The 56,616-nt window shown below is 68.8% G+C and carries 54 protein-coding genes (1 of these 54 only partly in view); 21 read left to right on the top strand and 33 right to left on the bottom strand.

Translation table 11 applies throughout. The features are described from left to right. The 6 genes from GKO32_RS11380 to GKO32_RS11355 all read right to left on the bottom strand — a co-directional run. A protein-coding gene (locus tag GKO32_RS11380; RefSeq protein WP_154756793.1) for an MFS transporter crosses the window boundary here: on the bottom strand, positions 1-298 show its beginning. The gene continues 1,076 nt to the left of window position 1, outside the view; the window shows 298 of its 1,374 coding nt (coding positions 1-298); its start codon is at positions 296-298; its stop codon lies beyond the left edge, outside the window. 38 nt (positions 299-336) lie between these two features. Next, positions 337-1,323: an amidohydrolase family protein gene (locus GKO32_RS11375; RefSeq protein ID WP_154756792.1), complete on the bottom strand. Its 987-nt coding sequence runs from the start codon at positions 1,321-1,323 to the stop codon at positions 337-339. Continuing rightward, positions 1,320-3,293, bottom strand: a complete 1,974-nt coding sequence (locus GKO32_RS11370; RefSeq protein WP_154756791.1) for a hydantoinase B/oxoprolinase family protein — start codon at positions 3,291-3,293, stop codon at positions 1,320-1,322. The genes GKO32_RS11375 and GKO32_RS11370 overlap by 4 nt, the downstream gene beginning before the upstream one ends. Before the next feature lie 18 nt (positions 3,294-3,311). Then, positions 3,312-5,348 (bottom strand): hydantoinase/oxoprolinase family protein, encoded by a 2,037-nt coding sequence (locus GKO32_RS11365; protein ID WP_246243484.1) that lies wholly within the window; start codon positions 5,346-5,348, stop codon positions 3,312-3,314. Positions 5,349-5,579: 231 nt separating this feature from the next. Then, positions 5,580-7,298: an FAD-dependent oxidoreductase gene (locus GKO32_RS11360; RefSeq protein WP_154756790.1), complete on the bottom strand. Its 1,719-nt coding sequence runs from the start codon at positions 7,296-7,298 to the stop codon at positions 5,580-5,582. A 35-nt stretch (positions 7,299-7,333) separates the two neighbouring features. Continuing rightward, the gene (locus tag GKO32_RS11355) at positions 7,334-8,386 is read right to left on the bottom strand and encodes a Rieske 2Fe-2S domain-containing protein (RefSeq protein ID WP_166459492.1); all 1,053 of its coding nucleotides are present in this window, start codon (positions 8,384-8,386) and stop codon (positions 7,334-7,336) included. Positions 8,387-8,622: 236 nt separating this feature from the next. Between GKO32_RS11355 and GKO32_RS11350 the strand changes: the two genes are divergently transcribed. From GKO32_RS11350 to GKO32_RS11340, 3 genes are all read left to right on the top strand, one after another. After that, positions 8,623-9,873: an NAD(P)/FAD-dependent oxidoreductase gene (locus GKO32_RS11350; RefSeq protein WP_208024374.1), complete on the top strand. Its 1,251-nt coding sequence runs from the start codon at positions 8,623-8,625 to the stop codon at positions 9,871-9,873. Positions 9,874-9,876: 3 nt separating this feature from the next. Next, positions 9,877-10,194: a 2Fe-2S iron-sulfur cluster-binding protein gene (locus GKO32_RS11345; RefSeq protein WP_154756787.1), complete on the top strand. Its 318-nt coding sequence runs from the start codon at positions 9,877-9,879 to the stop codon at positions 10,192-10,194. Between the two features lie 107 nt (positions 10,195-10,301). Further along, the gene (locus GKO32_RS11340) at positions 10,302-11,159 is read left to right on the top strand and encodes a helix-turn-helix transcriptional regulator (protein ID WP_154756786.1); all 858 of its coding nucleotides are present in this window, start codon (positions 10,302-10,304) and stop codon (positions 11,157-11,159) included. A gap of 1 nt (position 11,160) precedes the next feature. Here the strand turns inward: GKO32_RS11340 and GKO32_RS11335 are convergent, their stop codons facing one another. From GKO32_RS11335 to GKO32_RS11325, 3 genes are read right to left on the bottom strand one after another with little or no spacing between them, the layout of a single operon-like run. After that, on the bottom strand, positions 11,161-12,354 hold the full coding sequence (locus GKO32_RS11335) for an alpha/beta fold hydrolase domain-containing protein (RefSeq protein ID WP_154756785.1): 1,194 nt from the start codon (positions 12,352-12,354) through the stop codon (positions 11,161-11,163). Positions 12,355-12,373: 19 nt separating this feature from the next. After that, positions 12,374-13,069: a VOC family protein gene (locus tag GKO32_RS11330; RefSeq protein ID WP_208024373.1), complete on the bottom strand. Its 696-nt coding sequence runs from the start codon at positions 13,067-13,069 to the stop codon at positions 12,374-12,376. 38 nt (positions 13,070-13,107) lie between these two features. Beyond that, positions 13,108-13,554, bottom strand: coding sequence for a MarR family winged helix-turn-helix transcriptional regulator (locus GKO32_RS11325; protein ID WP_154756784.1), 447 nt, complete (start codon positions 13,552-13,554; stop codon positions 13,108-13,110). A gap of 90 nt (positions 13,555-13,644) precedes the next feature. Here GKO32_RS11325 and GKO32_RS11320 point away from each other — a divergent pair, with 90 nt between their 5' ends. Beyond that, positions 13,645-14,067, top strand: a complete 423-nt coding sequence (locus GKO32_RS11320) for a GlcG/HbpS family heme-binding protein (protein ID WP_154756783.1) — start codon at positions 13,645-13,647, stop codon at positions 14,065-14,067. A 75-nt stretch (positions 14,068-14,142) separates the two neighbouring features. Here GKO32_RS11320 and GKO32_RS11315 read toward each other — a convergent pair whose 3' ends face one another. Continuing rightward, on the bottom strand, positions 14,143-17,283 hold the full coding sequence (locus tag GKO32_RS11315) for an ATP-binding protein (RefSeq protein WP_166459491.1): 3,141 nt from the start codon (positions 17,281-17,283) through the stop codon (positions 14,143-14,145). A gap of 98 nt (positions 17,284-17,381) precedes the next feature. On the opposite strand from GKO32_RS11315, the gene GKO32_RS11310 reads away from it, so the two are divergent. Further along, a complete protein-coding gene (locus tag GKO32_RS11310) occupies positions 17,382-18,437 on the top strand; it encodes a class I SAM-dependent methyltransferase (RefSeq protein WP_154756781.1) in 1,056 nt (351 codons plus the stop codon). A gap of 28 nt (positions 18,438-18,465) precedes the next feature. Here the strand turns inward: GKO32_RS11310 and GKO32_RS11305 are convergent, their stop codons facing one another. From GKO32_RS11305 to GKO32_RS11260, 9 genes are all read right to left on the bottom strand, one after another. Next, positions 18,466-19,143, bottom strand: a complete 678-nt coding sequence (locus GKO32_RS11305; protein WP_154756854.1) for a flavodoxin family protein — start codon at positions 19,141-19,143, stop codon at positions 18,466-18,468. Between the two features lie 155 nt (positions 19,144-19,298). Then, entirely contained in the window at positions 19,299-20,111 is an 813-nt protein-coding gene (locus GKO32_RS11300) for an alpha/beta fold hydrolase (protein ID WP_154756780.1), read from the bottom strand. An 87-nt stretch (positions 20,112-20,198) separates the two neighbouring features. Next, positions 20,199-21,746, bottom strand: a complete 1,548-nt coding sequence (locus tag GKO32_RS11295; protein ID WP_154756779.1) for an HD domain-containing phosphohydrolase — start codon at positions 21,744-21,746, stop codon at positions 20,199-20,201. 4 nt (positions 21,747-21,750) lie between these two features. Then, positions 21,751-22,119, bottom strand: coding sequence for a TfoX/Sxy family protein (locus GKO32_RS11290; RefSeq protein WP_154756778.1), 369 nt, complete (start codon positions 22,117-22,119; stop codon positions 21,751-21,753). A 7-nt stretch (positions 22,120-22,126) separates the two neighbouring features. Next, a complete protein-coding gene (locus tag GKO32_RS11285; protein WP_166459487.1) occupies positions 22,127-22,462 on the bottom strand; it encodes a hypothetical protein in 336 nt (111 codons plus the stop codon). A gap of 173 nt (positions 22,463-22,635) precedes the next feature. Next, positions 22,636-22,809: a hypothetical protein gene (locus GKO32_RS11275; protein WP_154756775.1), complete on the bottom strand. Its 174-nt coding sequence runs from the start codon at positions 22,807-22,809 to the stop codon at positions 22,636-22,638. 138 nt (positions 22,810-22,947) lie between these two features. Next, the gene (locus GKO32_RS11270) at positions 22,948-23,679 is read right to left on the bottom strand and encodes a creatininase family protein (protein WP_166459490.1); all 732 of its coding nucleotides are present in this window, start codon (positions 23,677-23,679) and stop codon (positions 22,948-22,950) included. A 75-nt stretch (positions 23,680-23,754) separates the two neighbouring features. Further along, positions 23,755-25,029, bottom strand: coding sequence for an MFS transporter (locus GKO32_RS11265; RefSeq protein WP_208024372.1), 1,275 nt, complete (start codon positions 25,027-25,029; stop codon positions 23,755-23,757). Positions 25,030-25,189: 160 nt separating this feature from the next. Further along, entirely contained in the window at positions 25,190-26,080 is an 891-nt protein-coding gene (locus GKO32_RS11260; RefSeq protein WP_154756772.1) for a LysR family transcriptional regulator, read from the bottom strand. Positions 26,081-26,246: 166 nt separating this feature from the next. Here GKO32_RS11260 and GKO32_RS11255 point away from each other — a divergent pair, with 166 nt between their 5' ends. After that, positions 26,247-27,764, top strand: a complete 1,518-nt coding sequence (locus tag GKO32_RS11255; RefSeq protein WP_154756771.1) for an MDR family MFS transporter — start codon at positions 26,247-26,249, stop codon at positions 27,762-27,764. Between the two features lie 71 nt (positions 27,765-27,835). Here the strand turns inward: GKO32_RS11255 and GKO32_RS11250 are convergent, their stop codons facing one another. The 5 genes from GKO32_RS11250 to GKO32_RS11230 form a co-directional block, all read right to left on the bottom strand. Further along, positions 27,836-28,396, bottom strand: coding sequence for a hypothetical protein (locus GKO32_RS11250; protein WP_208024371.1), 561 nt, complete (start codon positions 28,394-28,396; stop codon positions 27,836-27,838). Positions 28,397-28,555: 159 nt separating this feature from the next. Beyond that, complete coding sequence (locus GKO32_RS11245) at positions 28,556-29,002, bottom strand: VOC family protein (RefSeq protein WP_154756770.1); 447 nt, start codon at positions 29,000-29,002, stop codon at positions 28,556-28,558. 13 nt (positions 29,003-29,015) lie between these two features. Next, entirely contained in the window at positions 29,016-29,510 is a 495-nt protein-coding gene (locus GKO32_RS11240; protein WP_154756769.1) for a nuclear transport factor 2 family protein, read from the bottom strand. Further along, a complete protein-coding gene (locus GKO32_RS11235) occupies positions 29,507-30,001 on the bottom strand; it encodes a MarR family winged helix-turn-helix transcriptional regulator (protein ID WP_154756768.1) in 495 nt (164 codons plus the stop codon). The genes GKO32_RS11240 and GKO32_RS11235 overlap by 4 nt, the downstream gene beginning before the upstream one ends. Beyond that, complete coding sequence (locus tag GKO32_RS11230) at positions 29,998-31,494, bottom strand: DHA2 family efflux MFS transporter permease subunit (RefSeq protein WP_154756767.1); 1,497 nt, start codon at positions 31,492-31,494, stop codon at positions 29,998-30,000. Before GKO32_RS11230 ends, GKO32_RS11235 begins: the two co-directional genes overlap by 4 nt. A 111-nt stretch (positions 31,495-31,605) precedes the next feature. On the opposite strand from GKO32_RS11230, the gene GKO32_RS11225 reads away from it, so the two are divergent. Next, complete coding sequence (locus GKO32_RS11225) at positions 31,606-32,271, top strand: TetR/AcrR family transcriptional regulator (RefSeq protein ID WP_154756766.1); 666 nt, start codon at positions 31,606-31,608, stop codon at positions 32,269-32,271. Positions 32,272-32,287: 16 nt separating this feature from the next. Here GKO32_RS11225 and GKO32_RS11220 read toward each other — a convergent pair whose 3' ends face one another. The 8 genes from GKO32_RS11220 to GKO32_RS11185 all read right to left on the bottom strand — a co-directional run bounded on the left by GKO32_RS11220 (position 32,288) and on the right by GKO32_RS11185 (position 39,940). Next, positions 32,288-33,277, bottom strand: a complete 990-nt coding sequence (locus tag GKO32_RS11220; RefSeq protein WP_312867804.1) for a Gfo/Idh/MocA family protein — start codon at positions 33,275-33,277, stop codon at positions 32,288-32,290. Then, on the bottom strand, positions 33,244-34,635 hold the full coding sequence (locus GKO32_RS11215; protein WP_154756765.1) for an NDP-hexose 2,3-dehydratase family protein: 1,392 nt from the start codon (positions 34,633-34,635) through the stop codon (positions 33,244-33,246). Before GKO32_RS11215 ends, GKO32_RS11220 begins: the two co-directional genes overlap by 34 nt. Further along, positions 34,632-35,612 carry a dTDP-glucose 4,6-dehydratase gene (rfbB, locus tag GKO32_RS11210; RefSeq protein WP_312867803.1) on the bottom strand — a complete coding sequence of 327 codons (981 nt, stop codon included), beginning with the start codon at positions 35,610-35,612 and terminating at the stop codon, positions 34,632-34,634. The genes GKO32_RS11215 and rfbB overlap by 4 nt, the downstream gene beginning before the upstream one ends. Next, positions 35,609-36,742, bottom strand: a complete 1,134-nt coding sequence (locus GKO32_RS38365; protein WP_208024370.1) for a nucleotide disphospho-sugar-binding domain-containing protein — start codon at positions 36,740-36,742, stop codon at positions 35,609-35,611. The genes rfbB and GKO32_RS38365 overlap by 4 nt, the downstream gene beginning before the upstream one ends. A 15-nt stretch (positions 36,743-36,757) precedes the next feature. Then, entirely contained in the window at positions 36,758-37,564 is an 807-nt protein-coding gene (locus GKO32_RS11200; RefSeq protein ID WP_154756764.1) for a class I SAM-dependent methyltransferase, read from the bottom strand. 242 nt (positions 37,565-37,806) lie between these two features. After that, a complete protein-coding gene (locus GKO32_RS11195; RefSeq protein WP_208024369.1) occupies positions 37,807-38,520 on the bottom strand; it encodes a response regulator transcription factor in 714 nt (237 codons plus the stop codon). After that, the gene (locus GKO32_RS11190) at positions 38,517-39,161 is read right to left on the bottom strand and encodes a response regulator transcription factor (protein ID WP_166459489.1); all 645 of its coding nucleotides are present in this window, start codon (positions 39,159-39,161) and stop codon (positions 38,517-38,519) included. The genes GKO32_RS11195 and GKO32_RS11190 overlap by 4 nt, the downstream gene beginning before the upstream one ends. 101 nt (positions 39,162-39,262) lie before the next feature. Further along, positions 39,263-39,940 (bottom strand): response regulator transcription factor, encoded by a 678-nt coding sequence (locus GKO32_RS11185; protein ID WP_312867802.1) that lies wholly within the window; start codon positions 39,938-39,940, stop codon positions 39,263-39,265. A gap of 644 nt (positions 39,941-40,584) precedes the next feature. On the opposite strand from GKO32_RS11185, the gene GKO32_RS11180 reads away from it, so the two are divergent. From GKO32_RS11180 to GKO32_RS11115, 14 genes are read left to right on the top strand one after another with little or no spacing between them, the layout of a single operon-like run. Continuing rightward, entirely contained in the window at positions 40,585-42,348 is a 1,764-nt protein-coding gene (locus GKO32_RS11180; RefSeq protein WP_246243482.1) for an acetyl/propionyl/methylcrotonyl-CoA carboxylase subunit alpha, read from the top strand. Between the two features lie 14 nt (positions 42,349-42,362). Continuing rightward, the gene (locus GKO32_RS11175) at positions 42,363-43,865 is read left to right on the top strand and encodes an FAD-dependent monooxygenase (RefSeq protein WP_154756761.1); all 1,503 of its coding nucleotides are present in this window, start codon (positions 42,363-42,365) and stop codon (positions 43,863-43,865) included. 2 nt (positions 43,866-43,867) lie between these two features. Further along, positions 43,868-44,197, top strand: coding sequence for a TcmI family type II polyketide cyclase (locus tag GKO32_RS11170; protein ID WP_154756760.1), 330 nt, complete (start codon positions 43,868-43,870; stop codon positions 44,195-44,197). Beyond that, positions 44,194-45,465 (top strand): beta-ketoacyl-[acyl-carrier-protein] synthase family protein, encoded by a 1,272-nt coding sequence (locus tag GKO32_RS11165; RefSeq protein WP_312867801.1) that lies wholly within the window; start codon positions 44,194-44,196, stop codon positions 45,463-45,465. Before GKO32_RS11170 ends, GKO32_RS11165 begins: the two co-directional genes overlap by 4 nt. Further along, on the top strand, positions 45,462-46,700 hold the full coding sequence (locus GKO32_RS11160) for a ketosynthase chain-length factor (protein WP_154756758.1): 1,239 nt from the start codon (positions 45,462-45,464) through the stop codon (positions 46,698-46,700). The genes GKO32_RS11165 and GKO32_RS11160 overlap by 4 nt, the downstream gene beginning before the upstream one ends. Continuing rightward, positions 46,697-46,966 (top strand): acyl carrier protein, encoded by a 270-nt coding sequence (locus GKO32_RS11155; RefSeq protein ID WP_312867800.1) that lies wholly within the window; start codon positions 46,697-46,699, stop codon positions 46,964-46,966. Before GKO32_RS11160 ends, GKO32_RS11155 begins: the two co-directional genes overlap by 4 nt. Before the next feature lie 28 nt (positions 46,967-46,994). Further along, positions 46,995-47,780 (top strand): 3-oxoacyl-ACP reductase FabG, encoded by a 786-nt coding sequence (gene fabG, locus GKO32_RS11150; RefSeq protein ID WP_154756757.1) that lies wholly within the window; start codon positions 46,995-46,997, stop codon positions 47,778-47,780. A gap of 31 nt (positions 47,781-47,811) precedes the next feature. After that, the gene (locus GKO32_RS11145) at positions 47,812-48,759 is read left to right on the top strand and encodes an aromatase/cyclase (RefSeq protein ID WP_154756756.1); all 948 of its coding nucleotides are present in this window, start codon (positions 47,812-47,814) and stop codon (positions 48,757-48,759) included. A gap of 2 nt (positions 48,760-48,761) precedes the next feature. Then, positions 48,762-50,996 (top strand): SDR family oxidoreductase, encoded by a 2,235-nt coding sequence (locus GKO32_RS38920; protein ID WP_154756755.1) that lies wholly within the window; start codon positions 48,762-48,764, stop codon positions 50,994-50,996. A 22-nt stretch (positions 50,997-51,018) separates the two neighbouring features. Further along, positions 51,019-52,440 (top strand): MFS transporter, encoded by a 1,422-nt coding sequence (locus tag GKO32_RS11135; protein WP_154756754.1) that lies wholly within the window; start codon positions 51,019-51,021, stop codon positions 52,438-52,440. Positions 52,441-52,448: 8 nt separating this feature from the next. Then, the gene (locus GKO32_RS11130) at positions 52,449-54,047 is read left to right on the top strand and encodes an acyl-CoA carboxylase subunit beta (RefSeq protein WP_154756753.1); all 1,599 of its coding nucleotides are present in this window, start codon (positions 52,449-52,451) and stop codon (positions 54,045-54,047) included. A 29-nt stretch (positions 54,048-54,076) separates the two neighbouring features. Next, positions 54,077-54,304, top strand: coding sequence for an acyl-CoA carboxylase subunit epsilon (locus GKO32_RS11125; protein ID WP_154756752.1), 228 nt, complete (start codon positions 54,077-54,079; stop codon positions 54,302-54,304). A gap of 34 nt (positions 54,305-54,338) precedes the next feature. Then, positions 54,339-55,202 (top strand): SDR family oxidoreductase, encoded by an 864-nt coding sequence (locus GKO32_RS11120; protein ID WP_154756751.1) that lies wholly within the window; start codon positions 54,339-54,341, stop codon positions 55,200-55,202. Next, positions 55,189-55,863 (top strand): putative quinol monooxygenase, encoded by a 675-nt coding sequence (locus GKO32_RS11115; protein WP_154756750.1) that lies wholly within the window; start codon positions 55,189-55,191, stop codon positions 55,861-55,863. Before GKO32_RS11120 ends, GKO32_RS11115 begins: the two co-directional genes overlap by 14 nt. 37 nt (positions 55,864-55,900) lie before the next feature. Here the strand turns inward: GKO32_RS11115 and GKO32_RS11110 are convergent. Beyond that, the coding region (locus GKO32_RS11110) for a zinc-binding dehydrogenase (RefSeq protein ID WP_154756749.1) at positions 55,901-56,616 on the bottom strand (716 nt) is incomplete at its 5' end.

Here is a 56,616-nt window from a genome sequence, read left to right as displayed (position 1 = left end):
AAAGGCATGCGATGCTCAACGGCCGCCGGCCGACCCGGTCCGCCAGGGGCGCGACGAAGGCCGAGCCGAGCGCCATTCCCAGCAGGCCGCTGCTGAGCAGCAAACCGACCTGGGATCCGTTGAGCGACCACTCCTTCGCGATCGGAGACGCCGCGAATGACATCACGAACAGGTCGAACCCGTCGACCAAGCTGAGCCCGACACTGATTCCCACCACCAGTGCTTGGAACCGGCTGATGGGCGAGCTGTCGATCACGTCTCGAATCGAATCGGCATCACGAGGCGTCGTAGCGGACATCATCGTTCTCCTCACCGTTGAGGCCCCAGTTCGGTTATCTACTTGCCCAGCCGCTTCGCCAGGCTCGGCATCAACCGCAGGCTGTTCTCGTTCGCGATGGCAGCCAGTTCGGCTTCACTGAAGACACCGGAGGAAAGCAGCTTGTCCATCGCCGGCCGGATGTACTTTTCCGGCACCATCGGATAATCGAATCCGATCAGCAGCTGACTCGCCGGCACCAGCTCGCGCAACGACACCAGCGCTTCCCGGGAGGTTGTCATCGCCAGGTCGAAATGGATGGTCCGCAGGCCCGCCACCACCTCGTCGTAGCTGAGCTGCTTTTCGTAGCCGGTGCCCCGTTCCTCGGTGACGAAGGAAATCCGGTCGGCCAGGTACGGTAGCGTCCCACCGCCATGTGTGGCGATGTAATGGAAATCGGGGTACTTCTGCCGCAGCCCCGAGCAGACCAGGCTCACCACCGCGCGCGTGCTGTCGAAAACGAATTCGAGCATCCCCGTGATCACCGGAACGTCGACCTGAGCCGAATAGACCGGACTCACCGGATGCACGAAGGCGGTGGCCTGCCTGCGGTTCAGCTCGGCGAACATGGGCTCGAACCGCGGATGTCCCGGGTAGGCACCCTCGAAGCTCGTCTGCAGGCAGACGCCGTCGAAGCCGAGCGTGTCCAAGGCGTAGTCCAGCTCCGCGAGCGTCGCGTCGATATCCTGCAGGGGCAGGGCCGCAAAGGCGCCGAAGCGGGTCGGATACCGGGCCAGAATCTCGGCCGATTCGTCGTTCATGCGGCGCGCCAACGACACCGCCTCGTCGCCCGACAGGTCCTTCGTCCCGATGGGGTTGGACAGGACCATCGCCTGGATGCCGTACCGGTCCATCACCTCGATGGCCAATTCGGGGCTCCACTCAGGAATGGCGACCCCCTCTATCCGCGGATCGGGCGTGCCGAATTTCTTCGCCAGCATCTGGTACCAGCTCGGCAGCATCGAATGCGCGTGGACATCGATGGCGTCATGGATCGTCGGTGTCATTCTTTTCCCTCCTGGCCTGCCTGATCGCACATTTGCTCGCGGGCGCGCCGGGTGGCCTCCACATCGATCCGGAGCCCCTCCGGGTCGAGCGCCGGGTCTCCTGTGATCACGACTCCGTAGTCGCGCAGGGCGCCCGATATCGAGACGTATTCGTCACGTACGTCCGCACGGACCCGTTCCGGGTCACGTTTCCACGGGTGTCCCCATCCGCCACCGCCGCCGGTCTGATAGCGGAAATGCGCGCCGGGTGCGGTATGCCACAACGGCACACGTCCGAAATAGAAATACTCGCCGCCGGGATCGGGCACTTTCGTGTCCGGGTGAAGCATCCCGCTCACCGGTATCGATTCGCGGTAGATCCCGGGATCTGTCGGCAACAGGTCCGCCTCCGCCTCGACGTCGAACACCTCGCGCGGGAAAATCCACGTTGCCGCCACCGCACCGGCACCACCGTCATTCGCCCCGAACCCGGCCGTCGCCTTGGAATGCAAGGGCGTGCTGACATGATCAGCGGGCGTGAGCCAGCAGGTGTCCCGGCGGACCGACGCGCCACCGCGATACAAACCGGGCCCTCCGGAGTCGGTCACGTACTCACGGCGCATCATCAGGACCGGTGAGCCTTGCTCGGTCGACTCCACCGGCACATCCATCGCATTGATCAGGCGCTCGACCGTATAGCTGTCACCGTCGCCGGCTTTGGACGCGCCCCACGGCCCCTTTTCGCCGCCACACTCCGCGGCCGACACCCACGGGGTTCCATCGGCACGGCGGCCGGTGGCCACGTGGACCATGCCCGACCCGTGCGCACCGCCGATGGCATCCGCACCCAGGACCTTGTTCAGTGCCTTGCAGACCGCCGCCACCACGAGGTGGGAGCACTCGAAGTACATCATGATCGCACCGTCGGGTGGGGTGGCACTCAGAATCGTGCCGGGTGGCACCACGACATCGATATTGCGGGCGTAGCCGGAGGAGAACGGCACGTGCGGTTCGATCAGCAGTTTCAGCGCGACCGACACCGCGGTCATGGTGTCGAACGCCGAGCAGTTGATACTGCTTCGTGCCTGCCCGGAAGTGCCGCCGAGATCGACTTCCACGGCGTCGCCGTACTTGGAGATGGTGATCTTGATCCGGTACTCCAGGCTGTCATCGACCGCGTCGGCGTCGATGATCTCCTCACCTTCGTAGACGCCGTCGGGAATCTTGGTCCGGATCGCTTCCCGCATCGCGTCGGCCGAAACGTCGGTGTTGTAGCGCATCGCGCCGAAAAACGCGTCCTCTCCGTACCGGTCGATCGTCTCGCCCAGCAGCCGTTCCGCCAGCCGCAGCGACTGGAAGATCGATTTGATATCGGGCAGCAGTACCTGAGGAAAGCGCGAATTGTCGAAGATCAATGTGAACACCGAAGCGATCGGCTCGTCGTCGCGATACAACAGCATCGGCGGGATGACAAGACCGTTTTCGTAGACATTGCGCTTGCCCGCACTGAATCCGGCCGGGACCGTGCCACCGATATCCAGCTGGTGCGCCCGGATCGTCGCGAACCCCATGAGCCGTTCGCCGTGGTAAATCGGCCGGATGAACGCGATGTCGTTGACGTGTGTGCCGCACCGGTACGGGTCGTTGCAGATCAGCAGATCGCCAGGCCGGAGGTGCCGGGGCCGGTACTCCTCCACGGTATTGCGGACCGCTGGTTCCATGGCGCCGGCGAAAATGATCAGACTGTCACCGAACGCGCTCAACGCGTAGTTCAGCTCCGGCGGCCCGTTCAGCGCGGCACCGAAATCGAACCATTCACGCATGATCGGTGAGAACGACTCGCGTAGGAGCCCGGTACAGACGTGCTGCATGACGTAGCGCATACGGTTGGCGATGACCGAGATGGTGAAGCGGTCCGCCTGGTAACGGCCGGCGAATGCCGGCTCGTCGAGATCGCGAACCGCGACCGGAGCCGTGTTGTTGATGTCCATTGCCAGGTTTCCTTGCTCTCATGCGGTGTTGCGGATGCGCAGTTCTCCGTACCGTCCGACCTTCATCACCTGGCCGGGAACGATGAACGTCGTCGACAGCGACTCCCGGACAATCGCCGGGCCGCGGATCTCGTCGTCCTGGTGCAGATCGGAGCGCTCGTATTCCGGTGCTTCGATCGGTCGCTCGGCGAGGTACCGCACCTCGCGGCGCCGGCGCGGGACCGGTGGTCGTGTCCTGGCCGCCGGCGCCATGGGGTAGCTCACCTTCGAGACCGGGACGATCGCCTGAACCCGGAAGGTCACCGCCTCGACGCCCAGCGCCTCGAACCGGTTTCCGGTGCGAGCCTGGTAGGTGTCGTGGAAGTTCCACACCATCTCCTCGACTGCCGCGGTGTCGATCGGCCCCGGAGGCGCCGGGACGAACGGCGTTTCCCACGACTGCCCGGCGAGATAGCCGTCGAAGCTGCGGGTGATCCTCACCTCGTGCTGTGCGAATCCGAGCCGCTCACGGAGTTTGGTCTCCATTTCCGCGAACAGATCACCGATCGTCTCGGTGGCCGCCGGGGCCAGCTCGATGTAGGCGGTACGGCTGGCGGAGAAAACCTGGTCGGAGCTCACCAGCCCGAGCGCGGAGAACAGCCCGGGATGCGGCGGCACGATGCACTCGGCACAGTTGACGATGTCGAGGACCGCGGGCAGCAGCATCGGGCCGGCCGCGCCGAAGGCCATCAGGGCGAAATCGCGCGTGTCGATTCCATGACGGACGCCGGTATTGACCACTCCTTCGGCAATGTTGTTGACAGCCATCCGGAAGGCGAACCGAACGCGCTGCTCGAAAGGCAGCGCTGTGTCGAGGCGATCGAACGCCTCTCTGGCGAGGGCACGGTCCAGTTTCAGCCGTCCGGCCGCGAAGTCGCCGGGATCGAGAACGCCCATCAGCAGGAAGGTGTCGGTGGTGGTCGGGACCGTGCCGCCGCGGCCGTAGCTCGCCGGGCCCGGATCGGAACCGGCGCTCGCCGGGCCGACCGTGATCGCACCGCCCGCGTCCACACCCACGACACTTCCGCCGCCGGCCCCGATACTCCTGATCTCGGTCGACAACGCGTTGACGGACAGGTCGTGCTCCAGTTCGAACGTGGTGTTGGTCGTCGAACGCCCGTCCGTGATAACGCTGAAATCGCAGGATGTGCCCCCGACGTCGGCGCAGATGATTTGTGCGACTCCGATGCCGCCGCCGAAATGCCTGCTCGCCATGGTGCCGGCGGCCGGCCCGGCGAACACGATCTCGAACGGTCGTTCCATGGCCGCTTCGACCGGCGCGAGTTGCGCCGCGCAATTGGCGTAATTGATCGATCCGCGGAAACCGCTTTCATGAAGTCCGTCCTGAAGACGCTCCGTGTAGTGGCCGTAAATGATGCGCATGCACGCGTCGATCACCGTCGTCGATGCTCGCGCGTATTCCTTCGCAAGCGGTGATACGTCGCTCGAGATCGAGCAGGGGACGGTACCGAGCTCTTCCGCGACGAGTTCACGAAGCCGGCTTTCGTGCTTGCCGTCGACATAAGAGTTCACCAGGCAGACCGCGATTCCCTGCACACCGCATCGCTTCAGCACACGCAGCTGCGTCCGGGCATGGTCCTCGTCGAGCGGTATGACGACGGTGCCGTCAGCGGAAACGCGTTCACGGATGCCGCGGCGCAGATAGCGTGGCACGAGTGGCCGGCCGGCGTCGCCGAAAGACCTGCGCCAGTGCGGATCGGTGAGCCCGGCGGCCGGACGGTACACACGACCGCCGTCGAGCATGTCCCGATGGCCCAGAGTGGTCAGAAACCCGATCTTCGGCAATCGCCGGGTAATGATCGCGTTCAGTCCTTGGGTACTGGCGTGATTGAAGATGCCGGCGTCCCCCACGCCCGCTTCCCGCGCGCCGGCCAGCACTCCCTCCTCGGTGCGGCCGACGACCGTGGGCACCTTCACCGTGACGATCTCGCCGCCGGAGATCGCGACGACATCGGTGAACGTGCCACCGACGTCCACACCGATCATCTTGGTCATGTCCGCCTCGTCTCCATCCTCGACCGGTTTCATATGTCGAGTCCCTCGGATGTCAGTTCGAGCGGCCCGAGCAGGCGCCAGCACACACGGTCGACAACACGGAGGGTTGGCTGGTGTTTGATGGTCAGAAACCAGCCCCCTTCGGAAAGGACCGGGTATTTCCGGAAGTCCGACGGCGATGATCCGGGAAAGTCGCGGAGCAGATCGACTCCGGCCGCACGGAGTTCGGCTTCAGTGACGCTGTGCCGAGCCGACGGGATTCCCGGTGCCACCGCGAAAGTGCGCTGTGCCATGCGTTTCTCCTTCTCGATCAGCCCCAGCGGGTGTCTTCGCCGCGCCGCGGACGTGGTCCACAAGGGCTTGTGCATCTTCCGGTGCCGTGTCTCCGCGCCAGGCGACCATTCCGTCCGGGCGAACCAGCACCAGCCTGCGTTCGTAGAGAGCCGCGAGATGAGGGTCGGTCATCGTCAGGCACTCGAGCGGCATCCCCGCGCTCCGCGCCGCGCTCTCGATCGCGCCGGTCGCCGCGGCATCCGTGCCGAAGCGCAGAAGGACGAACCCCCCGCCGAAGAGGTCGATGATCGACCTGCCGTCCGGTAGCCAGGCGTGGGGCGCGCGGTGGCCGGGGCGTGCAGTCTGGACATAGCTGCTGGGTTCGTCCGGCGGCGCGGACGAGCCGTCCGGGACTATGACCGGTGAGCCGGCGTAGTCGTAGCCCATGGCGATACCGAATGAATGCCATTCCTGCTTCAGTTTCTCGGTGAGTGTCCGGCCCAGTGCCTCGCGCTGGGCATCGGCCTCCGGCCCGGGCTCCAGTACCAGTTCCCGTCCTTCGCGATCGACCCACGCGGCGTAGTTCCGGGTCGAACTGGAGCCGTTGCGTAAGGCGACCGGCCTGCGCTCCGCGGTGTAGGCACCGGCCAGCGCCGGGCCGCCCCAGCCACGCACCGATGCCTCAAGGATCCAGCCCAGATCCGTCACATCCCCCAGCCCGGTGTTCAGGCCGTGCCCACCGGTCGGCGACATGGTGTGGGCCGCGTCGCCAGCGAGGAACACCCGTCCACAGTGGAATCGCTCCGCGGTGAACTGGCTACGCCGGAACGGCATGACCCGCATGAGCTCGTAGGGGATATCGGGCCGGCCGAAGGCGCGCCGCAGCAGTGCGTGCATGTCGAGGTGGTCGGGGTCCAGCTTCTCCTCGGATCCGACCATCGTGAACCTGAACAGCGACCGCCCGTCGACGGAGGTCAGGTTCGCCCAGGTGCCCTCCGGACCGATGAACATGTACCGTTCCGCCATACCGAAGGGGTGGAAGCGCGTCAGTTGCTCAGCCCGCACCACCACACTGACCGAATAGTCCAGCTGGACACCGCCGAACGAGATTCCCAGTGCCTTGCGCACCCCGGAGGTCAAGCCGTCACATCCCACCAGATACCGCGCCCGAACTTCCTGGCGCGACCGGTCATCCGTCCTCCGCACCACGCAGGTCACGCCGTCATCGTCCTGGACGAACGACTCGAGTTCGGTGCTGTACCGCAGATCGGTCATGCCTCGCCGAGCGACGGCACGCGCCAGCAACGGATCGAACAGGAACTGCGGGCATCGCCGGTGCATCTCGGGCGTCTGCGGCGGCAGTGGCCTCTCCTTTGTGGACGGGAGCGGTTCGCGGCCGATGAGATAGCCGTTCAGCGAAGTGCAGTACACGGTGTCGCGTGGCACATCATCGGGAAAGCCGGAATTGGCGACCTCGTCGGCGATTCCGAGAAGCCGGCAGAATTCCATGCTGCGCTCGTTGAGCAGGTCCGCCTTGGCCAGCAGCTCGGTCCCGGTGCCAGGATCGCGCTCGACGAGCGTGGAAGCAATTCCCCGCCGGCCGAGGTCGAGCGCCAGTGCGAGGCCGACCGGCCCGCCTCCGGCGATCAGAACCGGCGTGTGCGTGCGATCGTCCATGGTGCATGTCTCGCTTCGCGTTCCCTCCGCTGACCTCAATGGTTCGCACCGGCCAGCTCGCCGGCAGCGGCCTTCTCCTTTTCGATGAGCCCGGCGAGGTGCCTGCGCATCAACACCGATGCCTTGTCGGTGTGGATCAGCGCCGGTTTCATCGACATCAGGTCCCGGTCGCCGATGAGACGTTGTTGTGCCTCGATCATCGGCACGTCCTCGGTCGTGAAGATCCGGTGGAGCTCCGCACTGATCTTTTCGTGGACTTCGGCATCGTCGCGGTGGAAGTCCCGGGAAAGGCAGTAGAAATAGTGCGTCGTGCCGTCGGTCTCGGGCGTGTACAAATGCGCCGATCGGGAGGAAACCCCGCCTTCGCTGTACGGGGGCCGGCCAACCTGGCTGTACACCATCTCGTGCATCACCAAGGACGGCATGTGCCCGTGCGAGGTCTCACGCACGTCGACGCGCTCGGTCCCGGGCGGAAGCGCGGCCGCCCAGAACGGCGGCGGAACGACCTCGTACTGGTTGATGACCAGCTTCGTCACACCGTCCTCGATGCCGACCTTGGGTTCGTAGTTCTGCCGCATGTCCTCGGTGGTGAGGCTGCCCGAATGCAGATACAGCGCGTGCGAGACGTCCATCAAATTGTCGAGCATGAGCAGATAGTTGGCATTCGCATTGATGTATCCACGATTGTGCGCGCGCCCGCTTTCGGTGAGGAACGCGAATTCGCCGGGAATCAGGGTGTCGTCTGGTTCTCCCGCACCCGGCCAGATCCACAGCAGGTTGTACCGCTCGACCATGGGATAACGGCGCACGCGGGCACCCGAAGGCACGCCCTTGCCATGAGGATTGCGTACGCACCGGCCGTCAGCGCCGAACTCCAGGCCGTGGTAACCGCACTGGATGACATCGCCCACCTGCTTGCCCCGATGCAGCGGTGCGAACCGGTGTGGGCAAAGGTCGCTCAACGCCACAGGTGTGCCGTCCGCTTGCCGGAACATGACCACTGGCTCGTTCAGAAATCGCCGCCCCAAAGGCCGGCCGTGGACCAGTTCGTCCGACCACGCCGCGGCATACCAGGTGTTCTTCAGCATCGTCATCCTCCTCGATGAGGCTGGGAATCAAGGCCTGGGATTCGATGACCAGAACCGATACGGGAGGCTAACCACAAAAGGCGCCGGCGGGAGTCCCCCCGCGTCGGGACGGCGCAGGTCGGCCGCGCTGTCCCGTCCCCGTCGCAGGGGTCTTCACCCGCCGCGAGGCCGCTTTAGACTTCCCGCCTGAACCGAACGGCACAGTATTCAGTTCGATAAGGCGGGCAACGGTTTTGGTGACCTCGAACGCTTGCTTCGACATCCTGATCGTCGGCGGCGGGCATGGCGGAGCGCATGCGGCCACCACGCTTCGGCAGCGAGGATTCAACGGCACCCTGGCGATCGTCGGTGACGAGGACGTGCTCCCCTATGAGCGGCCACCACTGTCGAAGGAGTACCTAGCCGGGCAGAAGGACGTCACCCGGCTTCTGATCCGCGCACCTTCGTACTGGCACAATCGCCACGTCGAGATCTACCTGGGGCATCGGGTGGGCGCGGTGGATCCGGTCCGCAGGACCGTCCGCATGGACGACGACCGGACAATCGGCTATGGGCAGTTGATCTGGTGCGCCGGGGGCCGCCCGCGAAGGGTCAGGTGTCCTGGGCATGATCTCGCCGGCGTGCACTATGTGCGGTCCTACAAGGACGTCGACCGGCTGTTGAGCGACCTGGGGCGGGCCGGCCGTGTCGTGGTGATCGGTGGCGGCTACATCGGCCTGGAAGCCGCGGCGGTGCTGGCGAAAACCGGAAAACAGGTGACCGTGGTCGAAACGCAGGAGCGGGTGCTCGCCCGTGTCGCGGGGTGCGAACTGTCGCGTTTCTACGAAGAGCAGCATCGGGCGCACGGCGTCGACGTCCGGCTCCACTCCAGCGTCGACCGGATCGACGGCACCGCGGGCCGTGTGTGTGGTGTCCGGCTGACCTCGGGCGAGGTGCTCCCGGCCGACGTGGTCATCGTCGGGATCGGAATCGTGCCCGCGGTCGAGCCTTTGCTCGCGGCGGGCGCCCGAGGCGGCGACGGTGTCGCGGTCGACGAGTTCTGCCGCACGTCACTTCCCTCGATCTTCGCGATCGGGGACTGCGCACTGCACGTCAACCCGTTCGCCGACGGGCGGGAGATCCGGCTGGAATCGGTGCAGAACGCCCATGAGATGGCCCTCGTCTCCGCGAAAGCCGCCATGGGTGAAGAGGTCGCATACCGCGCGGTGCCCTGGTTCTGGTCGAACCAGTTCGATCTCAAGCTCCAGACGGTAGGGCTGTCGGCCGGATACGACCAGGAGGTGCTCCGCGGCGACCCGGAAACCCGGAGTTTCTCGGTTGTATATCTGAGACGAGGCCGGGTGATCGCACTCGACTGCGTCAATGCCGTCAAGGACTACGTCCAGGGACGCGCCCTCGTGCTCCACGGGGCCGAAGTGGCACCGGAGCGGCTTGCCGACGTCGGCGAACCGCTCAAGCAGATGCTCGAAACACGTGGGAATGGATGACACATGAGCAAGATTGTGGTGACCGATCGCGACGGCCACGAGCACACCGTGGTGGGGGTGGACGGCCTTTCGGTCATGGAGTTGATTCGCGACAACGGGATCGACGAGCTTCTCGCGCTCTGCGGTGGTTGCCTCTCCTGCGCCACGTGCCACGTCTATGTGGACCCGGAATGCTCGAACCTCCTTCCGCCGCAGAGCGAGGACGAATCCGACCTGCTCGAAAGCAGCGATCACCGTCGCCCCACCTCCCGCCTCGCCTGCCAGATCCCGTTCTCCGAGGACCTCGATGGCCTCAACGTCACCATCGCTCCGGAAGACTGAAGCCTGGTGCTGTCCCCCTGGCAGGGGACAGCACCAGGCACGCCCTCCTTGTTAACGTCGGATGCCCGTCCCAGCAGGTCAACGGAGATCAGGAAGGCTGGTGGCCCATGACATTCGTGGTTTCTGCCGAGCCGCCCATCAGTTCCTCGCCGGCCGGCTTGGCCGGCCTTGTCGACGGCATCGGTGAGCGGGACTTCGGTAACCGGCTTCTCGCGCTGCTGCACGACGTGTGCGGCGCCGACTATTGCACGGTATTCCACCTGAACTCCCTCGGTGGGCAGATGGTCACCACGGCCGGCCTGAACAGCATCGATGTCGCGCAGCGGCAGGCTCGGCTCTATCTCGAGGGCCAGCGGTGGAAGAGTGACCCGATGATCCTCCAGTCCCGCAAGCAACTCACCGGGCGGCACACGTCCAGTGTGGTACACATGGCGGTCCGGGAGCTTCCCGATGTGGCCTACCGTGACCGGTTGTACACGAGGGCCGGCGTCTGCGACCGGGTTCTGTTGTGCGGCCGCTCGGCGACGGGGGTCATCGGCCTGAGCGTGTTACGCACCTCGAAGGCCGGCATATTCGGCGGCGAGGATCTCCGGCAGGTACACGAGGTCTCGTCGGTGCTGCTGGCGATCATCGACAAACATGTCGGCGTACTTCGCCAGGACCTGAACCTTCGCCGGGCACTGACTTCCCTGGATCAGATCGAGAACTGCCTTACGAACAGCCGGATTCCCCTGAGCCCCCGCGAGAAGCAGGTCTGCGCACGCATTCTCTACGGTATGTCGTCGAACGACATCGCGATCGATCTCCATATCGGTGACGAGACGGCGACCACCTACCGCAAGCGCGCCTACCAGCGGCTGGAGATCACGACGCAACGCGAACTGCTCCTGTGGTATCTCGACCTCTGGGAGGAGCGCTACCTCCGCGGACATGCCGGACTCGGCGGCAGCCGCGCCACGTCGTAGTTCACCCTCGAGGACCTTGCCTGCCGCGATTTGCCTGCTCGCGGGCCCAATCCATCGAGATTCGGGTCACCTCCTCGAGCTTGCCGGCCTGACCGGCGTAATAGTGCGTGGCCCCCTCGATGGTCACGAACTGTTTGTCCCGCGATGCCGCCGCCTCGAACACGGACCGGATATGCGGCTCGGGAACCGCGTCGTCAGCGCTGTTCTCGATGGCAAGGAATGGGACACTGATCCGGGAAGCGCTACGCAGACCATCAGCGTTGGTGTCGTCGATCGACCATTGCGACAGCCAGGCGCGCAGTGTCGAAAAACGTGCCAGCCCCACAGGCCCGTTGTTCACCGTTTCCGGCTTGCCGAGGTAACACCAGTCAGGCCGCCTGCCATTCGGATCGAGTGTCGCATCGAGGAACCGTGGGTCGGCCAGCGTCCGGTGTGTGACGAAGCCGCGTTCCACTTCCCCGGTACCGAGCTGCCTCAGCTGGTTGAGCTGCTGCTTCACCCCCGCCGTGATCCGCCGCACCCGGTCCAGCTGGGCGGCCCGATATCGGGACACGAACTCGGCCGGGTATGGCGGGCGGTTCGGATTGCCGGGGGCATAGATGTCGAGCTCAGGGTCCCGGTCATCGGGATCGAGCTCGTTGCGGACCGAGGGGTCGATCATCTCGGAAAGCATCCGCGCACGTGAGATATGTGCGGCCTGGAAAACGACGGCGTCCGCGGGCATCAGGCCGGCACTCGTGATGTCCACCGGGTCGCCTGCCGGAGTGTGCGTGATGCTGGGATGTTCGGCCTGTGACTGGTAGAAGAGCGCGAGCGAGCCACCACCACTCCAGCCAAGGAGCACGATTTGCTCGTATTCCCACACGTTTTTCGCATGCGAGATATAGGCTCCGAGATCGAGCAGAACCTTCTCCAGCACACACGCGGTGTCGTTGCGGGCGTAGCGGCTGCCGGCGCACAGAACGTGTGCGCCGGCAGCCGCCATCGCCCGTGGAACAGGCAGCAGCTGGAGAGTCGACGCGGGGTGCATCATCACGTAGAGCGTGCGGGACGGCACGCCGTGCGGACGTATCAGTATCCCCTCGAGGTTGACCGCGCCCTGGTTTCCCGCGAAGCCGTAGGTTTCGGTGAACGCTGCCGATTCATCGTAGGCCAGGTGCACCCAGTCGAAATCGAGCGAGTTGTCCGACGACATCCGCTGATGCCCTTCCGACTCAGGAATGCCCGTAGCGCTTGCGCTCTTCGCGGATGAGTTCGAGCAGTGCCTCCGCAACGTCGCGTCCTTCCGCCTGTGCCTTCTTCTTCGTCCCACACCACTTGGCGAGGTCGATTTCGCCCTGCTCGGTGTGCCGGTTCCATTCGGGATCCAGTGGTGTCGTGATCTCGAGGCGGATGCCGTTGGGGTCATGGAAGTAGATGCTGTAGACAAAACCCTTGTGATCGATCGGTCCGATCACCTCGATGTCGTTTTCGCGGAGCCACGCGAGCCACCGGTCGACGTCGCCGCGATCGGCCGCCTGCAGGGCAAGATGGTCGAAGACCTCGTAGGCGGGATGGGTGCTCTCGGGACGATCCGGCAGGCCGGGCGCCTCGAAAAAGGCGATCGTCGACCCGTCCTGCATCCGGAAGAAGATGTGAAAGTACGGAAAACTGTCACCCGTCGACGGAACCTTGTCGTCATAAATGGTGCTTGCGAGCTCCATACCCATGATTTTGGTGTAGAAAGCGGCCGTGCTCTCCACGTCATGCGTGACCCATGCCGCGTGATTGAGCATGACCGGCGTCAGTTTCCCATTTTCGGGCGAGCCGATCGCGTTATCGCGCAGAGTTGCCGTACCTGGTCGAGCCATTGCCATCTCCAACCGAGAGCTTGAATTCAGCGAGCCGGTGTTTTTTCTACTCGGCGGCAACCAGGCCCGCTATCCCCTTCGGCTGGGACAAATGACCGTCAGAACGGCAGCGCGTGGCCGGCGCGTTGTGCGGCTTCGGTCACCTGGGCCAGCAGTGCTTTGAGCGTCTTGAGTTCGCCGGACGTGAGGTTCGCGGCGAGGTCGTTGTCCAGTGCTGTGACGCGCGCGTCGGCGCGGTCGAACACCTCACGCCCCTGGTCGGTGAGCCGGATCTCGAGCAGGGTGCGATGCACGGGATGGGCGGCGCGCTGGACCAGGCCACGGCTCAGCAAGCGCCCCACCGTGCTGTTCATGGTCTGCGGCGTGACCTGACATTGCCGGGCTAGTTCGGCGGAGGTGATGCCGTCGTGGTAACTCAAGATGGTCAGTGCGGCCTGCTGAGCGGGCGTGAGACCGAACTCCCGCAGCACCTGCTCCTTGGCCTGTTGAGTGGCCTGTTCCGCACGCTTGACGAAGGTCAGCAGCCGCTCCGAGTAGTGACCCATGCGACAAGCCTACTGGCTCCACGTAGCACACGTTGCACAATCAGCCTGCATACTGTTGACTATCAGCCATCGAATAAGGAGGCAGCATCAATGGCACCCATCCGCCAGGTCCCCACCATCACCAACGCCGCCGCCCGCCAGATCGTCGACGCCGCCGTCACCGCCGCCGCAGCTGCCGGCCAGCGGTCCGCGATCGCGGTCGTCGATGCCGCCGGGCAGCTGAGCGCTTTCACCCGCATGGACGGTGCTCCCCCGCAAGCCATCCAGATTGCCCAGGACAAGGCCTACACCGCCGCCGGGTTCGGTATGCCCACCGGCCAATGGCACGACTTCATGACGAACGACAGCCCGCTCGCCATGGGCGCCCCCGGCGGCATCGCTCGCCTGATCCCCTTCGGCGGAGGGCTACCGATCATCATCGACGGTCACGCCGTCGGCGGCATCGGCGTCTCCGGCGGCCACTGGACCGACGACACCAAGGTCGCCGAAGCGGCGATCAACGCGATCGGCTGACGACCAGATGATCATCGACCGGTAGCCCGGACACGCGTCACACGTCGACCGCATGGGGTGGCGGCCCGGCCCGCGTCAACTCGGGTCGTAGCGGCAGTGCGCGCCGGTTCGCACGGTGGCGTCGAGGTTGGCGCCGAGCTCGGGCGCCCGGTCGGCGATGCGCCGGATCGCGGTGCGGATCGCCCGGGTGACGTTGACCCGGGCTCGTTCGGCGTCCGACCCCAGCCGGCGCGGGCGGCCGCCGAGCCCCGTCGCCGCCGCCAGCTCGCGGATCAGGAAGTCGCGTTCGACCTCGAGGCCGGCCCTGCGCTCGGGGTCGTGCCACGACGCCGCCTCGTCGATGTCCTCATCGAGCTCGCGCAGCCGACGCCGATAGGCGGCCCGTGCGGTCGCGTCGAGCACGACGTCCGAAGTTCCCCCGAGGTGCAGGCCGTCCTCGGGGGCAGGTTCGGCTCCGCCCGAAGCGGAGAGCAGGGCCGCCAGCTGCGCGGCGGAGATGTCCCGGCCGGGGCTGCGGACCAGCTCGGCGAGGTAGGTCAGCCCGCGGCTGCGCGGCAGCCGCACGACCGTCTTGTCCTGCCGCACCGTGCAGACGTCGCCGTCGTGCTCCACGGTGATCGCGGCGGCCGTGCCGGATCGGGGCAGCAGTGCGCTCAACCGGTGCACGCGGGCCAGCCGCTCCCCTTCATCGCGCAGCGACCGGGCCCGTGCGTCACCGCCGAGAAACCGGGCGTACTCCAGGCAGCACAAGGCGAGCCAAGCGGGCGCCGCGGCGCGCCGATGGGCGGCAACCGCAGCCTCGAAATGCTCGCGCGCGGCATCGTCGTGACCGGTCAGCCTCGCCAGGCGCGCCAGGTACAGCTCGACCGACCCCAGGCAGCTGACCGCGCCGGCGGGCACGACGAACCGGGCACGGAACGGCGCGATGGCCGCATACAGCACGGCCGCGGCGTCCCGATCGTCAAGCACGACACTGCCGGCCGCGAGCAGACACAGCGTCCACACGTAGAGCATGTCGTGCGGCAGATCGGCGACCTCGGTCATCATCCGCGCGAAACGCGCGCGAGCGTCGTCGTGCTCGCCACGCCCACTCAGGATCAGCACGAGCGCCGCCTCGTGCGCGGCGCGCAGCCGGGAGTGCTCGACCAGCTCGCGCAGGATGCGCTCCATGTCCTCGGCGTCGCGCTCGTCGAGGCCACCGAACAGCCACACCGAGAACAGTTGCCCCCAGTAGACGGCGTCGGTGTCCGGCAGCTCGCAGCGTTGCCCCAGCTCCCAGGCCTGCCTGGCGAGGTCGCGGGCGTCGGCGAGACGCCCGCGAAGCGCGGCGAGTGTGGAGCGCCGCGACACCGCGAGGTGCAGCACCGTGGGCTGGTGCAGATCGGCGGCGAGCCGGTCCAGGTCCGCCGATACGATGCCGGCCTGCTCGAGGTCGCCGCACTCGAGGGCGAACACCAGCCGCCACATGACGCCGTCCAGCATCAGCGCGCCGTCGCCGCACACCCTGCCCAGCTCAGCGATCCGGGCCGCCACCACCAGGGCAGGGCGTGGATCATGCTCACCCCAGCTGACATACAGCTGCGCGGACAAGGCCAGTCCCAGCACCCCCGGGTCGGCGCACAGGCCGGCCACCGACACCGCTTTCCGGGCGTACTCGCGGGCAGCGGGCCGGTCGCCGTGCACGGACGCGACCGCGAGCCGCGCCAGCACCCGGCTCCTGGTCGGTGTCGCGGCGCCGGCCCACGCCTCGTCGGCTCGGCGGAGCAGGCCGATGGTCGTGTCGTCGATGGTGTTGAAATCCAGATGCTCGGCGCGCAGCAACGCCACCGCGCTGCGCCGCTCGGGATCGTCCAGGCGCGCGGCCATCTTCGCGGCGAGATCAAGCTGGTGCCGCGCCTGGGCCAGCCGGCCAGACCGCTGTAACGCCGACACCAGCGCCAGCAGCAGGTCGATCCGCCGCTCAGAAGTGTCCTCAGTAGACCGTCCTAACGCGACAGTCGCCTGCCGGTAAAACACGACCGCGTCCTCGTAGGCCATCGCCGCGACGGCCTCGTCACCCGCCTCAGTGGCGTAGCGGACGGCTTCCGCGCCGCCCGCGACCGGCCAGGCCGCGAGAAAGTGCCGAGCCAGCGTGGGTGCGGCCACTGCGGGATCACCGGCCAGCGCCCGCCCTGCCGCGAGGTGCAGGGACGCGCGGTCGGTGGTGCGCAAGTCGTCGTAGAGTGCCTCGCGCACCAGGGAATGCGTGAACGCGTACCGGCCAGGCTCGACCGGGTCCTGCGTGAGCAGGTCGGCTCGGCAGGCTTCGTCGAACGTCCGGCGCACAGTGCCGGCCGGCGCGTCGAGCACGTCGGCCACCTGCGCGACCCGGATCTCCCCGCCGAGCACAGCGGCGAGTGCAAGGGCCTTCGGCACACCACTGGAGTCCGTGACACGCTGCGCGCGGCGACGGATCGCCTGCCGTAACCCGGCCGGGATGTCCGCGTCGGCCGGGGAGCTCCGGTCGAGCTGTTGCAGCACGTGGGCGACGAACAGGGGGTTTCCCAGCGTCCGCTCCAGCACGCGACGGACCAGATCGGCGTCCGCGCCGGACATCAGGGTCTCGATCTCGGCGTGGCCGAACGGCTGCGGCGCAACCGTGACGGCGAACGCGGCCAGCCGGTCCACCGCCGCGGACAGCTCGGCGTCGAGCCGCACCTCCGCGTCCCGGCACGTCGCGACCAGCAGCAGCGGGATGTGCCGGCTGTGCCGGGCGACGAACTCCAGCATCAGCGCACTCGCGCACCCCGCCGCGTGCAAGTCCTCGAGGACCACGACCACCGGCCGGGTGTCCGCGACCGACTCCAGAACCACGGTCACCGCCTCGTACAACGCGAACCGATCCGAGGTCTCCCCGCCCGCTGCACCCGGCCGCAGCGCCGACAGCGCGTCACCGAATGCGTCGATCACCGGGCCCGCACCCGCAGCCGTCGCACGACGCAGGACCTGCACCCACGGCCAGTACGTCGGTGCGCCGCCCTCGTCCCAGCCCGCGCCCACCAGAACCGCGGCGCCCTCCTCACGCGCCTCGCCGCAGAACGCCTCGACCAGCGTGCTCTTCCCGATGCCGGCCTCGCCTCGCACCAGCACCAGCTCACCGGCCCCACGCCGGACTCGATCAAGCGCGGAGCGCAACGCCGAGAGCTCCCGCCCGCGGCCGACCACAACCCTGCTCACAGCGAACCCGCCGTTCCGGTGTACATCGCGGCTGAACAGCGCGTTCATCGTAACGGAACGCCTTTGAAATCAGCGTGACAAGCAGAGGAGGCACCACCATGGACGAGCAGCGCGCCACCGAATTCACCGGCCGGGTACTGACCGACACCGCCGCCGCCGCGACCACCGTGCTGGCCGCGTTCGGCGATCGCCTCGGCCTGTTCAAGGATCTCGCCGCACAAGGCCCGGCCACCAGCGCCCAGCTCGCGCGGCGCACCGGCCTCAATGAACGGTATGTGCGTGAGTGGCTGAGCGGCATGTACGCCGCGGGATACCTCACGTACGCCGACGCCGACCAGCGCTACCCCCTGCCGGCCGAACACGCCCCCGCACTGGCGACCGAACCCGGTCCCGCCTTCTTCGGCGGCGTGCACCAGGAACTGCTCGGCGCGCTCCAGCGCTACGACGACGTGCTCGGCTCGTTCCACACCGGAGGCGGCGTGCACGCGGAGCACCTGCACCCCGACGTCGCCGCCGGCACCGGACGGTTCACTGCCCAATGGCACCGGAACCTGCTCGTGCAGGACTGGCTGCCACGCGTGCCCGGCACGCTGGCGAAGCTCCGCGACGGCGCACGGATAGCCGACATCGGCTGCGGGGCCGGGCTCGCGCTGATCACGCTCGCGGGCGCCTTCCCCACGGCTTCGTGCGCGGGCTACGACGTCTCCCCCGCCGCCATCGAGACGGCCCGCACCAATGCCGAAGAAGCCGGCGTCGGCGACCGTGTCCGCTTCGAGGTGCGCGACGCGGCGGACGGCCTGCCCGAACACTTCGACGTGATCACCACATTCGACGTGGTACACGACGCGGTCGACCCGCTCGGCATGCTCCGCTCGATCCGGGAAGGCCTCCGTGCAGGCGGCCGCTACCTGTGCCTGGACATCAACTGCTCCGCCGATCCCAGCGACAACGTCGGTCCGATCGCCACACTGCTCTACGGGTTCAGCCTGCTGTACTGCATGACCACCTCACTGGCCGAGGACGGCGAAGGGCTCGGCACCCTCGGCCTGCCCGAACCGAAACTCCGCGAACTCGCTACTCGCGCCGGCTTCACCACCGTCGAACGCGTCCTCATGGACAACCCGTTCAACGCGCTCTACGAACTACGCCGATAGCCGCCGACAAGCCATGCCGTTGATGTCTTCACCGATGTTCAGGGTTTTCGTAGTCGCGGCGGCAGCCGGCGTCCCATGCGGTGCGCTGGTTGCCGTACGCGGGGATGCCGCCGAGGTCCTTCAACGTCCGGGCCAGGTGCAGCAGGTTCCAGGTCATGAAGGTGGTGTTGCGGTTGGTGAAGTCGTTTTCCGGGCCGCCTGATCCGGGGTCGAGGTAGGAGGGGCCGGGACCGGCCTCGCCGATCCAGCCGGCATCCGCCTGGGGTGGGATGGTGTAGCCGAGGTGTTGCAAGCTGTAGAGGACGTTCATGGCGCAGTGCTTGATGCCGTCCTCGTTGCCGGTGATCAGGCAGCCGCCGACGCGGCCGTAGTAGGCGTACTGGCCGTTCTCGTTGAGCAGGCTGGAGCAGGCGTAGAGACGTTCGATCACCTGCTTCATCACGGAGCTGTTGTCGCCCAGCCAGATGGGGCCGGCCAGCACGAGAATGTCGGCCGCCAGGACCTGCTGGTACAGGTTCGGCCATGCGTCGGTTTCCCAGCCGTGCTCGGTCATGTCGGGCCACACGCCGGTGGCGATGTCGTGGTCCACCGCACGGACGACATCGAGGTGGACTCCTTGCGCGCCCATGATGGCGGTGCTGCGATCGATCAGCCCTTGCGTGTTGCTCGTCGCCGGCGACCGTTTGAGGGTGCAGTTGAACACCATGGCGCGCAGATCGTCATACCGGGCCGGCGGTGCATCGGTGGCGGGCGAGCTCACGCGATCCTCCCAGAGTCCTCGGCCGCCCGGGTGCGCGGCGAGTCGTCGGTATCCATGTCCAGCATGCGGGCCCTGCGCGGGAGGCGCCACCGGGAACCCCGTCAGGCGGTGGCAATGGTGCCGGTCGTGACCTCGGCGGCGAAGGCGGCGACCACGCCGGCGAATTCGTCGGGCCTTTCGGCGTAGGTAACGTGCCCGGAGCCGTCCAGTTCGACGAAGCGAGTGTCGGGCAGAGCACGGGCCAGCGTGCCGGCGATGGCTCGCAGAGCGGGGTGGCTGTCCGTGCCGGCGAGCACCAGGCAAGGCAGCGGGATGGTCGCCGCGTCGTCGCGGCCGAACTGGTATGGCTGACCCGCGAACTCGGCCAGCATCATCGGCCCGTTGGTGCGGTAGCGGTCCTTGGCCGTCTCGTCGAGCTGAGACCACAGGCCGGGGCAGACGAGCGGGAAGAACGCATCGACCGCCGCGGCCGGCCCACCGGCGTCCGCGGCCGGACGCACCGCCGCGGCGATCTCGGCCATGAAGGCCTGTCCGGCCTCGGGTTCGAGGCTCAAGATCGGCGGTTCGGAAAACACCGCACCGGTCAACAGGCCGGGGCGGGTGCGGGCGAGCTCCACGGCGATCCGGGCACCCCCGGAGGAGCCGACCACGACCGGCCGGCGCAGACCGAGAGTTTCGATCAACACCGCGGCGTCGGTGGCGTGGGCCGGCACGGACTCGGGCTCGCTGCCCCGGCCGCTGCGGGTGTGGCCGCGACGGTCATAGGTGATGCACGTGTACCGGGTGGACAGCCGCTCGACCTGGCTCGCCCACACGTCGGCGTCTCCGCACATGCCGTGGATGAACAGCAGCGCGGGACCGCTGCCGGCCTGCTCGTAGTAGATGGTGGTGTCGCGCACCGCGATGGTGGGCATCGGTTCCTCCTCGCTCAGGACTGGTCAAGGAAACGATGCGCGCGCGGGCGTGCCGGCCGCATCGGGCGAACACCCCATTCCCGGGAATCAGGTGTCGAGGAGGCGATGCCGCATCGCGAACACCGCCACGGCGGCCCGGGAGTTGACGCCAGTCTTGGCGTAGAGGTTCTCGATATGCCGGCCGACGGTCTTGACCGACAGCTGAAGTCCCGACGCGACCTCCTTATTGGTGCGCCCCCGCGCGATCAGCCGCAGCACCTCGACCTCCCGGTCGGTCAGGCCCGCCGGCCACCCGGGCCGTCGTGCCCACGCCGCGGGCCGGCCGGTGGCCGCCAGCACGGCCTCCGCCGCCGCACGGTCGAGCCGGCCGGCCGCTACCTCGGCCATGACCGCATCGGCGATCCCCCGGGCGGCGAGAGCCGGGCGGTGGGGACGATCCGCGCCCAGGGCCGCGACCACGTCCGCCGCCGCCAGCACCCGCTCGCATGGGCCCAGCTCCCGGGTGCCGCGGTAGTAGCCGGAGCCGTCGAGCCGCTCATGGTGGGCACCGGCGAGCCGCCCCAGGTCCGCCAACGCGGGACAGCAGGCCAGGATCGACTCGGTCAAGTACGGGTGCTGCCGGACCCGCTCCCAGTCCGCCACCCCGAGCGGTCCCGGCCGGTCCCAGATCCCGTTGGGCACCCCCACCCGGCCGAGGTCGTGCACCAGCGCCGCACGCCGCACGATGGTGATGGCCTCGGGCGTCATCCCCAGGTGGCGGGCGGCGGCGCCGGCCAGCCCGGCCACCCGCGGCGAGTGCCCGCGCATCGACGGCGATTTCAAGTCGGTGAAGTCGGCCACCGCCTCCAGAGCCGCATCCAGGCCCGGCCCGTCGATCTCGTCACCGCCGGCGTCGGCGGCCAGCATTGCCTCCCACACATCCGACTCGTCCAGCGAGCCGAGCACGGCGGACCCCACCGCCACACACGCGTCGACCACCGCGGGATCGTAGGCCCGGCCCCGGCGAGCATTCAGCACCTCGCCCAGCTGCGCCGGGCTGATCCCCCACCACAGAGCGGCGTCCCCGGCGACCACCGCCACCCGCACCGCCAGCGGGACGGCATCGCCGGCCAGGCCGTCGGGGAACCCGGCACCGTCCCAGCGCTCATAGCCGTGGCCAAGCGCCTCGCGCACCATCGGGGCCGTGCCGAGGCGTTCGGCGAGCATCGCCGCCACCTCGCAATGCGCCGACAGCGATCGCTTGGCCCCTGCGGGGTCGGCGAGCGCACCCGCCACCAGCGCCGCCCGCCGCAGCGGCAGAAGCCCCACGCCGACCGTGCGCACCAGCTGCCGGCCCATCTCCCCCTTGCCGCCCATCGCCACCGGCGCCATCCCGGCCAGAAACGCCCGATCATCCCCACCGGTCATCCGCGCCGTCTCCCCCGCATCCGCCGTGCACCCCAAGAACCGCAGCAATGCGACCTGCTGAGCAGCGGCCACGGACGCATCGTCGAGGCCCAATTGCCGGCCGAGAGCCACCGCCAGCACCGACGTCCGCACACCATGCAAATGCGCCTGACCGGTGCCCAGATCGGTGGCCAAAGAGACCGCACCCAGCAACTCGACCAGACGCAGCTTTACCTTGCTCCCCGGCATCGGTTCAGCCTGTGGAACGGGATCGGCGGCGCCGGCCCGGGCTTTTGGCGGGCAACGAACGGACGTAGGCGGCGCCGCGAGTCACCCACTGGTCGACTTCGTTCGTGGTGCGCGTGGCCGCCGGGTCAATGTGTAGCCAGCCGCGCATCTCGCGCCCACGCATCACCATCGGCCGCACCCGCTCGTCGTCGACGTAGGTGTCGGTGTCCTCGGGGGCTACCCGGACCAGCAGGCCACCCTGGCCACTGGCAGCCACGGCCATGTTCCCGTTGATCAGAAAGGCCAGGCCGCCGAACATTCGCTGCTCGGTGACGTCCGGCGCACCGGCGAGGAGTTCGCGGATGCGCTCGGCGAGATCGCGGTCGAAGGCCATCGCTCGATTATCCGCCACACACCGGCACGCTCAAGCATTGAGCGGCGACAGGCGCGAGCCTCCTCGCACCGGCCGGGGCCAGCGCCGTCAACAGCTGGTGGTGGAATCCCTGGTGCGCCGGCACAAGCCCGGCTTGGTGAATCGGAATGGCGATGCGCGGGTTGTTGTCCGACTCGGGCAGATCCGGATGCAGGCACGCGTGCACGCCGCCGGTGACCACGATCTCCACGCCGCCGATCGCAAGCTTGTCCCCAGGACGCGCCACAGTCACCGAAGCGCGGGCTAAGGCCGATGCGGCACCGGCGCTCGGCACGACCGTCGCGTTCGGACTGTGCTCCAGCACGAGCCGCAGCCGGTCCGGATCGAGGTGGTCCCGGGAGAGTCGGTACCAGGGTCGATCAGAACCCGGCTCCCGGCGGCGGTCTCCACGAGGACGCAGGCGTGCCCGTAGTGGGTGATGCGCATGATGGCTTTACTCCTTCTGTTCAGGGTGGACGACGACGGTGCCTGGTCCGCCTACGCGCGGGAGCTCTCCCGCGCGAGGTCGGGTGTTTCCGCGACCGGCAGATCGGCGGCGAGGGCACGGGCCTTCGCGACGATGTCGTCGTTGCTCAATGGGTCCTTCACGCCGCCCTTCGGCCCGGCCAGCTCGAGCTCGGTTCGCCGTCCATCCGCAGTCGTGACCCGCACCCGGCGCGGGTCAGGTCCTCTGGAACCTGCTCGGCCGGATCCGGGTGCACCACGACCCGGAGCACGACCGGGCACTGGCCGACGAGACATACATGGATACATTTGGGCCACCGCCATCAAAGGCACGCGCCGGCGCGGTTATGAATCTCTGTCCGTGAAGTAGTCGACCAGGGTGTCGACCCAGGCAGTCAGATGTCGTTCGCCACGTTCGAAACTGGCCGGTCTCGGGTCGCCGAGGACGCCGTTCGCGGCAAGGCTTGCGGTGCCTTCCCTGAAGAGCCGTTCGGCGGTGGCGGAGTCGAAGGCGCCGACGAAGCCGGCGTCGGCCGTGTGCATTCGCACGAGTTCGGGATGGATGGCGAGCATGATGGAGGTCTCCCATTCGCCGGCGTGTACTCCGCTTAGCTGTGGCGAGATCCCGTCCTGTGCGGAGACGGAGTGAAATACCTCCAGAAAAGCGGCGAGATCGGAGAAGGGGACGAACTCCGTCGCGCCTATCCTGCCGTCGACCTCCAGCGCGAGCCGGGCGAGGGGGCCAAGGTTGCCGCCATGCCCGGACAGTGCAAAGACCCGCTCCACCCCGTGCGCGCCGAGACTTGCCACGCACGCCGCCACCTGCTCTTGGAAGCAACGTTCCGAAACGGAAAGGGTTCCGGGAAATGTGAGGTGGTGCGTGGATACGCCGACCGGCAGCGTCGGGCCGAGCAACAGATCCGGCATCCGCTCCGCGACACGCCGGGCAGTCTCGGTTGCGATGAGCGTGTCCGTGGCGAGGGGAAGGTGCGGGCCGTGCTGCTCGATCGCGCCGACGGCGATCAACGCGGAGCGCTTCCCCGCAGCCAGCGCTGTCTCCACTTCCGGGGAGGTCATCGCGTGAAGGAACTGGACAGTCACTGCGGCCTTTCTCTGGCGTCGGGTACGTCCGGCGGTGCTCACCGATCCGCGTCACGGTGCAGCCTTGAGACTCCCGTCCGGCGCCGGCCCGTCCAGTTCCTCTCCGGTGCGGTCGGTCAACCACAGCAACGCCACGGTCGACACCGCCGTGACCACCAGGAGGTACCACGCGGGCGCCAGCTTGTCGCCGGAGGCGTGGACGAGCCAGGTCAGCACGAACGGGGAAAACCCGCTGAACACGGCGACCACGACGCTGTAGACGATGCTGAGGCCGCTGGCCCTCAGGTGGCGCGGGAAAAGTTCGGTCAGCATCACCAGCAGGGCCGGGAACTGCGACGTCAAGAAGACGCTCAAGATGGCCACGACGAGGTACAGCCTGGCCGCAGACGGTGCGTCAACGAGCCACAGGAAGCACGGAGGAACCAGCACCAGCAGCGCCACGCGCGACCAGAAGATGACGGGCTTGCGCCGCCACCGGTCGGCCAGCCGGCCGGAGAGCGGGGCAAGGATGAAGTTGATGACGCCGAATACGACGCCCACCCAAATGCCCACCTGTACCGGCAGCCCTAGTTCCTTGGCGGCGAAGGTCGGAAGGTAGAACGCCACCACGTAGATGCCGACGGTGCAGGAGAGGAACAGCAGGCTCGCCTTGAGCAGATCGGCCCAGTGGTCGCGCAGGAGGGTGCCGAGCGTGGCATGTGCGGCACCCTCGGCCGCGGGCACATCACCGAGCGTTTCGTGCAGCTGCGAGCGGATGTAGAGACCGATCGGCGCAATCAACATTCCGAGTACGAAGGGCAGGCGCCACCCCCAGCTGTCGAGGTCGGACGCGGGCAGCAGGGAGACGACGACGTTGGAGACAATCGCGCCGAACATCACGCCCAGCCCCTGGCTCGCGACCTGCCAGCTTGACATGTAGACCCGGTCCCCGCGGTCGGCGTATTCGACGAGCATGGTCGTCGACGCGCCCAGTTCACCGCCGGCCGAGAAGCCCTGCACGAGCCGGCCCAGCACGATGAGGGCGGGCGCGGCGAAGCCGATCAGCGACGGGGTCGGGGCGAACGCGATCATCGCGCAGCCCAGCATCATCAGCCCGATGGTCAGGTTCATGGCCTTCTTGCGGCCGTGGCGGTCGGCATAGGCGCCGATGACAAGGCCGCCGAGCGGCCGCGCCAGGAAACCCACGCCGAAGCTCGCGATGGCCAGCAGGAGCTGCGCGTAGGACGTCAGGGCCGGGAAGAAGATGCGTCCGATGACGCTCGTCATGAAGCCGTACACCGTGAAGTCGTAGAACTCGAGGGCGTTGCCCACGGTTATCGCAGTCACCGCCTTGCGCTTCGACATCGGTGGCGGTGAGGTCCTGCTCGCACTGCTGTCCAACGCTGCCTCCCGGGGCATCCGGCCTCGTCTGCTGGACGGCAACGATAAGAGGCGCGCGGCCCGGTGCGGCAGACAAGATTTCCTGGGCGGCGACAAGCGATGCTGTTCAGGCCCGCTGCACCTGGGCGCGCAGGAAGTCGAGGAAGTTCTGCGCCGCCGGGCTCAGGATGGCGCCGGGCCGCGTGATGATGCTGACGTCGAGCGCGGCAAGTGGACCGTTGAGTGGCACCTGGATGATGCCGTAGTGCGGGAACTCCACGTCGACCATCGTGTCCGCGAAGACCCCGATCAAGTCGGACGTACCGACCAGCTTCAGCCCCATCGCGGACGAGGTGCAGCGCACGACCTGGCGCGGGAGTGGGATACGCATCTGCGCGAACAGCTGCTGCACCAGATCGGGAGCGCTGTCGTCATCGTAGGGAAGCAGCCACTCCCAGTCGGTGAACTGGCGGGTGTCGGTGGCGGCGAGGACCGGGTGACCCGTCCTGGCCGCCACAACCATCGACATGGTGAACAGGCGCTCGACCTTCCACCCGGACAAGGAACCCGGCAGGAGGTGCGACACCGCGAAGTCGACCGACCCGTCCAGGAGCCGGGGCAGGGTGTTGGGGACGGAAGCCTCGTTCAGTCGCAGTTCCACGGAGGGGAACTGCGCCCGGAACGACCCGAACGCGCCTGGCAGCAGTTGCAGGGCCACCGCCGTCGACAGCGCGACGGAGACATGGCCGGTGCTCCCGTCGCGGATCTGGTCGATCTCCGAGACCGCCTGCTCGATCTCGCGGTGGATCAGGCCGGCCCTGCGCGCGAGGGCTTTGCCGTAGACAGTCAGCTCCACGCCGGCGGGCCCGCGGTGCAGGAGGGGTACGCCCAGCGAGGTTTCCAGCTCGCGCATCGCCTGGGTCACCGCGGGTTGAGTGACACCGAGGGCACGCGCGGCGCCACGGATGCTCCCGTGTTCCGCCACGCTGAGAAACGAGCGGAGCTGGCCCAACTTCATGTCTGCGTACCCTCGTAGCGGCCGGTGACAGCGGCGACCAGCCCGATCGTCACGACGGCCACTTTAGACCATCAAGAGCCGCCTGAATCAACGCCAGGTCGCCGAGGCGCTCAGCCGGCGTAGCTTGGAGACACGCACTGTCGGGAACGCCATTGCGGGAGCAGGGATGGATACATCCAGCACTGCGCGGGTCGACAAGCTCGACCGCGACGTCATCATCACCGGGCTCGTCGTCGTGTGCGGCCTCATCATGGTGGTGCTCGACACCACCATCGTGAACGTCGCCCTCGAAACGGTGGCCCGGCAGCTCGGCGCGCCGCTGTCCACGGCACAGTGGGTGGTGACCGGATACCTGCTGGCGGTGGGCCTGGTCGTCCCGGTCACCGGGTGGGCCATGGATCGCTTCGGCACCAAACCGGTCTGGATCGTGTCTGTGGCGCTGTTCGCCGCGGGGTCGGCCCTGTGCGCGACCGCTTGGTCGATGGACAGCCTGATCGCCTTCCGCATCGTCCAAGGGCTCGGTGGCGGAATGCTGCTGCCGGGTGGGCAGACGATCATCACCAGGGCCGCCGGGCCACAACGGCTGGGGCGCGCGATGGCCATCCTCGGCGTGCCGATGCTCCTCGGCCCGGTCTTCGGCCCGGTGCTCGGCGGACTGCTCGTCGAGTACACCAGCTGGCACTGGATCTTCCTTGTCAACGTGCCCGTCGCCGCCGTCGCCATCGGGCTTGCGGTGTGGAAGCTGCCCAGCGGAGCCGCCCTCACCAACCCGGGCCGCATCGATGCGCGCGGTCTCATCCTCCTTTCGGGCAGCCTTGTCGTGCTGCTCTACGGCCTCTCGCAGGCCAGCTCGCACGGCGGATTCGGCTCGTGGAGTGTGCTCGCCTGGCTCGTGGCCGGCGTGGCAGGCCTCGCGTTGTACACGTGGCACAGCCTGGGCCGAGGCCCTTCCTCCCTCATCGACGTGCGGCTGTTCACCAACCGCTACTTCGCCAGCGGCTCGGTGATGATCTTCCTGGTGGCCATCGCGCTGTTCGGGAGCCTGTTGCTACTGCCGCTCTATTACCAGGCGGTGCGCGGTCAAGGAGCCCTTTACGCCGGCCTGTTGCTCGCCCCGCAAGGCCTCGGCGCCGTTGTCGCGATGCCGCTCGCCGGCAGGCTTACCGACCGGGTGGGCGCAGGCTACGTCGTGCCGGTAGGCCTCGTGCTCGCACTGCTGGGCACCGCGCCGCTGACACACGTCGGTCCCGCCACGTCCTACGCGTGGCTGGGCGGAGCGCTGTTCGTGCGCGGTATGGGTCTCGGTGCCGTGATGATGCCGACCTTCGCCGCCGCATATGCCGGCCTCGAAAAGCGCGCCGTGTCCCGCGCGGCCCCCACGCTCACGGCCATCCAGCAGATCGGCGCGTCACTCGGCAGCGCGTTGCTCGTGACGGCCCTGACCCAGCAACTCACCCACCTGCTCGCCGGCCGCGGAATTCCGGCCACCGGCACCGGCGCCAGCCAGATAGTGTCCTTGCCGCCGGAAGCCAGAGGCACTGTAGGCCCGATCCTCGCCGAGGCGTTCGGTTTCGCGTTCTGGATCGCGTTCGGCATGACCGCGGCGTTGATCATCCCTGCGCTCCTGCTCCCCCGGCACGCGACGCGCGCCCCTACCCCGGACGCGGCGCTGCGCGGGACCTGAGAGACCGCAGCGTTCGCTGTCCCACGGCGACGCCCCGAGAAGTCTCAGGCGCCGCCGCCGACAAGTGGTCCTCAAGCCAACTCAGGCACTCGCAGGTGGGCCAGCGCCAACTCGAACTCGCGCACCTCAAGCACTTCCGCCCCGGCTTGCGAAGTAACTCTCGCCCGCACCTCGTCGGCCCGCTCCCGGGCCGCGCGCATCGCCTCCAGGCTCTCGAAGGCCACCGACGACACAGCCAGCCCCGAGCCGCGGTTGATCATCATGCTGGCGCTACAGAATCCCTCGCTCTGCTCGATTTCCGGCAAGGCAATCATCCTGAACGAATCCACCGCCCGATCAGCATTCGCCGGATCGGCCCGCACCCAGGCCACCCGGCACCAAGCGCCGTCGCCGGCAGCGTGATCACGGTGCAGCACCGCGATTTCCCACTCCTCAACCTCGGGAGCGCCCGCGCCGAATTCCCGCACCGCCCGGTCCCGGATCGGCCCGACCTCGTTCGCACTGGCGCGCATCGCTTCCTCGGACCGCCAGGCGGTGGTCACGATGCACCGGCCCGACTCGCGGTCGACCAACGCGGAAATTCCCGTGAATCCGTCAATGTCGGTAAGCGTCCGCAACGCGTCGTCGCGCATGTACCGGAGTCCGGCCTCGATAGCCGACGATGTGGCTTGGATGGTTGTAGATCGCGCGTGCACGGTCGACCTCCTCGATCGTCGCGGTGGCGCCCCGGTGGTGCCACCGGTCGATACTCACCATCCCTCCACCTCGGCAACGCAGTCAATGAACGGGCGTCATCGCCGGTTCTCGAGGTTGCGCTCGTGCCGCTCCCAGAGCGAATCCTCACCCGTTCCGGCGAGCTCGACTACCACGCCGACGTGCGGAGCCCGCAGATAGACAAACTCCCTGCCCTGGGCGAGGCCGTCGACCTCGACCTTGAAACCCTTCTGCTCCAACAGGTTTCGGTGCGCAGTGAGGTCGTCGGACCAGAATCCGAAGTGAACGGCCTGCTCGCCGTCGCGCGGGCACCATGGGCTGCCCACCGGGGCTTCGATCACCTCGTAGTAGGGCCGGCCCTCGTACGACAGCGCGATCCGCAGCGGCCACCCGTTCACGACGGCGCGCACCGGCGGCGTCCAGGTGAGGTTGAGCCCGGCCCCCAGCTCCTCCGTCGCGGCCTCCAGGTCGATAACCCCGATCCCGATGTGGAAAAAAGTGGTTCCGTCGATCGGACTCAGCATGCTTCCTCCGCGTTCAGAGCTCGCCGGATGTGATCTTGGGGTCGCCTTCGAACCAGAGGTTGTCCGCCGACAGACGAGTGAACCGCCAGGTCTCCCCCGAGCGCACCAGCTCACCGGAGTAGCGGTTCATGGCCAGTCCGTGCCGCGTACGGTCCGGAGCCGAGCCCTCGCCCGGTGGGAAGTGCTGCGCCAGCACATGTGCTTGGAGCGTGGCGCGGTCGCCGTCCATGGCCACCCGCACATTGGTCGCCGAGTGGGTGGTGTCGAGCGGACCGATGGAGGAGATCAGCGCGTGCACGGCGATCTCACGCCCGTGGATCGCCGGATAAGTCAGGCCGAGCTTGGCGCCGGCCCGGGTGAAATCGACGACGACGTCTTCGGTGAGTGCGGAGGCGAACATCTCGGCGTCGCCGGTGTCCAGGCCGAGCGCCCAGCGGTACAGGGCGTCGGCGACCTCCTGCCGGTCGTAGGCGAGCTTGCCGTGGTCGACAGGGGAAGCGGAAGTCATCGGTTGTCCTCCGGGGACGGGGTGGGGGGTTCGAGCCCCGCGATGGCGCGCTCGGTGTTGGCGAGCATGGTTTCCAGACCGTGGATGATGAACTCGTAGTCCTCTTCGGACAGTCCCTCGGTCACGAGTTCCCGGGTTTCCGCCTGGGTCCGGCGGGCTTTCCGGTACGTCTCCAGGCCGTCGCCGGTGAGCGTGAGCCGGACCCGGCCGGCCGAGTCGTCCGCATGGACCCAGCCCGCCGAAGTCAGGTCCGCGACGATCGCGTCGAAGGTCTCCTCGTCGAACATGGCCCGGCCGCGCTCGCTGATGCTCCTGGCCTCGATGCCCGGCGTGTCGTGCACGGTGCTGAGGATCTGCCAATGAAGCCGGCCGATCCCGTTGCGCAGCCGCAGCGTGCGGTCGACGTAGTCGGTCAGCGCCGCGCTGAGCCCGTTGAGCAGCAGCCCGATCGGGGTGAGCCGGTTGAAGGGGCCCTCGTCCGCCCCGGTCATGCGGCGACCGAGTCAGCGGCGTCGGGCGCGGAAACAGTGCGCCGCTCGCGCCGGTACAACAACGCGGTGACCACGACACCGATCACGAACAGGCCCGCGGACCAGCTGTAGGCGGCGGCGTAGCTGTGGACGGCCGCCCGCGGGCCCTCGCCCGCACCGTCGTGCGTGGCCAGGTAACTCGCCGCCGCGCTCAGGGCGATGGTGTTGAGCAGCGCGGTGCCGATCGAACCTCCGATCTGCTGCACGGTGTTGACCGCGGCCGAAGCCGCCCCCGCGTCCGTTTCGGCGACGCCGCCGGTCGCCATACTGATCGCGGTCGACATGACCGCACCGAGCCCCAGTCCGAGCACCACCAGGCCCGGCAGCAGCGCGAGATAGCCGCTGTCGAGGTCCAGGGTTGTCAGCCATCCGAAGGCAAGCGCGGCCAGCGCCATGCCCACCGGGACGACCGGCTTCGGCCCGAACCGGGGCGCCAGTATCCCGGCGGCCAGCGTCGAGGCGATCACGATGGCCACGACCATCGGCAAGAACGCCACGCCCGTCATGATCGGCGAATAGCCGAGGTTCAGCTGCAGGTAGTAGGTCAGGAAAAGGGTGGCGCCGAACATTCCCACGCCGGCGATGAGCAGCGCGAGGAAGGAGGCCCCGCGGTTGCGGTCGAGCAGCACCCGCAACGGCAGCAGGGGACTCGGGGCCCTGCGCTGCCACAGCACGAAAGCCACCAGCAGGACCGCGCCGGCGACCAGGACACCCCAGGTGGCCGGTGAGCCCCAGCCTTCGCTCTCGGCGTCGGCGAAACCCAGCACCACAGCGAACAGGCCGAGCGAGACCAGCACCGTACCGGTCAGGTCGAGTTTCGGCCGCTCGCCGGTCTCGTTCCGCTCGAGCAGCACCAGCCCGCCCACGAAGGCGACCACCACGAAAACCAGGTTGACGTATAAGCACCAGCGCCAATCCAGCGACTGGGTGAGCAGCCCGCCCAGCAGCAGGCCGATGGCCCCGCCGGCCGCGCCGAGCGCGCCGAAGATACCGAACGCCTTGCCGCGCTCCGCCGGGTCCCGGAACGTGGTCGCCACCAGGGCCAGCGCGGTCGGCGCGAGCAAGGCGGCGAACAACCCCTGAACGGTGCGGGCGGTAACCAGCATGGCGAAGTTCACGGCCGCCCCGCCCACCGCGGACGCGAGTGCGAACCCGGCGAGGCCCACCAGGAACGTGACCTTCCGGCCGAAGAGGTCGGCGAGCCTGCCGCCGAGCAGCAGCAGGCTGCCGAACGCCAGCGCGTATGCGGTGACGATCCATTGCCTGCTGGCGTCGGAGAAGCCGAGCCCCTGCTGCGCCGAAGGCAGCGCGATGTTCACGATCGAGGTGTCCAGGATGACCATGAGCTGGGCGATCGCGATCACCGCCAGCGTCCACCAACGGAGCCGGTGGGCTCGCGTCCCCTCGGGGGGTGCCGCACCCGCCGGGGTGTCGGTCGTGTCAGGAGTAGTCATGATGCCCATCAATTTTGTAACCGGATATGGCGTATCAACTTCGCGCGAAAGCGTAGCACGAAACCGGACGTCGGATATCCACTTAGCTGGGCTCCGGCCTAAGATGAGTGCATGTCACGCAGCACCACGCGCGAACGCGGCCGGGGCTCCGCCGCCGAACGCCCCTTGCGCCGCGACGCCGAGCGCAACCGCGAGCGAGTGCTCGACGCCGCCCACGAGGTCTTCGCCGCACGGGGCCTGGAGGCCACGCTCAACGACATCGCCCATCACGCCGGCCTCGGCGTGGGCACGGTGTACCGGCGCTTCCCGAACAAGGACTGCCTCGTGGAGATCATGTTCGTAGCGAAGCTCGACCGCATCCGCGGGCTCGCCGAGGAGGCGCTCGCCGAGCCCGCCACGTGGAGCGCGCTGGTGCGGTTCATGGAGGAGATGGCCGGAATGCTGGCCAGGGACAGGGGTCTCTACCAGGTCTCGGTCAGCGCCACTCACGGTCACGATCGCGTCGCCGCCGCACGCGAGGAGATGTGCCGCCACGTGGGCAAACTGATCGAACGAGGCGAGGCCGAAGGGCTGCTGCGTCCAGGCGTCAGCGGCTCCGATGTCCAGGCCTTCACGGTCATGCTCGGCGCTCTGGTGGACTTCTCCCAGCCCGTGCGGCCCGAGCTGTGGCGCCGCTACCTTGCCGTTTTCCTCGACGGCCTGCGCCGGTGCCCGGGCCAGGACAAGCCGCTGCCCGAACCGGCGCTGACCGGCGAGGAGCTCGCCGCCACGCTGTGACGCCGCGGCCCCACCGTCATCCGGCGGCATGACGCACTTCTTCGAGTAACCGGGCGAGCACCAGGATCTCCTTCGCCGGTGCCGCCCTGGTTCGGACGGCCTCGACGAAGGCAGTGACGGTATTGGCCACCTGGTCGTCCGGCTCCAGCAGGATGTCCTGGCCCGCGCCGCCCTGCGGGCGCAGCCGCAGGACCGGCCGGTGGTCCGCGGGCGGGGTGAAGGCCCGGTCGAGGGCGAGCTCACCATTCCCGCCGCGCAGCTCGTAGGCCGACCGGTAGGTGTGCTCCACCCCGAACGTCAGCTGAACCGCCACTCCGTCCGCGGCACGCAGCAGGACCGCGCCCGCCGTGTCCACCTCGCGGTCCGGACCGCGAGTGAGGATCGCGCCGGCCACTTCGAGGTCGGGGCCGAGAAACCGCACCGCGACACGCAGCGGGTACACCCCGACGTCCCACAACGCCCCGCCGCCGAGGTCCGGACGGTACCGGATGTCGTTCGCGCGGAACCCCGGCACGCAGAACGCAGCGTGCAGCGACGTCAGCCGGCCGACGGCGCCCTCGGCAAGCAGCCGGTCGACCCGGGCGTGCTGGTGGTGGTGAAGGAACAGGAGGTTCTCCATCAGTGCCAGGCCTTGGCCGCGGGCAAGTTCGACCAGCTCGGCGGTGCGCGCGGCGTCCGTCGTCAGCGGCTTCTCCGCGAGCACGTGCTTACCGGCGCGCAACGCGGCCTCGACCCAGTCCGCGTGCAACGCGGCAGGCAGCGGCACATACACCGCATCGACGTCCTCCCGCTCAAGAATTCCGGCATACCCGCGGACCGCGCGGCAGCCGTACTCCCGGGCCACCGCGGTCGCCGTGACGCCGTCGCGGCTGGCGACCGCGGTCACTTCGGTATGGGGTGACGCCGCCATCGCAGGCAACATTCTGCGCAGGGCGATGTCCGCGCAGCCGAGTACTCCCATCCGCACGGGCTTCATCGAGGTCGTGCGGCCATCGCGTTGAGGCACGCCAGCAGAGTGCGGGCCTGCACATTCAGGTAGTGCCCGTGCCGTACCAGCGAGGAGAGCTGAGCCGGGGTCACCCAGTGGTAACCGGCGGGCGGGCGCAACGGCGCCTGACTCTCGTCGCAGTCGATCACGAGATACCGGCAGACCGCGTCGAGGAAACGGCCCCCCTCCTCGGAGTGCAGGGCCTCGTACCGGATGGCCGCCGGATCGGCGCCCAGCACCACGTCGAGGAATCGCGGGTGCTGCGAAGCCGGCAGGTGCGCATAGTTGGCCGGGGTGCACTGGACTGTGGGCGCCAGCTCCACCACGTCCACAAGACCGGCTTCGACCCTGGCCTGCGCCAGCACGTGGGGTACGCCGCCGATGGTGCGGCGCAGGAACGCGTTCACCCCGGTGCCGGCCGGCTCGAACATCGGCTGAGTCCAGCCGTGGACCTCACGGTTGCCCGCCCGCACCGCCACCGCGGCGACGCGGAAGTACCGCTCTTCGGCGTGGGTGATGGCCCTGTCGCGGCGTACCCAGCCGGGGAGCCCGGCCAGCGGCACCAGCTCGGCGCGGACGTCGTGCCGGGACCGCTCACAGGTGATCCACGAGCGTAGCTGCGCGTCCGACGCCAGCGCGGACGTCTGCTGCGCGGGAGCAGGCAGGCATGCCAGCACCGTGCGGGAGTCCATGTTGACGACGTTGTCCTGGTGCAGCAGCTCCGCGAGCTGGCCCAGGGTCAGCCAGCAGAAGTCCTCGTGTGGCGGCACCTCCTCCGTCACCTCGATGACCATGTTGCGGTTGCGCTTGTGGTGGAACCACGCGCCGTGCTCGGACTGGAGGACGTCGACGAGAGGCTTCCCGCGGCCGGGGTCTCGGAAGTACTCCAGGTACCGCACGGCGGAGCCGCCGTGCATCCTGGTGTAGTTGCTGCGGGTGGCCTGCACGGTCGGCGAAAGCTGCAGGAGGCCGGGGTTGCCGGGTTCCATCTTGGCCTGCATCAGAAAGTGCAGTACGCCGCCGAATTCCTTGACCACGATGCCGAGGATGCCGATCTCCGGCTGGTTGATGATCGGCTGCCACCAGTCCCTGCCGGCGCCGCCGTCGATGTCGATGTGCAGGCCCTCCACGGAGAAGAACCGGCCGGTGCGGTGCGCGAGGTTCCCGGTGCGCTCGTCGAACGACCAGCCGTCCAGCTCCGCCAAGGGGATCCGGTCGACCTGGAAGAACGTGGCCCGGCCGCGCTCGGCCAGCCATGGGCCGAAGTCCTCCGTGCGCAGCCACGCTCCTTCGGTGGCGGCTGCCGAGCGGGCGAACCGTTCGGCCACGTCGGCGTCCGAGCGCGGGCGGAGCGCGGTCGGGGCAGCGGAGGTCATGAGTGCTCCCCCGGGTATTTGGCCGCTTTCCACCAGTCAGGGTTGTCCCGGTACCACGACACCGTGCGGCCGAGCCCGTCATCGAAGCCGACGCGCGGGGCGTACCCCAGCTCGGTGCGGATCTTGGTGTCGTCCAGCGCGTAGCGCAGGTCGTGCCCCTGCCTGTCGGCGACGCGCCGGATCATGCCGCGGCCGGCACCGCACAACTCGAGCAGCCGCTCGGTGATGGCCAGGTTGGTCCGCTCGTCACCGCCTCCGACGTTGTAGACCTCGCCGGCCCTTCCCCGGGTCAGCACGAGGTGCACGGCCCGGCAGTGGTCATCCACGTGCAGCCATTCGCGGATGTTGCGCCCGGCCCCGTACAGCGGGACCTGCCTGCCTTCGAGCAGGTTGGTGACGAACAGCGGAATCAGCTTCTCGGGGTGCTGGTAGGGACCGTAGTTGTTCGAACAGCGGGTGATCGACACGTCGAGGCCGAAGGTGCGCCAGTAGGCGCGCGCCGCCAGGTCGGCCCCTGCCTTGGACGCGGCGTACGGGGAGTTGGGCAGCAACGGCGACTCCTCCGTCCACGAGCCCTCGTCGATCGAGCCGTACACCTCGTCGGTCGAGACGTGCACGACGCGTCCCACGTCCGCGCGCAGGCACGCCTCGAGGAGACTCTGGGTGCCGCTCACGTTGGTGCGGAAGAACTCCGCGGGACCGTCGAGCGAACGGTCCACATGCGACTCCGCGGCAAAGTGGACCACCGCGTCATGCCCCGGCAGCAGCTCGCGCAGCAATGTCTGGTCGAGGACGTTCCCGTGCACGAACTCCATTCCTGGCGCGTGTTCGGGGAGGTTGGCGCGGTTTCCCGCATACGTCAGCTTGTCCAGCACCGTGACCTGGATGCCCTCGGTACCCGGGTAGACACCGGCGAGCAGGGCGCGGACGTAGGCGGAGCCGATGAAGCCCGCGCCTCCGGTGACGAGGACCTTCACGCGGCCACCAGCCGTTCCAGCACGCCGACCACGTCGGCGGGTGCCGGCATCCGGGCGATCTCCCGCGCCACGTCGCGCGCCCGCTCGCCGTAAGCGGGGTCGGTCAGCAGTTCTCCGCACGCCTTCGTGACGGCATCGTGCGTGGCTTCGTGGGGCAGGAGGGTGAGCCCGGCCCCGGACCCGGCGACCTCCCGCACCGAGTCGAAGGTGATGGCCCACTGGGGCAGACACAGCTGCGGGACACCGGCGTTGAACGCCGTCATGCTGGTGACCCCGCCGCCGTGGTGGACGACGACGTCGCAGGTGGGTGCCACCACATCGAGAGGCAGCCAGCCGACGTGCACACCGGGCAGGTCGCCGCCGATCTCGGCGGCTGCGTCCTCCGGCGCCGCCACCACGACCTCGACGCCGAGTTCAGCGATGTCCCGCACCAGAGTCCGGAGGAAGTTTTGGCTCTGGGTAAGCGAAACCCTGTTGCCCGCCGTCACGCAGACCCGGCGCGAGTCGCCGCGGGTGTACATCCAACGTTCCAGCCGCCGCTGCCGGTTCCCGGGAACCCAGCGCATCGGCTGCGTGTGTGCCGAGACCGGCCCGCGCACACTCGCCGGCCACGTCTCGACGAACAGGTCGGGTTCCGGTAGCTGGTCGAGCCCGAACTGCGCCAGCTCCGGGCGCAGTTCGTGCTCGGCATGCGCATCCACGGGGCGCGGATCGACCCCGTCCCACGCGTGCCGCACATACGGCACGCCGAGGTGTGCCGCAAGCAAAGGAGCGGCGTAGCAAAGCGTGCCACCGACCACGAGATCGGGACGCCAGTCGGCGGCGAGTTCGAGCAGCCCGCCGAGACCGGCGGCCGCCAGCCTCCCCCACCATCCCCCGGAATGCCGCCATTCCTGAGCCAATCCCTCGGGCATGGGCACGGTTTCACCGGCGCGGTCGGTGGTGATGAGCCTGTGCAACGTGACCGCGGTGACCGCGACGGCGGGGAAGCCGGCGTCCGCGACGCCGGATGCCATCTCCTCGGTCGTGGCCATGAAGACCTCGTGCCCGGCGTTGCGGATCGCCGTCGCCAGGGGGGACAGGGCGAAGATCGTGGCCGGACTCGGTCCGGCCAGGAACAGAACTCTCACGATTCTCCTTGGAAGTCAGGGCTGCTCGGGACGGCGGCCCCAGGCGGAGACGGCCAGCGTCGTCATGTCCCGCCCTTCGGGCCGGCCGAGCAGGTCGAGGAACTCCGCGAGCTGATCGGCGGTGACCAGCCCACTGTCGACGAGGGTGTGGCCCTCCTGCCGCATGCGGGTGCCGATCAGCTCGGTGTCCGCGGCGCTCTGGCCCGGTCCCGCGGGCATGATCCGCATTTCCACCGATTCCAGGCCGGCTCTGGCGAGCGCGGCCGGCATCCGGCGCGCCCACCGCAGGTCCGCTCCCTGCGCCAGCATGCGCCGCACGTACGCCTCGACGAGCACGCGTCCGACCGCGGTGGGCGCGTCGGAGGCAGGCAGGTAGTAGAAGTCCTCGACGATCAGCCAGCCGCCGGGAGCCAGCCACCGCTTCGCCTTGGCGAGCAGGTCGTCGGGCTCGGCCAGATGCTCCAGAACCGCGCGGGCCAGCACGAGATCGTAGGTGTCCGGTGGGAACTGCGTCTGCGTGATGTCGGCCTGCTGGACCGTCAAATTCGGTGCGGCCGAATCTTCGAGGTGGCGCGTGTCGACGTCGACTGCCAGCACGCCGCCCTCGGGCGTGCGCGCGGCGAGCCAGCGTGCCATCGACCCCGCGCCGGCCCCGAGCTCCAGACACCGCGCGGCGGGTGTGAGCGGTAACCGCTCGATGATGTCCCGGGTCTGCGGATCGTACTTGCGCTCGAACAACCTCAACTGGTCCAGCGGCGAGAGCTGGTCCCGGGTCAGCGAACCGGTGCTGTACGAACCGGCTTCCGTCACATTGTCCGTCATCGCAACCGCCGTCCGTCGGGGGGAGGAGAACGTCGTACTCCGGAGAAAAGCGTGTTCGATCCGGCGAATGACCGTCAAGATCACCGGGTTCGGTCTGTGCGAAGCTTTTTCAGGGGAATGCCAAATAGCCGCGCGAACGTCAGGGGGAGGTCATCGGACGGTGAAGCCCGGCGCCCTGCGCACGAAAACGGCGCTGGACCGCGAGTGCCGTCCAGCGCCGTTTTCGTTGTGAGGCAAGGCATTCAGCCGCGGCCGAGCCGGAATCCCACCCCTCGGACGGTCACGATCCAGGTGCTGGAGCCGAGTTTCTGGCGCAGGCTGTTGATATGGGTGTCGAGCGTGCGAGTGCGACCGCTCTCGGTACTGGGCCGTCCCCACACCTCCATCATCAGCTGCCTCCTCGAAAAAACCGCGTCCGGCTGCGACGCGAAGAGGCAGAAGAGGTCGAATTCCTTGCGGGTCAGGCGAACCGGGACGCCGTCCTTGAAGACCTCACGGGCATCGGTGTCGATACGCAGTGCCTCCAGGGAGATGGGGGGCGCACCGCGAGCCGGCGGTCCCGAACGCCGCGCGACGGCCTCGATCCGGGCCAGCAACTCCCGGAATCCGCATGGGGTGGTCATGCAGTCATCCGCGCCGGCCAGCAGCACCAGCACGCGGTCCAGCTCTGCTTTCCTTGCGGTGAAGGCGATGATGGGCACGTCGGACACCTCGCGGATCTCCTCGCATACCTCGACGCCGTCCATGTCGGGCAGCTCCACCTCGAGGACGATCAAGTCCGCGTTCGCGTGCCTGGCCAGCGCCTCGTGTCCGGTCCGGACGCATTCCGCCTCGTATCGGCAGCGCCGCAGGCCGCTCGTGAGGCACTCGCCCCGGGCGGCGTCGTGGTCGACAACCAGGACTCGCTCCAGGAGATGACCCGGTCCTGGCGGCCTGTTCGGCACGCGCTGGGTCACAGCCCGAACCTGAACCCCACACCGCGGACTGTCGTGATCCACGCACGATGGCCGAGCTTGCCTCGCACACTGCTGACGTAGGTGTCGATGACGCGACCCCGCCTGTTCCAGGTGTCATCCCACACCTTGGCCATGATCTCCTCCCGCGACACGACCGCACCCGAACGCGAAGCGAGCAGCCAGAGCAGCTCGAATTCCTTGCCGGTGAGATCGAGTATCCGGCCGCCCAGCCGGACCTCGCGCATATGACGGTCCATGCTGAGCGCCCCCGGCAGCGTCATTCTCCGATCCGGAGATCGCGAGTGGCACCGGCGCAGCACTGCCTCGATCCGCGCGATCAGTTCGCGGATGCCGAACGGCTTGTCCATGCAGTCGTCCGCACCGGCCTGCAGGCCGAGCACTCGCGTGGTCTCGGTCCGGCGGCCGCTGAGGGCGATGATGGGGACCTCGCCGACGCTCATCTGCCGGCACACCTCAAGTCCATTGTGGACTGACTGGTCGAGGTCCACGATCACGAGATCAGGGGCATACCGCGCGGCCAGCGCATCGGAGCAGGTGCCTGCCTCGTCAAGGCGGTAACCGTGCCGGGGCAGGCCGGCGGCGAGCGATCGCGCCGTCGAAGGATCTCCTTGCACAAGCATGATACGCAGGGAACGGCCCCGGCTTCCCGATCGGACTCGAGGTGGCGCCACCGTTGACATTCCCGGACATGTTCCCCCGAGCAGGGAGGACGACAAGGAATTCACGAGCCGAGCGCCACCGAGTCGGCCGAACCCAATTGAAACCCGACGCCGCGAACAGTGACGATCCAGGCTTTCGACCCCAATTTGCCGCGAATACTGCTGACGTGCGTGTCGATGGTCCGGCCGGGACGGGACAGGCCGTTCCCCCACACTTTTTGGACGATTTCCTCGCGGGAAACCACCTTGTCCGGCCGGCTGGCGAGCAACAAAAGGAGGTCGAACTCCTTGCGGGTCAGGTCGACCGCATGCCCGCAGATCCGCACCTCACGGCTGCGGGGATCGATCGTCAGGCCGTCGTTGATCAAGGCGGTCTGCCGGCGTGAGCCCAGACCGGACCGGCGACGTGCGATCGCCTGCATGCGGACGACGAGCTCGCGCCACCCGAAGGGCACCACGAGGCAGTCGTCCGAACCTGCCTGGAGTGCCAGCACACGGTCCAGTTCCGCCGTGTTGCTCGTGTAGCAGATGATCGGAACGCTTGTCTCCATCCGCAGCTCGCTGCACAACGACAGACCATCGCGATCGGCGATGTCCAGGTCCAGCAACACGGTATTGGCACCAGGCAGCCGCGGTAGCGCCGAGTCCCCGGTGGTCACGTTGTCCACCTCGTAGCCGTGCTTCCTCAACTCGTTCGCCAGATCACGGACGAACTCAGCATCAGCCGTGACCGATAACACACGCAAGACGGACCTCCGGCATCAAGAGCTTCACATGACATCCCGTGCAGTCTCACCCCAGACCACGTGTACTCCGCACCGCATCGCGCCAGATATGTTAGTCGACAATTTCACACAGGACAATGTTGCCTTAAACACCGGTCCAGCAATTGGAAAATAGCTGGTTCTCGCCACTATTCGGCCGAGTCGACCGTTCGGCGGTGTTCACCCGCGAGCAGATCTGCGTAGGTCCTGGAATTCACGCCTCAAATCCCCTTCGGGTCAAGGCCGTTAAACAAAAGGGCAATTCCATGGACGGGCGCGATTCTGCTGCCGCACAGCCGTTTCACGGACCGCGCCGCCCCGGAGTCACGCGCACCGGCACCCCTGCTGGACAACCGATTTTGCGCTGATCTGACCTCTCCCTCGAACTACGCGCGGCGCCTGACATTTCTTTGACGAAGCCGCACCGGGACGTGGCAGAAGCGTCTTGACCGCGGCTTGGGTGAGCCAACAGTCTTTGCTCTACGCGGTGTTCGGGGTCGCACCCACCAGGCCTTCTCCGGACATGCACTTTCCGATCGAAGATCACTGCTTTCGAATACCGCGCATCATCGCTGATCCCCGCCTCGAACCCAGCCGAACTCGGTGGAGGTACAACGTCCATGCTGCGCAAAGTCCTCATCGCCAACCGTGGCGAGATCGCGGTCCGCGTCGCCCGTGCCTGCCGCGACGCAGGACTGGCCTCGGTGGCCGTCTACGCCGAGCCAGACCGGGACGCAGTGCACGTGCGCCTGGCCGACGAGGCCTACGCGCTGGGTGGGCAGACACCGTCCGGCAGTTACCTGGATGTCGGCAAAATCCTTGCGGCAGCGAGGAAATCGGGCGCCGACGCGGTGCACCCCGGGTACGGCTTTCTCTCCGAGAACGCCGATTTCGCCGACGCCGTCACGAAAGCCGGGCTGACCTGGATCGGCCCGCCCGCCGAGGCCATCCGCGCGCTCGGCGACAAGGTCGCAGCTCGTCGCATCGCGCGACGTGCCGGGGCTCCGCTCGTACCGGGCACAGCCGGTCCGGTGGCCGGGGCCGGTGAGGTCGAGGAGTTCGCTCGCACCCACGGTCTGCCGGTCGCCATCAAGGCTGTATTCGGCGGGGGCGGAAGGGGCCTGAAGGTCGCGCGCACTCTGGCGGAGATACCGGCTCTCTACGAGTCCGCGGTCCGCGAGGCCGTGGCTGCGTTCGGCCGCGGCGAATGCTTCGTGGAGCGCTACCTCGACCGGCCACGGCATGTGGAGACGCAATGCCTCGCCGACGCACATGGCCACGTCGTCGTGGTCTCGACCCGGGACTGCTCCCTGCAGCGGCGCCACCAGAAGCTGGTCGAGGAGGCGCCCGCGCCGTTCCTGTCCGTGGAGCAGGAAAACCGGCTCCGCACGGCGTCGAAGGCGATTCTGTCCGAGGTGGGCTACGCCGGGGCGGGCACCGTGGAGTTCCTGGTGGGCGCGGACGGCACGATCTCCTTCCTGGAGGTGAACACCCGCCTCCAGGTGGAGCACCCGGTCACCGAAGAGGTCACCGGCATCGACCTGGTCCGCGAGATGTTCCGGATCGCCGACGGCGAACCGCTCGGCTACGACGACCCGCAACCACGCGGGCACGCCATCGAGTTCCGGATCAACGGCGAAGATCCGGGCCGCGACTTCCTGCCCGCCCCCGGTACGGTCACCCGGTTCGTCCCACCCAGCGGCCCCGGGGTGCGGCTGGACTCGGGCGTGGAGTCCGGCTCGGTGATCGGGCCGGCGTGGGACTCGCTGCTCGCCAAACTCATCGTGCACGGCGCCACCCGTGACCAGGCATTGGCGCGGGCACGGCGGGCGCTGGCCGAGTTCACGGTGGAGGGTATGGCCACCGCCCTGCCGTTCCACCGGGCGGTCGTCACCGACCCGGCGTTCGCCGGGGACCGCGACGGGTTCACGGTCCATACGCGGTGGATCGAGAGCGAGTTCGACAACACCATCCCGCCGTTCGCTCCCGCCGCCGCCCCCGGAACCGGCGAGGCGGAACCCCCGCGGGCCGGTGTTGTCGTCGAGGTCGCCGGCAAGCGGCTCGAGGTCTCGGTGCCCGCTTGGCTGGGCGCACCGGCGACCGTCGGCGCGGCCGTCGCCACCCGGCCCCGCCGCACGGCCAGCGCGAGCAGTGGCCCCGCAGCGTCCGGTGCCGCGCTCAGCTCACCGATGCAGGGCACCGTCGTCAAGGTGGCCGTCGCGGACGGCGACGAGGTCCACGAGGGAGACCTTGTCGTGGTCATCGAGGCGATGAAGATGGAGCAACCCCTCACCGCCCACCGCGCCGGCACGGTCAGCGGACTCCGGGCCGAGCCCGGTACGCCGGTCGCCGCCGGTGCCGTCATCTGCGAGATCACCGACTGATGAGGGAGACAGCTATGGACGCCGAAGTGATCGTCGTCGGCGCTGGGCCGGCCGGCCTGACGCTCGCCGGAGAACTGCGCCTGGCCGGGGCCGACGTCATCCTCCTGGAGAAGCTTTCGCGACCGACCGGGGAGTCTCGCGGCCTGGGATTCACCGCGCGCACCATGGAAATCTTCGACCAGCGCGGCCTGCTGTCCCGGTTCGGGGACGTCGAAATCAGCAACGTGGGTCACTTCGGTGGCCTGCCCGTCGACTTCGGCCTGCTTGATGGCGCCCACCAGGCCGCGAAGACGATCCCCCAGTCGCAGACCGAAGCGGTGCTGGAGGCATGGGCCGGCGACCTGGGCACCGACCTGCGGCGGGGGCACGAGGTCGTGTCCGTCGACGATGACGGCACGCGGGTGACCGCAGGGGTCCGCGGACCCGGCGGCGAGTACGAGCTGACCGCCCGCTACCTGGTCGGGTGCGACGGCGGCCGCAGCGCGGTACGCAAGCTCGGGGGCTTCGACTTCCCCGGCACCCCGGCGACCATGGAGATGTTCCTCGCCGACGTCAAGGGGCTCGACCTCGAGCCACGGATGATCGGCGAAACCCTGCCCGGCGGCATGGTCATGGTCGGGCCACTACCCGGTGGGGTCACCCGGCTCATCGTGTGCGAACGGGGCACGCCGCCGCAGCGGCGCACCGAGGCGCCGTCCTACGACGAGGTGGCCGCCGCCTGGAAACGGCTCACCGGGACTGACATCTCGCAGGGCGACCCGGTGTGGGTGAGCTCCTTCGGGGACGCGACCCGCCAGGTGACCGAATACCGGCGCGGCCGGATCTTCCTCGCCGGCGACTCGGCGCACGTCCACCTGCCGGCGGGCGGCCAGGGCATGAACGCCAGCATCCAGGACGCGGTGAACCTCGGCTGGAAGCTGGGCGCGGTCGTGCGCGGCCATGCGCCGGAAACCCTGCTCGACAGCTACCACGACGAGCGGCACCCGGTAGGCGAGCGGCTGATGCTGAACACCCGCGCGCAGGGACTGCTGTTCCTCAGCGGCTCGGAGATGCAGCCGCTGCGAGACGTTTTCCGCGAATTGATCGCGTATGACCCGGTCGCCCGCCACCTCGCCGGGATGGTGAGCGGCCTGGAGATCCGCTATGCGATCGCCGCGGGCACCCATCCGCTGCTCGGCAGGCGCATGCCACACCTGGAGCTGGTGGACGACGCCGGCGGCAAGACCAGCAGCACCCAGGCCCTGCACGCGGGCCGCGGGGTGTTGCTCGACCTCGCCGGCAACGCCGAGCTGCGGCGCCGGGCCGATGGCTGGCGGGACCGGGTGGACATCGTGACCGCCGGACCGCACGGCCTGCCCGGCGACAGCCCGCTGGCGGATACCGGCGCGATTCTCATCCGTCCCGACGGCTACGTGGCCTGGGCCGCCCCGGGCTGCCACGACGACCTGCCCACCGCGCTGCACCGCTGGTTCGGCGCCGATCGCCGGTCCCGGCGATCTTCCACGAGCGAGGAGTGACCATGCACAGCACGTTGATCGTGGCCCGGATGGACCCGGGTTCGAGCACGGAGGTCGCGCGGCTGTTCGGCGCGTTCGACGGGACGGAGATGCCCCACCGCATGGGCACCCGGCGCCGGCAGCTGTTCTCCTACCGCGGCCTGTACTTCCATTTGCAGGACTTCGACGACGACAACGGTGGCGAGCTCATCGAGCAGGCCAAGACCGACCCCCGGTTCATCGCCATCAGCGAGGACCTCAAACCCTTCATCGAAGCCTACGACCCGAAGACCTGGCGCTCCCCCGCCGACGCGATGGCGAGCCGCTTCTACGACTGGGAGGCCTCCGCGTGAGCGCCAGGCGGGTGGTCGTCACCGGCATCGGCGTCGTGGCGCCGGGCGGCATCGGGGTCAAGAACCTCTGGAGCCTGCTCAGCGAGGGGCGGACGGCGACCAGGGGCATCACCTTCTTCGACCCGTCCCCCTTCCGTTCCCGGGTCGCGGCGGAGATCGACTTCGACGCCGAGGCGAGCGGGCTGAGCCCGCAGGAAATCCGGCGGATGGACCGCGCGGCACAGCTCGCCGTTGTCGCGGCCCGCGAGTCCATTGAGGACAGCGGCCTGGAGACGGGTGGTCTGGACCCATACCGGCTCGGCGTCACCATCGGCAGCGCGGTGGGCGCCACCACCGGTCTGGACCAGGAATACCGCGTGGTCAGCGACAGCGGCAGGCTGGCACTCGTCGACCACGACTATGCGGTCCCCCACCTGTACAACTACTTCGTCCCGAGCTCCTTCGCCGCCGAGATCGCCTGGACGGCGGGCGCGCAGGGGCCGAGCACGGTCGTGTCCACCGGGTGCACCTCCGGTATCGACGCGGTCGGGCATGCCGCGGAGTTGATCCGCGAAGGCTCCGCCGACGTGATGATCGCCGGCGCCACCGACGCGCCGATCTCGCCGATCACCTTGGCCTGCTTCGACGCGATCAAGGCCACGACCCCGCGCAACGACGACCCTGAGCACGCGTCGCGGCCGTTCGACGGGACCCGCAACGGGTTCGTGCTCGGTGAGGGCTCGGCGGTGTTCGTCCTCGAGGAGCTGACGACCGCCCGGCGCCGCGGGGCCCACTGCTACGCGGAGATCGCCGGCTATGCGTCGCGCTGCAATGCCTTCCACATGACGGGCTTGCGGCCCGACGGCGCGGAGATGGCCGAGGCGATCACGGTGGCGCTCGCGGAGGCGCGGGTCGCACCCGACGAGGTCGACTACATCAACGCGCACGGCTCGGGCACCAAGCAGAACGACCGGCACGAGACAGCCGCGTTCAAGAAGAGCCTCGGCGAGCACGCCTACCGGACGCCGGTCAGCTCCATCAAGTCCATGGTGGGCCACTCCCTCGGCGCCATCGGCTCCATCGAGATCGCGGCCTCCGCGCTGGCCATGGAACACGACCTGGTGCCGCCGACGGCGAATCTGCACACCGCGGACCCGGAATGCGACCTCGACTACGTGCCGGTCACCGCCCGGGAGTGGCGCACCGACACGGTGCTGACGGTCGGCAGCGGGTTCGGTGGCTTCCAGAGCGCGATGGTGCTCACCGTCCCCGGGAAGAGGTCCGCATGACGGCCGGCGTCGTGGTCACCGGCCTGGGCGTGGCCGCACCCAACGGCCTGGGCACGGACGAGTACTGGGCCGCGACCAAAACCGGCCGGAGCGGCATCGAGCGCGTCACCCGGTTCGACCCCGCGCAATATCCGGCCCGGCTCGCCGGCGAGGTACCGGGGTTCGTGGCCGGGGAGCACCTGCCGAGCAGGCTCATTCCGCAGACCGACCGGATGACGAGGATGGCACTCGCGGCGGCCGGCTGGGCATTGGCCGACGCCGGGGTGCGCCCCGGCGAGCTGCCCGAGTTCGACATGGGCGTCGTCACCGCCAGCTCGTCGGGTGGGTTCGAATTCGGCCAGGACGAGCTGCGCAAACTGTGGAGCCAAGGCAGCAAGTACGTCAGCGCCTACCAGTCCTTCGCCTGGTTCTACGCGGTCAACAGCGGGCAGATCTCGATCAACCAGGGCATGAAGGGCCCCAGCGGCGTCGTGGTCAGCGACCAGGCCGGCGGCCTGGACGCGATAGCCCAGGCACGCCGGCAGATCCGCAAGGGCACCCGGCTGGTCGTGTCGGGCAGCATCGACGCCTCGATCTGCCCGTGGGGCTGGGTGGCGCTGCTGGCCAGCGGCAGGCTCAGCACCGAGGACGATCCCGCGCGCGCCTATCTGCCGTTCGATGCGGGCGCCTGCGGTCACGTCCCCGGTGAGGGCGGCGCGATCCTCGTGCTGGAGGACGGCGAGTCCGCCCGTGAGCGCGGCGCCCGGGTCTACGGCGAGGTCTCCGGATACGGATCCACGTTCGACCCGCGGCCCGGCAGCGGGCGGGAACCCGCGCTGCGCAAGGCGATCGAGCTCGCCATGGCCGACGCCGGCGTCGCGCCCGGCGACGTCGACGTGGTGTTCGCCGATGCGGCGGCCGTCCCCGAGCTGGACCGGATCGAGGCGGACGCGATCGGTGCGGTCTTCGGCGCGCACGGGGTGCCGGTCACCGCGCCCAAAACGATGACCGGCCGGCTGTATTCCGGCGCGGCGCCGTTGGACTTGTCGGCCGCGCTGCTGGGCATCGCCGACGGCGTGATCCCGCCGACCACGAACGCCACGGCGGCGCCCGAATACGAGCTCGACCTGGTGACCGGGCAGGGGCGCCCGGCACGGCTGCGCACCGCGCTGGTGCTGGCGCGCGGCCAGGGCGGGTTCAACTCGGCGGTCGTCGTACGCGGTCCGGATATCCACGAAACAGGAGGCAACACGTGAGTACCAAGCAGTTCACCCTCGACGAGCTCAAGCGCATTCTGCTGGAGGGCGCCGGCGCGGACGAGGGCGTCGACCTCGACGGGGACATCCTCGACACCGAATTCGCGGTGCTGGGTTACGAGTCGCTGGCGCTGCTGGAAACCGGGAGCCGCATCGAGCGGGAATACGGCATCAGCCTCGACGAAGCGGCACTGGCCGACGCCGGCACTCCGCGCGCCCTCATCGACCTTGTCAACAGCCATCTCGCCGCCTCCGCGACGGCCTGACACACCCCCGGGGAAAGGGAGCGAAGTGATGACGGACAACGGCAAGGGGTTCGCCCTGGTCACCGGGGCCACCAGCGGGATCGGCCTGGCGGTGGCCAGGCTGCTGGGCGCCGGGGGCTACCGGGTGTACCTGGGCGCGCGCACCGCGGAGAACGTGGCGGCGACGGTCAAGCAACTGCGCTCCGACGGCCTCGAGGTCGATGGGTCCACTGTGGACGTTCGATCCGACGAGGACGTGCGGAGCTTCGTCGACCGGGCCGTCAAGCGGTTCGGCCCGGTCGACGTGCTGGTGAACAACGCGGGCCGCTCGGGCGGCGGGGTCACCGCCGACATCGCGGACGAGCTGTGGCACGACGTCATCGACACCAACCTCAACAGCGTGTTCCGGATGACCCGGGAGGTGCTCAACACCGGGGGAATGCGGCACAAGGACCGCGGCCGGATCGTCAACATCGCCTCGACCGCGGGTAAGCAGGGCGTCGTGCTCGGCGCCCCCTACTCGGCCTCCAAACACGGCGTCGTCGGCTTCACGAAGGCGCTGGGCAACGAGCTGGCACCGACCGGCATCACCGTCAACGCCGTGTGCCCCGGCTACGTCGAAACGCCGATGGCCTCACGGGTGCGGGCGGGGTACGCCGCCGCGTGGGACACCACCGAGGAGGCGGTCCTGCAGCGGTTCGAGGCCAAGATCCCGCTCGGGCGTTACTCCACCCCGGAGGAGGTGGCCGGGCTCGTCGGCTACCTGGTCTCCGACACCGCCGCGTCGATCACCGCGCAGGCACTCAACGTCTGTGGCGGTCTCGGGAACTTCTGAGCTCCCACACCGGACAAGGAGAGACGACAGCATGCCCCAGCAGCTCCTGCGCGAGGTCCAGCACGAGATCACCGTGCTCGCCCCCGCCGACGACATCTACCGGTTGATCGCCGAGGTGGAGAACTGGCCCCGGATCTTCCCGCCGACCGTCCACGTCGAACACGTCGAGCGAGGCACCACCTCCGAGCGCATCCAGATCTGGGCCACCGCCAACGACGAGGTGAAGACCTGGACCTCGCGCCGCACGCTCGACCCCGGCGGCCGGCGAGTGGAGTTCCGCCAGGAGGTGTCCACCCCGCCGGTCGCGGCGATGGGTGGCGCCTGGGTCATCGAACCGCGCTCGGCCACCGAGTCCACGATCCGGCTGCTGCACGACTACCGGGCTGTCGACGACGACCCCGAGAATCTGGCGTGGATCGACCGGGCCGTGGACCGCAACTCCCGCACCGAGCTCGCGGCGCTGAAGTCCAATGTGGAGGCCGTCACCGCGGGCGGCGACCTGCTCATGTCCTTTGTGGACTCCGTGCGGATCGCCGGACCGGCCAAAGCCGCCTACGACTTCGTCAACGAGGCGGACCGCTGGGCCGAGCGGCTGCCTCATGTCGCCCGGGTACGGCTCACCGAGGAGACCCCGGGCCTGCAGACCCTGGAGATGGACACGCGAACCCAGGAGGGCGCCACCCACACCACGAAGTCGATTCGCGTGTGCTTCCCGCACCAGAAGATCGTCTACAAGCAGATCACGCTGCCCGCGCTGATGACACTGCACACCGGCTGCTGGACCTTCACCGACGAGGAGGACGGCACGAGTACCGCCTCCTCACAACACACGGTGGTGCTCAAACCCGAGGCCATCGCGGCCATCCTGGGTCCGGACGCCGGCGTGCCACAGGCCCGGGAGTACGTCCGCGGCGCGCTGGGCGCGAACAGCCGCGCCACGCTGGGCCACGCGCGGGAATACGCCGAGAGCAGGCGCTGAGCATGGCGGCGGAGATCCGGACCCAGGTCGTCGTGGCCGGGGCCGGCCCGGTCGGCCTGATGCTCGCGGGCGAGCTGCGACTCGGCGGCGCCGACGTGGTGGTCCTCGAGCGCAGGCAGGAGCCGACCACCGAATCGCGGGCCTCGACGCTGCACGCCCGGACGATGGAGCTCTTCCACAGCCGCGACCTGCTCCGGCGCTTCGGAGAGCTGCCGAACGACGTGATGGGCCACTTCGGCGGCATCCCACTCGACCTGACCCTGCCGAGCCCGTACCCGGGTCAGTGGAAGGTCCCCCAGGTGCGAACCGAGGCCGTCCTGCAGCAATGGGCGGTCTCCCTCGGCGCGGACGTGCGCCGCGGCCATGAGCTGCGAGAGCTGACGGTCCACCCGGGCCATGTCGAAGCGCGGGTGGACGGTCCGGATGGGCCGGGCCGCGTTCTGGGGCGGTACCTGGTCGGCTGTGATGGGGAGGACAGCACGGTGCGCCGTCTCGCCGGCATCCCCTTCCCCGGGCACGGCGCGGTGCGGGAGCTCCTGCGTGCCGACGTGGCCGGCATCGAGATTCCCGCCCGGCGCTTCCAGCGCCTGCCCCACGGCCTGGCCATCGCGGCCCGCAACCCCGCCGGGGTGACACGGGTGATGGTGCACGAGTTCGGTGCCGTCGCCGGTGGTCGTACCGGCGAGCCGGGTTTCGCGGATATCCGGGAGGCCTGGCTCCGTGTCACCGGGGAGGACATCGGCCACGGCACGCCGGTGTGGGTCAACTCCTTCGGCGACGCCTCCCGCCAGGCGGCGCGGTACCGCGAGGGCCGGGTACTGCTGGCAGGCGACGCGGCACATCAGCAGATGCCGATCGGCGGTCAGGCGCTCAACCTCGGTCTGCAGGACGCGGTGAATCTCGGCTGGAAGCTGGCGCTGGTGGTGACCGGCCGGGCGCCCGGCACGCTCCTGGACACCTACCACACGGAGCGGCACGCGGCGGGTGCTCAGGTGCTCGGCAACATCGAGGCCCAGGCCGGGCTGCTGCTCGGCGGTCCCGAGGTGGAGGCCACGCGCACCGTGCTGGCCGAGCTCATCGGTTACGAGCCCGCCCGGCGGCACCTGGCAGGCATGATCTCGGGACTCGGGATCCGCTACGGCACCGGCCAGGACGGCGACGCGGCGGCGGGGACGCGGCTGGCACACGGGCCGCAGCCGACCGGCGGCCGGGGACTGCTGGCGGACTTCTCGGGTGACCCCAGCCGCCTCGAGCTGCTGCGCGACGCGGCCCGCCCGTGGGCGGACCGCGTGGACATCCTGGCCGCCGACCGGCCGCCGGCCGGCGCACCCGGCGACGCCGTTCTCATCCGCCCGGACGGCTATGTGGCCTGGGCGGACTCCAGCGGGCGCGCCGGGCTGCCCGCCGCGCTGCGCCGCTGGTTCGGCCCTCCCATCCCCGACACCGTCACGACACTCGCCGACAGGAGAGACGAAATGAGCAACCTCGAGGGAAAGACCGCGCTCGTCACCGGTGCGAGCCGGGGCATCGGCCGCGCGATCGCCCGTCGACTGGCCAGGGACGGCGCGCTGGTCGCCGTGCACTACGCCAGCCGCCAGGACGCGGCCGAGGAGGTCGTCGCGTCGATCGAGAAGGACGGCGGGCGCGCCTTCGCGGTGCAGGCGGAGCTCGGCCGCGCCGGGGACGTCCATGAGCTGTTCCTCGGCCTGGAGCGAGGGCTGAAGGAGCGCACGGGCTCCACCGAGCTGAACATCCTGGTCAACAACGCGGGCGTGATGGGCGGGGTGGCTGCCGAGGACCTCACGCCGGAGCAGTTCGACCGGCTGTTCACGGTCAACGCGAAGGCGCCGTTCTTCATCATCCAGCGAGCGCTGACAAACCTGGCGCCCGGCGCACGGATCGTGAACATCTCGTCAGGACTCACCCGGTTCGCCAATCCCGAGGAGATCGCCTACGCGATGACGAAGGGCGCGGTCGAGCAGCTGGCCTTGCATTTCGCCAAGTACCTCGCGCCACGGAACATCACCATCAACAGCGTGGCGCCCGGTATCACGCGCAACGGCAGCCCGGTCTTCGACATACCGGAGGCGGTCGAGCAGATGGCACAGTTGTCCGCGTTCGGCCGGGTCGGCGAACCGGACGACGTGGCCGACGTGGTGGCCTTCCTCGCCTCGGACAACGCCCGCTGGATAACCGGATCCTTCGTCGACGCCAGCGGCGGCACGCTGCTCGGCTGAGACCGGGGATCGGGGACAGGACATGGATCGCTCCGCACAGGCCCGCACCGGCGAGGCCGGCGCGATGCCCACGACCTCGGCATCACGGGGCTTGCTGGCCGTACTGGCGGCGACGATGCTGATCGACGCGCTCGAGGTCTCGGTGATGCTCGTGGCGCTGCCTTCGGTGAGCGCACGGCTCGGACTGACGCTGACCACCGCGCAGTGGCTCGTGAGTGGCTTCGCGCTGGGATTCGGCGGGCTCCTCCTGTTCGGCGCGCGGGTCGTGGAGCTGCTGGGGCGGCGCAGGGTGTACCTCGCCGCGCTGGCCGGGTTCGCGGCGGCCTCGGTGCTGAGCGCCGTCACCCGCGACCCGGGCGTGCTGATCGCGACCCGCTTCGTCAAGGGCTTCTGCGCCGCGCTCACCGCGCCCACCGGGATGGCCATCATCCAGACCACCTTCCGGGATGGCCGCGACCGCAACCGCGCCGTGTCGGTCTACAGCCTCTTCGGCGCGGCCGGGTTCACCACCGGTCTGGTGCTGTCGGGGCTGCTCACGGAGGTGAGCTGGCAGTGGACGTTCCTGTTCCCGGCACCGGTCGCGCTGGTGCTCTTCGCGTTCGGCGTGCGGCTCATCCCCGGGGGGCCGGCCGGGCCGCCGGGTGGACTACGCCGGTTCGACCTGCCGGGAGCCGCCTCCTGGTGCGCCGCACTGGCCGCACTGGTGTACGGCATCGTGTCGGTCGCCGACCACGGCTGGGCCGATCCGCGAGCCTTCGGCGCGCTGGCGCTGGCGGTGCTGCTGATGGCGTGCTTCGCGCGGGTGGAACGGGTCGCGTCCCGGCCGCTGGTCCGCCTTGGTGTGGTACGCGACGGCACGCTGATCCGCTCGATGCTCGGCGCCGCGGCTCTCAACGGGTGCAATATCGGTCTGCTGCTGACCGCGACGGTGCTGTTGCAAAACCGGCTGGGCTGGTCACCACTGCAGACCGCGCTGGCGTTCCTGCCCGCCGGCATTCCGCTGGTGATGACAACGCCGCTGGCGGCGCGGATCGCCGCGCGGTTCGGCACCTCGCGGTTGGTGGCGCTGGGCTCGCTGGGCCCGCCGGCCGCCTGTCTGCTGATGCTGTGGCGGCCCGTACCCGCGGACTACACCACCGGCCTCCTTCCCCCGATGCTGCTGCTGGGCGCCGCCTTCGTACTGGCCTTCGCCGCACTCAACATCCAGGCCGCCGCCCGGGTTTCCACGGCGGACAAGGGGATGGCGATTGGTCTGTACCAGAGCGCGGTGCAGGTGGCCGCCGCCGTGGTGCCGGCGCTGACCGCCGCGCTGCTCGCCACCGCCGGGACCCGCGCGGCGCTGTGGCTGGTGACCGCCGTCGCCTGCGTGGGCATGGTCGCCGGCCTTTCCGGTCTGCGGCCGCACGCGGCGAGCAACCTTCCTGAATCCGATGCGGGAGCGTGAGGAACCAGATGACTGCTGAAACGACCCCGGCCGCGCGCGACGAGCGGCGTGCGGACTGGACCCTGCGCGAGCGCCTGGAGGAGCTCGCCCTGATCAAGGACGAGGCCCGCGCCGGCACCGATCCGGCCGCCACCGAGCGCCAGCACGCCAGGGGCAAGCTGACCGCACACGAACGCATCGAGCTGCTGCTGGATCCCGGTTCGTTCCACGAGGTGGAGCCGCTGCGGCGGCACCGGGCATCGGGGTTCGGCCTGGAGGACAAAAAGCCCTACACCGACGGGGTGGTCACGGGCTGGGGAACGGTGCACGGCCGGACGGTCTGTGTCTACGCACACGACTTCCGCATTTTCGGCGGCGCGCTGGGCGAGGCACATGCCGCCAAGATCCACAAGATCATGGAGAAAGCGCTTTCCGCCGGCGTCCCCCTTGTCTCGCTGAACGACGGCGCCGGGGCACGGATCCAGGAGGGCGTCTCCGCATTGGCCGGCTACGGCACCATCTTCCGGCACAACACCCGCGCTTCGGGCGTCATCCCGCAGATCAGCGTGATGCTCGGGCCATGCGCGGGCGGCGCGGCCTACTCCCCCGCCCTCACCGACTTCGTCTTCATGGTCCGGGACACCGCCCAGATGTTCATCACCGGGCCCGACGTCGTACAGGCGGTCACCGGCGAACAGATGAGCCACAACGGTCTCGGCGGCGCGGATGTGCACGCCACGATGTCGGGAGTCGCACACTTCGCCTACGACGACGAGCAATCGTGCCTTCAGGACGTGCGATACCTGCTGTCGCTGCTGCCATCCAACAACCGCGAGCTCCCGCCCGCGGCGCCGAGCGCCGACCTCGCGGACCGGCGCACCGGCGCCCTGCTCGACATCGTGCCGGACGATCCCAGCCGGGTCTACGACATCCGGCACGTGATCGGGGAGATCGTCGACGACGGCGAGTTCTTCGAGGTGCACCCCGCCTGGGCGGGCAACGTCGTGTGCGCCCTTGCGCGGCTGGGCGGCGAGGTGGCCGGCATCGTCGCCAACCAGCCCAGCGTCCAGGCCGGCGTCCTGGACATCAAGGCCAGCGAGAAGGCCGCGCGGTTCGTGCAGTTCTGCGACGCCTTCAACATCCCGCTGGTCACACTGGTCGATGTGCCGGGGTTCCTGCCCGGGGTGGACCAGGAACACAACGGCATCATCCGGCACGGCGCCAAGCTGCTGTACGCGTACTGCAACGCCACGGTGCCGCGGATCTCGGTGGTGCTGCGCAAGGCATACGGCGGCGCGTGGATCGTCATGGACTCGTGCTCGATCGGGGCCGACCTGACTTTCGCCTGGCCGGGAAACGAGATCGCGGTGATGGGCGCGGAGGGGGCCGCCAACGTCATCTTCCGCCGCGAGATCGCCGCCGCCGAGGATCCTGCCGTCGTGCGCAGGCAGAAGATCCAGGATTACCGCACGCAGCTCATGCACCCCTACTACGCGGCCGAACGCGGCCTCGTGGACGACATCATCGACCCGCGCGACACCAGGGCCGTCCTGGTCGACTCGCTCGCCATGCTGCGCAGCAAGCACGCCGACCTGCCCTCCCGCAAGCACGGAAATCCGCCGCAGTGACGAATTTCCCTCTGGGCAAAGGAGAAACGATGACAACGACGCACACCGAAGCCGTCATCCGGGTCGTTCGCGGCCGTCCCGATCCGGTGGAGCTCGCCGCGCTCGTCGTGGTGCTGACCGGCCGAGCGGGCCGGCCCGCCCCGCTCGACCGCGCGCCGGCAACCTGGCGGCGCCCCGAACCCGCCACAGCGCAGTGGGGCCCGCGCAGCTGGCGCATCACAGACCGGTCCCGCGGCGTAGCCCGGATCGCGGTGTGACGCGGATTTTCCCTGCCACGGAAAGGAACCACTCATGAGTTCCGGTAACACAGTTCTGATCACCGCCGCCACGGGCAACGTCGGCATCCACGCCGCCGCCTGTTTACTCGAGGAAGGCGCCGAGGTGCGTGCGCTGGTGCTGCCCGGCGACCCGGACGTCGGCAGGCTCCCCGCAGGCGTCCAGCTCTGCGAAGGCGATCTCAAGGACCCGGCCGGTGTGGAGGCCGCGCTCGACGGGGTCGACGGCGTGCTGTGGATGTGGCCGTTCTTCACGCTCGGCGTCGAGACCGCGCCGGCGGTGCTGGAAAAGTTCGAGAAGCACGTGCGCCGGGTGGCGCTGGTCTCCTCCGTCGGTGTCCACATCGGACTCGAACGGCGGGACAACAACTGCCACGCCTACCTCGAGGAGCTACTGAGGGACTCGGGAGTCGAGTGGACTTTCTTGCGCACCACCGGCTTCATGGCGAACGCACTCGGTTTCGCCGGCCAGATCAAGAAAGGCGGCGTGGTCCACTTCCCCTACGGCGAGGCCGCACGCACCGCCGTGCACGAGGCGGACCTCGGCGCCGTCGCCGCCCGTACCCTGACCGGCGAGGGCCACGCGCGGCAGGCCTACCTCATCACCGGTCCTGAGGTCTTGACGCAGCGGGAGCAGGTGAACATCATCGGCGAGGTGCTCGGGCGTGAGCTGGGCTGGGAGGACGTGCATGCGGAACAGGCCCGTGCGCAGATGGTGGCGACCGGGTGGCCACCTTCCTACGCCGACGGCGCGCTGGACTACTTCGCCATGCTGACCAAGGAGCCGGAGGTCGGTTCGAAGGCCGTCGAGAAGATCATCGGCAGGCCGGCGCACACCTTCCGGGAGTGGGCCGAGGAGCACATCAATGCTTTCCGCTGACCCGTGGGCCACCGGGCCCGCGCAGTTCGCCACCTTCGAGATCCTCCGGGTGGACGGCGCTGCCGCCGCCACGGCACTGGCCGACCGGATCGCCGGCGAGACGACCACGTGGATCCGGCACCTTCCCGGTTTTGCCGCCGGGCACGTGCACATCTCCCTGGACGGCACCACGGTGGTGCACCACCTGCTGTGGGAGACCGAAGAGGCTTACCGCATGTGGTACTTCGGCAGCGCGGCGAGCCAGGTGCTGGCCGAACTCACGAAGGGGCCGCAGGTATTGGCGGCGACGGCGCGCAGCGGGCTGGCGGCTCCCGGGCTCAGCGGGCCCGCCGCCGGCGAGCCACCCGGTATCGTCGCGGTGGCCACGCGGCACCTTGGCGGTCGCGACTCGGCCGTGGCGGTGCTGGAGCTGCTGGCCCGCAGCGGCGACTGGAAACGCGCCTTCCCCGGGTTCATCTCGGCAACGCCCTACGTCAGTCAGGACGGGCGGACCTTCGTGAACTATCCGATGTGGACAGACGAGGCCGCGTACCGGGCCTGGATGGCCGATCCGCGGATCTCCGAGGGACAGCAGGAGATCGCCCGCCTGGAGACCGCCGCCCCGGAGTACCTCGTGTGCTCGGTGGCCGCACGGATCGGTATACCGGCCCGGGCTTCCTGACTCGCCCCGTTCCGCTGGGCTGTCCCCAGCCCTCGGGTCAGACCAGCAGCACCGTCTTGCCGACAACCTCGCGCGCTTCGATCGCGGCGTGCGCCTCGGCAGCCTGTCGCAGCGCAAAAGTCTGCCCGACCAGCGGACGGAGCCGTCCTGCCGCCGCCTCGGCGAGCGCTTTTACGCTCAGCGACCGCTTGTCCTCAGCGGTGAGCTGGACGTCCTGGATACCCCGCAGCACAACTCGGCGGCGTTCCGCTTCGGCCCGATCGATCTCAGCGAAGCCGCCGCTGGCAGCCCCGTGGGCGGAGAACCGGCCTCCCCGTGCGATCACCGCGAATGCAGCGCGGCCGACCTCTCCGCCGACGCCGTCGAAGACGACATCGGCGCCCTTGCCGTCCGTGGCGTCCTGTACCGAGGCGGGCCAGCCGGGCTCGGAGTAGTCCACCACGACATCGGCTCCCCGCCCACGGACGAGGGCCTGCTTGCGCTCACCACGCGCACCGCCGATCACCCGGGCTCCCGCCGCGTGGACGAGCTGCACCAGCAGGCTGCCCATCCCGCCTGCTGCCCCCAGGACCAGCACCTGGTCGGCCGGTTCGACCTGCGCTGTCCCGAACAGGGTCAGCGCCGTCGGGCCGTCGTTGAGCAGCGACACCGCGTCGGGCATTGCCAGCTCGTCCGGGACGGGGATCAACGCGTCGGCCGCAACCACCACCCGCGCCGCATAGCCACCGAGCCCCCCGGTATGCGCGGCCACCC

Source organism: Amycolatopsis pithecellobii, assembly GCF_009707865.1.
GTDB lineage: Bacteria > Actinomycetota > Actinomycetes > Mycobacteriales > Pseudonocardiaceae > Amycolatopsis_E > Amycolatopsis_E pithecellobii.
This window is presented reverse-complemented; position numbering and strand designations above follow the sequence as displayed.

Excerpts from the sequence above, each read along its gene's own strand:
- GKO32_RS11120 (WP_154756751.1), top strand. The coding sequence starts at position 54,339 with ATGAGTTCCGGTAACACAGTTCTGATCACCGCCGCCACGGGCAACGTC.
- GKO32_RS38920 (WP_154756755.1), top strand. The coding sequence starts at position 48,762 with ATGGCGGCGGAGATCCGGACCCAGGTCGTCGTGGCCGGGGCCGGCCCG.
- GKO32_RS11200 (WP_154756764.1), bottom strand. The coding sequence starts at position 37,564 with ATGACGGACAATGTGACGGAAGCCGGTTCGTACAGCACCGGTTCGCTG.
- GKO32_RS11170 (WP_154756760.1), top strand. The coding sequence starts at position 43,868 with ATGCACAGCACGTTGATCGTGGCCCGGATGGACCCGGGTTCGAGCACG.
- GKO32_RS11360 (WP_154756790.1), bottom strand. The coding sequence starts at position 7,298 with ATGGACGATCGCACGCACACGCCGGTTCTGATCGCCGGAGGCGGGCCG.
- GKO32_RS11260 (WP_154756772.1), bottom strand. The coding sequence starts at position 26,080 with ATGAAGTTGGGCCAGCTCCGCTCGTTTCTCAGCGTGGCGGAACACGGG.
- GKO32_RS11370 (WP_154756791.1), bottom strand. The coding sequence starts at position 3,293 with ATGGACATCAACAACACGGCTCCGGTCGCGGTTCGCGATCTCGACGAG.
- GKO32_RS11240 (WP_154756769.1), bottom strand. The coding sequence starts at position 29,510 with ATGACTTCCGCTTCCCCTGTCGACCACGGCAAGCTCGCCTACGACCGG.
- GKO32_RS11345 (WP_154756787.1), top strand. The coding sequence starts at position 9,877 with ATGAGCAAGATTGTGGTGACCGATCGCGACGGCCACGAGCACACCGTG.
- GKO32_RS11295 (WP_154756779.1), bottom strand. The coding sequence starts at position 21,746 with ATGCCGGGGAGCAAGGTAAAGCTGCGTCTGGTCGAGTTGCTGGGTGCG.
- GKO32_RS11255 (WP_154756771.1), top strand. The coding sequence starts at position 26,247 with ATGGATACATCCAGCACTGCGCGGGTCGACAAGCTCGACCGCGACGTC.
- GKO32_RS11310 (WP_154756781.1), top strand. The coding sequence starts at position 17,382 with ATGGACGAGCAGCGCGCCACCGAATTCACCGGCCGGGTACTGACCGAC.
- GKO32_RS11225 (WP_154756766.1), top strand. The coding sequence starts at position 31,606 with ATGTCACGCAGCACCACGCGCGAACGCGGCCGGGGCTCCGCCGCCGAA.
- GKO32_RS11320 (WP_154756783.1), top strand. The coding sequence starts at position 13,645 with ATGGCACCCATCCGCCAGGTCCCCACCATCACCAACGCCGCCGCCCGC.
- GKO32_RS11355 (WP_166459492.1), bottom strand. The coding sequence starts at position 8,386 with ATGCTGAAGAACACCTGGTATGCCGCGGCGTGGTCGGACGAACTGGTC.
- GKO32_RS11340 (WP_154756786.1), top strand. The coding sequence starts at position 10,302 with ATGACATTCGTGGTTTCTGCCGAGCCGCCCATCAGTTCCTCGCCGGCC.
- GKO32_RS11325 (WP_154756784.1), bottom strand. The coding sequence starts at position 13,554 with ATGGGTCACTACTCGGAGCGGCTGCTGACCTTCGTCAAGCGTGCGGAA.
- fabG (WP_154756757.1), top strand. The coding sequence starts at position 46,995 with ATGACGGACAACGGCAAGGGGTTCGCCCTGGTCACCGGGGCCACCAGC.
- GKO32_RS11125 (WP_154756752.1), top strand. The coding sequence starts at position 54,077 with ATGACAACGACGCACACCGAAGCCGTCATCCGGGTCGTTCGCGGCCGT.
- GKO32_RS11215 (WP_154756765.1), bottom strand. The coding sequence starts at position 34,635 with ATGACCTCCGCTGCCCCGACCGCGCTCCGCCCGCGCTCGGACGCCGAC.
- GKO32_RS11250 (WP_208024371.1), bottom strand. The coding sequence starts at position 28,396 with ATGCGCGACGACGCGTTGCGGACGCTTACCGACATTGACGGATTCACG.
- GKO32_RS11235 (WP_154756768.1), bottom strand. The coding sequence starts at position 30,001 with ATGACCGGGGCGGACGAGGGCCCCTTCAACCGGCTCACCCCGATCGGG.
- GKO32_RS11290 (WP_154756778.1), bottom strand. The coding sequence starts at position 22,119 with ATGGCCTTCGACCGCGATCTCGCCGAGCGCATCCGCGAACTCCTCGCC.
- GKO32_RS11365 (WP_246243484.1), bottom strand. The coding sequence starts at position 5,348 with ATGACCAAGATGATCGGTGTGGACGTCGGTGGCACGTTCACCGATGTC.
- GKO32_RS11270 (WP_166459490.1), bottom strand. The coding sequence starts at position 23,679 with ATGACCTCCCCGGAAGTGGAGACAGCGCTGGCTGCGGGGAAGCGCTCC.
- GKO32_RS11145 (WP_154756756.1), top strand. The coding sequence starts at position 47,812 with ATGCCCCAGCAGCTCCTGCGCGAGGTCCAGCACGAGATCACCGTGCTC.
- GKO32_RS11230 (WP_154756767.1), bottom strand. The coding sequence starts at position 31,494 with ATGACTACTCCTGACACGACCGACACCCCGGCGGGTGCGGCACCCCCC.
- GKO32_RS11135 (WP_154756754.1), top strand. The coding sequence starts at position 51,019 with ATGGATCGCTCCGCACAGGCCCGCACCGGCGAGGCCGGCGCGATGCCC.
- GKO32_RS11160 (WP_154756758.1), top strand. The coding sequence starts at position 45,462 with ATGACGGCCGGCGTCGTGGTCACCGGCCTGGGCGTGGCCGCACCCAAC.
- GKO32_RS11130 (WP_154756753.1), top strand. The coding sequence starts at position 52,449 with ATGACTGCTGAAACGACCCCGGCCGCGCGCGACGAGCGGCGTGCGGAC.
- GKO32_RS11305 (WP_154756854.1), bottom strand. The coding sequence starts at position 19,143 with ATGGTGTTCAACTGCACCCTCAAACGGTCGCCGGCGACGAGCAACACG.
- GKO32_RS11175 (WP_154756761.1), top strand. The coding sequence starts at position 42,363 with ATGGACGCCGAAGTGATCGTCGTCGGCGCTGGGCCGGCCGGCCTGACG.
- GKO32_RS11335 (WP_154756785.1), bottom strand. The coding sequence starts at position 12,354 with ATGTCGTCGGACAACTCGCTCGATTTCGACTGGGTGCACCTGGCCTAC.
- GKO32_RS11375 (WP_154756792.1), bottom strand. The coding sequence starts at position 1,323 with ATGACACCGACGATCCATGACGCCATCGATGTCCACGCGCATTCGATG.
- GKO32_RS11300 (WP_154756780.1), bottom strand. The coding sequence starts at position 20,111 with ATGCCCACCATCGCGGTGCGCGACACCACCATCTACTACGAGCAGGCC.
- GKO32_RS11245 (WP_154756770.1), bottom strand. The coding sequence starts at position 29,002 with ATGCTGAGTCCGATCGACGGAACCACTTTTTTCCACATCGGGATCGGG.
- GKO32_RS11190 (WP_166459489.1), bottom strand. The coding sequence starts at position 39,161 with ATGCTTGTGCAAGGAGATCCTTCGACGGCGCGATCGCTCGCCGCCGGC.
- GKO32_RS11180 (WP_246243482.1), top strand. The coding sequence starts at position 40,585 with ATGCTGCGCAAAGTCCTCATCGCCAACCGTGGCGAGATCGCGGTCCGC.
- GKO32_RS11115 (WP_154756750.1), top strand. The coding sequence starts at position 55,189 with ATGCTTTCCGCTGACCCGTGGGCCACCGGGCCCGCGCAGTTCGCCACC.